General features: G+C 45.4%; 48 protein-coding genes and 5 tRNA genes (1 of these 53 running past the window's edge). 25 read left to right on the top strand and 28 right to left on the bottom strand.

Translation table 11 applies throughout. The annotated features are described in order from the left end of the window. Positions 1-782: 782 nt before the first annotated feature. The 8 genes from FTU45_RS10445 to secA form a co-directional block, all read right to left on the bottom strand. A tRNA-Pro gene (locus FTU45_RS10445) sits at positions 783-859 on the bottom strand. 17 nt (positions 860-876) lie between these two features. After that, positions 877-952, bottom strand: a tRNA-His gene (locus FTU45_RS10450). Between the two features lie 33 nt (positions 953-985). Further along, positions 986-1062 (bottom strand) — tRNA-Arg (locus FTU45_RS10455). A 34-nt stretch (positions 1063-1096) separates the two neighbouring features. Next, a tRNA-Pro gene (locus FTU45_RS10460) sits at positions 1097-1173 on the bottom strand. Between the two features lie 151 nt (positions 1174-1324). Next, a complete protein-coding gene (nadA, locus tag FTU45_RS10465; RefSeq protein ID WP_180076367.1) occupies positions 1325-2392 on the bottom strand; it encodes a quinolinate synthase NadA in 1068 nt (355 codons plus the stop codon). A gap of 152 nt (positions 2393-2544) precedes the next feature. Further along, on the bottom strand, positions 2545-3765 hold the full coding sequence (argJ, locus tag FTU45_RS10470; protein WP_005098053.1) for a bifunctional glutamate N-acetyltransferase/amino-acid acetyltransferase ArgJ: 1221 nt from the start codon (positions 3763-3765) through the stop codon (positions 2545-2547). A 158-nt stretch (positions 3766-3923) separates the two neighbouring features. Beyond that, positions 3924-4277: a hypothetical protein gene (locus FTU45_RS10475; protein WP_005098054.1), complete on the bottom strand. Its 354-nt coding sequence runs from the start codon at positions 4275-4277 to the stop codon at positions 3924-3926. 137 nt (positions 4278-4414) lie between these two features. Then, positions 4415-7141, bottom strand: a complete 2727-nt coding sequence (gene secA, locus FTU45_RS10480; protein WP_100329824.1) for a preprotein translocase subunit SecA — start codon at positions 7139-7141, stop codon at positions 4415-4417. Between the two features lie 333 nt (positions 7142-7474). Here secA and FTU45_RS10485 point away from each other — a divergent pair, with 333 nt between their 5' ends. Then, complete coding sequence (locus tag FTU45_RS10485; RefSeq protein WP_180076368.1) at positions 7475-8110, top strand: peroxiredoxin; 636 nt, start codon at positions 7475-7477, stop codon at positions 8108-8110. 473 nt (positions 8111-8583) lie between these two features. Here the strand turns inward: FTU45_RS10485 and FTU45_RS10490 are convergent, their stop codons facing one another. The 4 genes from FTU45_RS10490 to trpA are packed head-to-tail and all read right to left on the bottom strand — an operon-like array spanning position 8584 to position 12602. Beyond that, the gene (locus tag FTU45_RS10490) at positions 8584-9633 is read right to left on the bottom strand and encodes an SPOR domain-containing protein (RefSeq protein WP_373685749.1); all 1050 of its coding nucleotides are present in this window, start codon (positions 9631-9633) and stop codon (positions 8584-8586) included. After that, positions 9624-10907, bottom strand: a complete 1284-nt coding sequence (gene folC / locus FTU45_RS10495; RefSeq protein ID WP_180076369.1) for a bifunctional tetrahydrofolate synthase/dihydrofolate synthase — start codon at positions 10905-10907, stop codon at positions 9624-9626. The genes FTU45_RS10490 and folC overlap by 10 nt, the downstream gene beginning before the upstream one ends. Further along, positions 10904-11800: an acetyl-CoA carboxylase, carboxyltransferase subunit beta gene (gene accD, locus FTU45_RS10500; RefSeq protein WP_034608357.1), complete on the bottom strand. Its 897-nt coding sequence runs from the start codon at positions 11798-11800 to the stop codon at positions 10904-10906. The genes folC and accD overlap by 4 nt, the downstream gene beginning before the upstream one ends. 1 nt (position 11801) lies before the next feature. Next, positions 11802-12602 carry a tryptophan synthase subunit alpha gene (trpA, locus tag FTU45_RS10505; protein ID WP_100355753.1) on the bottom strand — a complete coding sequence of 267 codons (801 nt, stop codon included), beginning with the start codon at positions 12600-12602 and terminating at the stop codon, positions 11802-11804. 365 nt (positions 12603-12967) lie between these two features. Here trpA and FTU45_RS10510 point away from each other — a divergent pair, with 365 nt between their 5' ends. Beyond that, on the top strand, positions 12968-14302 hold the full coding sequence (locus FTU45_RS10510) for a Na+/H+ antiporter NhaC family protein (RefSeq protein WP_180076370.1): 1335 nt from the start codon (positions 12968-12970) through the stop codon (positions 14300-14302). 48 nt (positions 14303-14350) lie between these two features. On the opposite strand, the gene FTU45_RS10515 is transcribed toward FTU45_RS10510, so the two are convergent. Next, entirely contained in the window at positions 14351-15388 is a 1038-nt protein-coding gene (locus FTU45_RS10515; RefSeq protein WP_180041032.1) for an AraC family transcriptional regulator, read from the bottom strand. A 142-nt stretch (positions 15389-15530) separates the two neighbouring features. Here FTU45_RS10515 and FTU45_RS10520 point away from each other — a divergent pair, with 142 nt between their 5' ends. Continuing rightward, complete coding sequence (locus tag FTU45_RS10520) at positions 15531-16409, top strand: metal-dependent hydrolase (RefSeq protein ID WP_180076371.1); 879 nt, start codon at positions 15531-15533, stop codon at positions 16407-16409. Positions 16410-16470: 61 nt separating this feature from the next. On the opposite strand, the gene FTU45_RS10525 is transcribed toward FTU45_RS10520, so the two are convergent. Both FTU45_RS10525 and FTU45_RS10530 read right to left on the bottom strand, forming a co-directional pair. After that, entirely contained in the window at positions 16471-17463 is a 993-nt protein-coding gene (locus FTU45_RS10525) for a DUF2804 domain-containing protein (protein ID WP_005168593.1), read from the bottom strand. Between the two features lie 136 nt (positions 17464-17599). Beyond that, positions 17600-18109 carry a DUF1543 domain-containing protein gene (locus tag FTU45_RS10530; RefSeq protein WP_005098068.1) on the bottom strand — a complete coding sequence of 170 codons (510 nt, stop codon included), beginning with the start codon at positions 18107-18109 and terminating at the stop codon, positions 17600-17602. 486 nt (positions 18110-18595) lie between these two features. On the opposite strand from FTU45_RS10530, the gene FTU45_RS10535 reads away from it, so the two are divergent. Further along, a complete protein-coding gene (locus tag FTU45_RS10535; RefSeq protein ID WP_074383515.1) occupies positions 18596-20827 on the top strand; it encodes an NADP-dependent isocitrate dehydrogenase in 2232 nt (743 codons plus the stop codon). A 257-nt stretch (positions 20828-21084) separates the two neighbouring features. On the opposite strand, the gene FTU45_RS10540 is transcribed toward FTU45_RS10535, so the two are convergent. Further along, positions 21085-21171, bottom strand: a tRNA-Leu gene (locus tag FTU45_RS10540). A gap of 167 nt (positions 21172-21338) precedes the next feature. Between FTU45_RS10540 and queA the strand changes: the two genes are divergently transcribed. The 8 genes from queA to secF all read left to right on the top strand — a co-directional run bounded on the left by queA (position 21339) and on the right by secF (position 29621). Next, positions 21339-22373: a tRNA preQ1(34) S-adenosylmethionine ribosyltransferase-isomerase QueA gene (gene queA, locus FTU45_RS10545; RefSeq protein ID WP_100355755.1), complete on the top strand. Its 1035-nt coding sequence runs from the start codon at positions 21339-21341 to the stop codon at positions 22371-22373. Positions 22374-22388: 15 nt separating this feature from the next. Further along, entirely contained in the window at positions 22389-23417 is a 1029-nt protein-coding gene (locus tag FTU45_RS10550; protein WP_180076372.1) for a hypothetical protein, read from the top strand. 57 nt (positions 23418-23474) lie between these two features. Then, complete coding sequence (locus FTU45_RS10555) at positions 23475-24044, top strand: LemA family protein (protein ID WP_005098074.1); 570 nt, start codon at positions 23475-23477, stop codon at positions 24042-24044. Positions 24045-24155: 111 nt separating this feature from the next. Continuing rightward, complete coding sequence (locus FTU45_RS10560; RefSeq protein ID WP_180076373.1) at positions 24156-25007, top strand: DUF4303 domain-containing protein; 852 nt, start codon at positions 24156-24158, stop codon at positions 25005-25007. 119 nt (positions 25008-25126) lie between these two features. Further along, on the top strand, positions 25127-26257 hold the full coding sequence (tgt, locus tag FTU45_RS10565; protein ID WP_005098076.1) for a tRNA guanosine(34) transglycosylase Tgt: 1131 nt from the start codon (positions 25127-25129) through the stop codon (positions 26255-26257). 101 nt (positions 26258-26358) lie between these two features. Further along, positions 26359-26688, top strand: coding sequence for a preprotein translocase subunit YajC (yajC, locus tag FTU45_RS10570; RefSeq protein ID WP_005098077.1), 330 nt, complete (start codon positions 26359-26361; stop codon positions 26686-26688). 51 nt (positions 26689-26739) lie between these two features. Next, positions 26740-28638 carry a protein translocase subunit SecD gene (gene secD, locus FTU45_RS10575; protein WP_005168609.1) on the top strand — a complete coding sequence of 633 codons (1899 nt, stop codon included), beginning with the start codon at positions 26740-26742 and terminating at the stop codon, positions 28636-28638. 8 nt (positions 28639-28646) lie between these two features. Continuing rightward, positions 28647-29621, top strand: a complete 975-nt coding sequence (gene secF, locus FTU45_RS10580; protein ID WP_171255744.1) for a protein translocase subunit SecF — start codon at positions 28647-28649, stop codon at positions 29619-29621. Positions 29622-29668: 47 nt separating this feature from the next. On the opposite strand, the gene FTU45_RS10585 is transcribed toward secF, so the two are convergent. The 5 genes from FTU45_RS10585 to cysM form a co-directional block, all read right to left on the bottom strand. Next, complete coding sequence (locus tag FTU45_RS10585; RefSeq protein WP_180076374.1) at positions 29669-30322, bottom strand: hypothetical protein; 654 nt, start codon at positions 30320-30322, stop codon at positions 29669-29671. Between the two features lie 99 nt (positions 30323-30421). After that, positions 30422-32731 (bottom strand): bifunctional (p)ppGpp synthetase/guanosine-3',5'-bis(diphosphate) 3'-pyrophosphohydrolase, encoded by a 2310-nt coding sequence (locus FTU45_RS10590; RefSeq protein ID WP_100355758.1) that lies wholly within the window; start codon positions 32729-32731, stop codon positions 30422-30424. A 32-nt stretch (positions 32732-32763) separates the two neighbouring features. Beyond that, positions 32764-34152, bottom strand: a complete 1389-nt coding sequence (rlmD, locus tag FTU45_RS10595) for a 23S rRNA (uracil(1939)-C(5))-methyltransferase RlmD (RefSeq protein ID WP_180076375.1) — start codon at positions 34150-34152, stop codon at positions 32764-32766. Between the two features lie 6 nt (positions 34153-34158). Next, complete coding sequence (locus FTU45_RS10600; RefSeq protein ID WP_180076376.1) at positions 34159-34977, bottom strand: 3'-5' exonuclease; 819 nt, start codon at positions 34975-34977, stop codon at positions 34159-34161. Between the two features lie 18 nt (positions 34978-34995). Continuing rightward, entirely contained in the window at positions 34996-35925 is a 930-nt protein-coding gene (gene cysM, locus FTU45_RS10605; RefSeq protein ID WP_005168623.1) for a cysteine synthase CysM, read from the bottom strand. Positions 35926-36291: 366 nt separating this feature from the next. Between cysM and FTU45_RS10610 the strand changes: the two genes are divergently transcribed. The 5 genes from FTU45_RS10610 (at position 36292) to rsfS (ending at position 42216) form a co-directional block, all read left to right on the top strand. Continuing rightward, a complete protein-coding gene (locus FTU45_RS10610; RefSeq protein WP_159516643.1) occupies positions 36292-39099 on the top strand; it encodes an ATP-binding protein in 2808 nt (935 codons plus the stop codon). 104 nt (positions 39100-39203) lie between these two features. Beyond that, positions 39204-39992, top strand: a complete 789-nt coding sequence (locus FTU45_RS10615) for a crotonase/enoyl-CoA hydratase family protein (protein ID WP_100329837.1) — start codon at positions 39204-39206, stop codon at positions 39990-39992. A gap of 36 nt (positions 39993-40028) precedes the next feature. After that, positions 40029-40898 carry an NAD(P)-dependent oxidoreductase gene (locus FTU45_RS10620; RefSeq protein WP_005168630.1) on the top strand — a complete coding sequence of 290 codons (870 nt, stop codon included), beginning with the start codon at positions 40029-40031 and terminating at the stop codon, positions 40896-40898. 40 nt (positions 40899-40938) lie between these two features. Then, a complete protein-coding gene (locus tag FTU45_RS10625; protein WP_159138804.1) occupies positions 40939-41727 on the top strand; it encodes a hydroxypyruvate isomerase family protein in 789 nt (262 codons plus the stop codon). An 81-nt stretch (positions 41728-41808) separates the two neighbouring features. After that, positions 41809-42216 (top strand): ribosome silencing factor, encoded by a 408-nt coding sequence (gene rsfS / locus FTU45_RS10630; protein WP_005098092.1) that lies wholly within the window; start codon positions 41809-41811, stop codon positions 42214-42216. 258 nt (positions 42217-42474) lie between these two features. Here rsfS and FTU45_RS10635 read toward each other — a convergent pair whose 3' ends face one another. From FTU45_RS10635 to FTU45_RS10645, 3 genes are read right to left on the bottom strand one after another with little or no spacing between them, the layout of a single operon-like run. Beyond that, the gene (locus FTU45_RS10635) at positions 42475-43920 is read right to left on the bottom strand and encodes an NAD(P)(+) transhydrogenase (Re/Si-specific) subunit beta (protein WP_180076377.1); all 1446 of its coding nucleotides are present in this window, start codon (positions 43918-43920) and stop codon (positions 42475-42477) included. 3 nt (positions 43921-43923) lie between these two features. Then, positions 43924-44247, bottom strand: coding sequence for a proton-translocating transhydrogenase family protein (locus tag FTU45_RS10640; protein ID WP_004281642.1), 324 nt, complete (start codon positions 44245-44247; stop codon positions 43924-43926). Positions 44248-44258: 11 nt separating this feature from the next. Continuing rightward, positions 44259-45386, bottom strand: coding sequence for a Re/Si-specific NAD(P)(+) transhydrogenase subunit alpha (locus tag FTU45_RS10645; protein ID WP_180076378.1), 1128 nt, complete (start codon positions 45384-45386; stop codon positions 44259-44261). Positions 45387-46358: 972 nt separating this feature from the next. On the opposite strand from FTU45_RS10645, the gene FTU45_RS10650 reads away from it, so the two are divergent. Continuing rightward, entirely contained in the window at positions 46359-47546 is a 1188-nt protein-coding gene (locus FTU45_RS10650; protein WP_180076379.1) for an MFS transporter, read from the top strand. Positions 47547-47560: 14 nt separating this feature from the next. Here the strand turns inward: FTU45_RS10650 and FTU45_RS10655 are convergent, their stop codons facing one another. Next, complete coding sequence (locus FTU45_RS10655) at positions 47561-48205, bottom strand: hypothetical protein (RefSeq protein ID WP_159516646.1); 645 nt, start codon at positions 48203-48205, stop codon at positions 47561-47563. Between the two features lie 274 nt (positions 48206-48479). Here FTU45_RS10655 and dusA point away from each other — a divergent pair, with 274 nt between their 5' ends. Continuing rightward, the gene (gene dusA / locus FTU45_RS10660; protein WP_373685751.1) at positions 48480-49505 is read left to right on the top strand and encodes a tRNA dihydrouridine(20/20a) synthase DusA; all 1026 of its coding nucleotides are present in this window, start codon (positions 48480-48482) and stop codon (positions 49503-49505) included. A gap of 75 nt (positions 49506-49580) precedes the next feature. Here the strand turns inward: dusA and FTU45_RS10665 are convergent, their stop codons facing one another. Both FTU45_RS10665 and coaBC read right to left on the bottom strand, forming a co-directional pair. Then, a complete protein-coding gene (locus FTU45_RS10665; RefSeq protein ID WP_100357996.1) occupies positions 49581-50093 on the bottom strand; it encodes a hypothetical protein in 513 nt (170 codons plus the stop codon). 231 nt (positions 50094-50324) lie between these two features. Then, positions 50325-51599 (bottom strand): bifunctional phosphopantothenoylcysteine decarboxylase/phosphopantothenate--cysteine ligase CoaBC, encoded by a 1275-nt coding sequence (gene coaBC / locus FTU45_RS10670; protein ID WP_180076380.1) that lies wholly within the window; start codon positions 51597-51599, stop codon positions 50325-50327. 113 nt (positions 51600-51712) lie between these two features. Between coaBC and radC the strand changes: the two genes are divergently transcribed. Together radC and FTU45_RS10680 are read left to right on the top strand one after the other, a co-directional pair. After that, the gene (gene radC, locus FTU45_RS10675; RefSeq protein WP_074383531.1) at positions 51713-52414 is read left to right on the top strand and encodes a DNA repair protein RadC; all 702 of its coding nucleotides are present in this window, start codon (positions 51713-51715) and stop codon (positions 52412-52414) included. Positions 52415-52479: 65 nt separating this feature from the next. Next, positions 52480-53391 (top strand): bestrophin family protein, encoded by a 912-nt coding sequence (locus FTU45_RS10680; RefSeq protein ID WP_004281608.1) that lies wholly within the window; start codon positions 52480-52482, stop codon positions 53389-53391. A 74-nt stretch (positions 53392-53465) separates the two neighbouring features. On the opposite strand, the gene FTU45_RS10685 is transcribed toward FTU45_RS10680, so the two are convergent. Next, positions 53466-54320 carry a PHP domain-containing protein gene (locus FTU45_RS10685; protein WP_005098107.1) on the bottom strand — a complete coding sequence of 285 codons (855 nt, stop codon included), beginning with the start codon at positions 54318-54320 and terminating at the stop codon, positions 53466-53468. Between the two features lie 44 nt (positions 54321-54364). Between FTU45_RS10685 and FTU45_RS10690 the strand changes: the two genes are divergently transcribed. The 4 genes in view from FTU45_RS10690 to mnmC are tightly spaced (at most 39 nt apart) and all read left to right on the top strand, a layout consistent with a single transcriptional unit that may run on beyond the window. Next, positions 54365-54976, top strand: coding sequence for a septation protein IspZ (locus FTU45_RS10690; protein ID WP_005168649.1), 612 nt, complete (start codon positions 54365-54367; stop codon positions 54974-54976). 28 nt (positions 54977-55004) lie between these two features. Further along, entirely contained in the window at positions 55005-55307 is a 303-nt protein-coding gene (locus tag FTU45_RS10695) for a YciI family protein (RefSeq protein WP_005098111.1), read from the top strand. Between the two features lie 5 nt (positions 55308-55312). Continuing rightward, positions 55313-55819 (top strand): hypothetical protein, encoded by a 507-nt coding sequence (locus tag FTU45_RS10700; protein WP_074383532.1) that lies wholly within the window; start codon positions 55313-55315, stop codon positions 55817-55819. Between the two features lie 39 nt (positions 55820-55858). Next, positions 55859-57671, top strand: the 5' portion of a protein-coding gene (gene mnmC / locus FTU45_RS10705; RefSeq protein ID WP_180076381.1) for an FAD-dependent 5-carboxymethylaminomethyl-2-thiouridine(34) oxidoreductase MnmC. 98 nt of this gene lie beyond the right edge of the window; only the first 1813 of its 1911 coding nucleotides appear in the window; the start codon lies at positions 55859-55861; the stop codon falls past the right edge of the window.

Here is a 57671-nt window from a genome sequence, read left to right on the forward strand (position 1 = left end):
TCCACACAAGTTGTTCTTCATAATCTCTTAATGATCTTCTTGCTGATTCGTCACCAGCAAGCTAGGTCGGCTATATTACACTGAATTTCTAAAGTGTCAATCCGTAATTCAAATTAATTTAAACTTACCCAACAAAACCCAATTTTAACACTTCGTGCTAAGTTACTGTTTTATCAGAAGTTTTAATCTTCATTACTGCCGATGGATGTGCATTCTACAGCATTTCACACCCAACACAACCCCTATTTCTAAATAATTCAGCAAAAAACCAACGACTGTTTATTTATTCTACAAAAAATGCAGGTTTTTCTATTTTTTGATCATAAAACATACACCCCAAGGAGGTTTATAGTGTTTATTTACTTATAAAAGCTATTTCTGGTGGATTTCAGATTTATATTTTAATTTATCTTTTCTTTAGCAAGAAAAATATAGATATCAAGACTGATAAATTATTTATATTTCCCTTTTATATAAATGCTGAGGAACTCATACACTTCACCAAAATAAAATAATACGAAAATGAGAATGCCTCAATATTCCTCCACCCTTAAACGCATCATAATCCTTCTTCAGCAAAAGACATAAAATAAAAAACCCATCTCACCTGCATAAGCTATATTGAGTGAAAAATAAATTGATATAGAGATACAAGTGATTACATAAACAATTATCAAAAAGGCGACTATAAATAATATTGTGTATTTTTTATACTTATTAAATTTTAGGCATAAAAAAACCGCTTAACGCGGTATCTTTTATCTCGACCATCTTGAAGGAGATGGTCGGAGCAGTAGGATTCGAACCTACGACCCCCTGGTCCCAAACCAGGTGCACTACCAGGCTGTGCTATGCTCCGATTTCAACTTTAAAAGTTGGGGTGAATGACGGGATTCGAACCCGCGACAACTGGAATCACAATCCAGGGCTCTACCAACTGAGCTACATCCACCATCATTTTGATTCTTAACATCAAGCGACCAAATGGCGCGCCTGACAGGATTCGAACCTGTGACCATCCGCTTAGAAGGCGGATGCTCTATCCAACTGAGCTACAAGCGCGTTACTGATGCAAACATCATTTGCCTTGAAGAATTGGTCGGAGCAGTAGGATTCGAACCTACGACCCCCTGGTCCCAAACCAGGTGCACTACCAGGCTGTGCTATGCTCCGATTCATCTCAGCTTTCGTATCGAACATCGTTCGGTACGGTGTGCATTCTAGGCGTGACGCCCGGAGACGTCAACACCTATCTTAAAAAAAAACCTAAAAAATGCGCCAAGCGTTTATTTATCAAGCGCTTCAGACATTTTTTATACAAATTTTAACGTTTTAGTCCGGCACTAAAATTCAACATGCGATCTAGAGGCAGTTTTGCGCGTTCAGCCAGTACAGGATCGACATGTACTTCCTGATCCTTATGCTGTAATACATGCAAAATACCATCCAGCTCATTCATTGCCATCCACGGACAATGCGCACAAGAACGACAGGTTGCCCCTTCCCCCGCAGTTGGTGCCTCAATCAGGATTTTATCGGGAACTGCTTGCTGCATTTTATAGAAGATACCACGATCCGTAGCCACAACTAAACGCTGATGTGGCAAAGTCTGTGCGGCTTTAATCAGTTGCGAGGTACTGCCTACTGCATCGGCAATCTCGACTACAGACATGGGGGATTCCGGATGTACCAACACCGCAGCATCGGGATAGAGTGCTTTCATATTGACAATACCGCGTGAACGGAATTCTTCATGCACGATACAGGCACCATCCCAGAGCAACATTTCTGCACCGGTTTTGCTTTGGATATATCGGCCCAAGTGCTGATCCGGTGCCCAGATGATTTTTTCGCCCAGACTGTCCAGATGTTCGATAATTTCCACTGCACAGCTTGAAGTGACCACCCAATCGGCTCGGGCTTTCACGGCCGCTGACGTGTTGGCATAAACCACCACGGTATGATCGGGGTGCGCATCGCAGAAAGCTGTAAATTCATCAACCGGACAACCAAGATCCAGTGAACAGGTTGCTTCCAGGGTTGGCATCAGCACGGTTTTATCTGGAGATAAAATTTTTGAGGTTTCACCCATAAATTTCACTCCTGCCACCACCAACATAGAGGCTGGATGATCGCGACCAAAACGTGCCATTTCCAGAGAATCCGAAACACAACCACCGGTCAACTCAGCCAGTTCTTGCACTTCAGGATCGCAATAATAATGCGCCACCAAAACGGCATCCTGTTTTTCCAGCTCAGCCTTGATTTGTGCAAATTTGTCTAATTTTTCCTGCTGGCTCATTTGATGTTCTTGAGGAACGCCTAAACGATCTAAATGCGCCTGCACAATCGACTTTGCTTCATTGGCTATTAATTTGGTCGCACTATTCATAACAACTCTTACTCTACCCTAATTATCCGTTATGACACGGACATTTACCCTACACCCTAATCACAATTGGCAAAATGCCATTTTTGACCAGTCATTAAAAATCATAAGATATAAAAAAAGCCCCACAACGGAGGCTTTAGAAACGATCTGAATTATGAACGATAATCTGCATTAATCTTGACGTAATCATAAGACAGGTCACAGGTATAGACCGTGTCTTTCGCTGTACCACGTCCAAGATCAACACGAATCGTCATTTCAGCTTGGGCCATCACACCTGCACCAGCTGCTTCAGTATAGTCTGCTGCCGCACCACCATCTTTACAGATTTGTACATCATCTAACCAAACCTGAATTTTTGCAACGTCTAAATTCGGCACACCAGCATAACCAATCGCTGCCAGAATACGCCCCCAGTTTGGATCAGAAGCAAAAATCGCAGTTTTAACCAATGGCGAATGTGCAATGCTATAAGCCACATCACAGCATTCCTGAATATTAGCACCACCTTCTACCGCAACTGTAATAAATTTGGTGGCACCTTCACCATCACGCACAATCAGTTGCGCCAAGCGTTTCATGGTACGCATTAACACATCAAGCACGACCGCATAACGTGGATCTTCAGTCGAAGTAATTTCAGCACCACCGCCTTGACCTGTGGCAATCAAGATGCAGGAATCATTGGTTGAAGTATCACCATCGATGGTAATGCGGTTAAACGACACATTTACTGTTTCTGTTAATAACTGCTGAACCAGTTCACGGCTGATTGGAGCATCGGTTGCGACATAACCCAGCATGGTTGCCATATTTGGGCGAATCATGCCGGCACCCTTGGAAATACCGGTCATGGTATAGGTGACACCATCCAGCTCGAACTGCTCTGAAGCGCCTTTCGGTGTAGTATCTGTGGTCATGATTCCCGTTGCAGCATCGACCCAGGCATCATCACGCAATGAGTCTAGCGCAGGTTGTAAACCGCTGAGCAAACGCTCCATTGGCAATTGCTCGCCAATGACACCCGTAGAGAATGGTAAAACTTCAGCAGCCTGTATCCCTGCCAGTTCAGCCAGCTTGGCACAGGTGGCTTCTGCATTTGCCATGCCTGTAGGACCAGTTCCTGCATTGGCATTGCCGGTATTGATCACCAGGTAACGCGGATTCCCTACCTGTAAATGCGCTTTAGATACATGCACAGGGGCTGCACAGAAGGCATTTTGAGTAAATACCCCTGCAACATTGGAGCCTGCAGCCAGTTCAAATATCACCAGGTCACGTCGGTTCTGATAGCGCACATAGGCTTCAGCCGAACCAATTTTAACCCCTTTCACCACATGCATCTGTGGCATAGATACGTCACCAACTGCCATTTTAAAGTCCAATATTGAAGTTTCGGAAAAATACAGCTTAGTTGATCTGCAACAAAAAATCGAGCCAAAGCCTGAGTAAGCTTGAGATTTATGATGGATTTTCACAATAAAAAACCAGTCATCAAGACTGGTTTCTGCATTTTCAAAAATCGGGGATTTTAATTTTTCGCAAGTTGCCCTGCTTCATTTAATAAAGCCTGCTTCGCTTGCTGCTGACTCGCGGCAGAAAGTGCCGGATTAGATGCCACAATACGATCTGCATTGGCCGCATTGGCCGGTGCGATCGCAGCGGTCTGCAACACAATCGGGCGATTCTGATTGGCAAAGGTATAACGAATCCCGGTACGCGGGCTGGCCACGGTCACTTGTTCATCTGTACGTTGTACTTGAGCTGTAGTAGAACCCACTGCTTGCTGAACTTTATCAAGTGTCGTGGTGGCTGCAGTTTCTGCAAAACTTAAAGCAGGCATGGCCAAAGCGGCAATCATGAGCGTTTTTAATACTTTTTTCATTCAGGTTATTCCACTTTTCGGTGTTGAATGAGCCATTAAATACCATTTAATCCGCAGGACTGCAAATAGTATTCAGTTTCTGAAAAATCTTTATACATAAAAAATCAGAGCCATGTGGCTCTGATTTTCAATATCGCTTAGATTCTGCCATGACACTGTTTATATTTCAGGCCTGAACCACATGGACAAGGTGCATTACGGCTTGCCGGCGCTTCAAAGACTGGCGCTACCGGACTTGCCTCAGCATTTTGTTCAGTCGTATTTTCATGTTCATCTGCCAGTAAACCCTCGAACTCATCATGAGATAACTGCAATCGCATTGCCTCAGCCTGTGCCTGCTGCTGTGCTTCCATTTCAGCCAGCTCTTCAGGGGTCGGCACATGAATACGCGATAAATCTGTAACGACATCCGATTTGATGACACCCAGCATATTCACAAACAGGTTATAGGCTTCTTTTTTATATTCCTGCTCTGGATTTTTCTGTGCATAGCCACGTAAATGGATGCCCTGACGTAAGTAATCCATCGCTGCCAGATGTTCTTTCCAGTGGCGATCCAGAGAATTCAGCATAAAGTGACGTTCAAGCGATGCTGCAGATTCCGCACCCATTTGTTCACGACGCGAACGGTAACGATTCAGTACTTCATCGCTAATACGCACCACCAAGGCCTCTTCATCGAGACGACGGTCCTGTTCCAGCCATTGTGCGATAGGAAGATCGAGTGACATGTCTTCACGCAAGGCCAATTCCAGACCTTCAATATCCCACTGGTCATGAATCGACTCAGGCGGAATATAATTGGCAATTACACCCTGCATCACTTCACGAATCATTTCTTCAATATAATCTTGCAGCGAATTTTCTGCCAGAATGTCATCACGCTGACTATAAATAATCTTACGCTGTTCGTTATTCACGTCATCGTATTTCAGCAAGTTCTTACGAATATCGAAGTTACGTGCTTCGACTTTACGCTGTGCATTCTCAATCGAGCGAGACACCATTTTGTGTTCAATCGCTTCATCTTCCTGCAAGCCCATGGCACGCATCATACCCACCACACGGTCACCGGCGAAAATACGCATCAGGTCATCTTCAAGCGACAGGTAGAAACGCGATACACCCGGATCACCCTGACGGCCTGCACGACCACGCAACTGGTTATCGATACGGCGTGATTCATGACGTTCAGAACCGATAATATGCAAGCCACCCGAATCCAGAACGGATTGATGATTAACATCCCATTCCGCTTTCAGACGCGCTTCGTCATCGCTTGTCGGATTTTCAATTTTGGCCAGCAATGCTTTCCAGTTACCACCCAGCAGAATATCGGTACCACGCCCCGCCATGTTGGTGGCAATGGTCACGGCACGCGGTGCACCGGCTTGCGCAATAATATCCGCTTCACGTTCGTGCTGTTTGGCATTCAGTACTTCGTGGGTAATACCGGCAGCTTTCAGCTTATCGGATAGAATCTCAGATGCTTCGATGGTTGCCGTACCAATCAAGATTGGCGCAACACCGGCTTCATGCACACGCTGAATTTCTTGAATAATCGCGTTATATTTGCCTTCACGATTTAAATAGATTAAATCGTTCTGGTCATCACGGATCATTGGACGATGGGTCGGAATCAGCACCACATCCAGACCATAAATTTCTTTCATTTCCGCGGCTTCAGTATCAGCGGTACCGGTCATACCCGATAATTTTTTATACAGACGGAAATAGTTCTGGAAGGTTGTGGTTGCCAGGGTCTGGTTCTCTGGTTGAATTTCCAGACCTTCTTTGGCTTCTACCGCCTGATGCAAACCTTCAGACCAGCGACGGCCCGGCATGGTACGACCGGTATTTTCATCGACGATAATCACTTCACCATCATTGATGATGTATTGCACGTTACGTTGATATAAATAATGGGCACGAATTGCCGCAGTCACATGATGCAACAGATTCAGGTTCGACGCTGAATACAAGCTCTCGCCTTCTGCCAACAAGCCCATTTCAATCAGTTCACTTTCAATGGTTTCAAAACCCACTTCAGTAATTTCAACTGAACGCTGTTTTTCATCAATCCAGAAGTGACCGCCATCCGGCACTTTCTCTTCTTTCTGTGCCTGTAATTTTGGTGGAATATTATTGATGGCTGCATAAAGCTGTGAAGAATCTTCACTTTGACCGGAAATAATCAGCGGAGTACGTGCTTCATCAATCAGGATCGAATCGACCTCATCAATAATCGCATAGGTTAAACCACGCTGCTTTTTCTCAGCCAGCGAGAACACCATGTTGTCACGCAGGTAATCAAAGCCAAATTCGTTATTGGTACCGTAGGTAATATCGGCACGATAAGCTTCCGCTTTTTCCATCGGATTTTGCATGGAATAAATAATCCCGATGCTTAAACCCAAAAATTCAAATAATGGACGGTTGAGCTCGGCATCACGTTGTGCCAGGTAATCGTTCACGGTAATGACATGCACACCCTGACCGCTGATGGCATTCAGGTAACAGGCCAAGGTACCCATCAGGGTTTTACCCTCACCGGTACGCATCTCTGCAATTTTACCTTCGTGCAAGGTAATACCACCGATCAGCTGCACGTCATAATGACGCATGCCCATGACCCGCTTGGCGGCTTCACGACAGACTGCAAATGCTTCAGGCAATAATTTATCGAGGTTTTCACCCTTATTATATCGTTGTTTGAATTCTTCAGTTTTTGCAGATAAGTCTGCATCGCTAAGGGTAGATATCGTCGGCTCGAGCACATTAATCTTGTCTACGATTTTACGCATGCGTTTGAGTTCGCGCTCATTTTTGGTACCGAAGATTCCTCCGATCAGACTTGCCAACATGAATAGACTCTCTAAATCTTGCTTGTCAAATGAATATGTTCTTAGTCGTTATTATGGTGCTAGAAATTTGAACTACAAGGGTTTTGCTATAAAACCGCTGAAAAAAATCTGATCCTGAGTTCTAGCCCCGAGATCTAAGGCAAAGTAATGTAGCAAACTTTAGCTGTGCAATATAGTCAATTAGACGACTGATTTGTTTGATTCTAGATAGATAAAACAAATCACTTATGCTATTTATTCATAAAGAAAGCTAAAAACACTATTTTTAATCATAAAAAAATTAGTTCATATTAAATCTCATCTCTACATTAAAAGACCAATTGAGGCAAAAAAATGAGTTTACGTCTAGGCGACACCGCACCGAATTTTGAACAGCAATCCAGTGAAGGCCTGATTAATTTTTATGATTTTCTGGGCGATAGCTGGGGCATTTTATTTTCACATCCGGCGGACTATACGCCGGTATGTACTACTGAACTTGGTTATACCGCAAAGTTGAAAGATGAATTTGAAAAACGTGGTGTCAAAGCCATTGCCTTATCGGTTGATGATGTTGAATCACATCATGGCTGGATTAAAGACATCAATGAAACCCAGAATACCACAGTCAATTTTCCGATCATTGCCGATCAGGATCGTAAAGTGTCTGAACTATATGACTTTATTCACCCGAGTGCCAGTGAAACGCTCACAGTTCGCTCTTTGGTGGTCATCGATCCAAACAAAAAAGTCCGTTTGATTATTACCTATCCGGCATCGACGGGTCGTAATTTCCATGAAATCTTGCGTGTGGTGGATTCATTGCAACTCACCGACAGCCATAAAGTCGCAACACCTGCCAATTGGCAGCATGGCGATGATGTGGTGATTGTGCCATCGCTAAAAGATGAGACTGAAATTGCACAACGTTTTCCTAAAGGGTATACCACGGTCACGCCTTACCTGCGCTTAACGCCACATCCTGAGTGAGGATCAGCAAGACACTGCTTCGCCCTGAGGAATATATTCCGCAAGAAGACGAGAAGCTACGCTTCGAGTGACACAAATTAAAAGGACTCCTTTTTAATTTTGCGCAACACAAGTGAAGTGCGTAGCACGGGATAAAACGGAGCACTGCTCTGTCCTGAGGACATATATTCCGCAAGAAGACAAGAAGCTAGGCTGTGACTGTAAGAATAAACGAAGCACTGCTCTGTTCATAAAGAATATGTATAAGTACATCCACTCTTAACGTTGATGTATCTATATAAAAAGCAGCAAGATTAAAACTGAATTTCTAACCCGAATGACGTGCCGAGTTCGAAGTTCATCACCAGCCTATCTTTAGATAGGCTTTTTTAATCCTGAGAGCTTTGTCACCTTTTTAATTTTTGCTCCCCAATAAAAATGGATTCAGGCATAACCTGAATCCATTTTAAACCAAAGTACAGTAATACGCTGTCTTAGTTACGCTTATCTAAAGGCACCCAGTCAATCACCCAGGCAGATTTCATATTCAGACTGTCATCTGCAGCGATTTTTTTACGCGAAGTATCAGCAGTTTCCCGATCCTTTGATGGACCGACCATGATACGAATCCCTTTAGAGGTTGGACTCTTGGTCACTTTATAACCCTTGGCACGCAGCTTTGCCGCAACCGCATCTGCATTGGCTTCATTGGCTGCCAGTGCAACCTGCACCATCCACTGCTTGTCACTTTCACCTTCCAGCAATTTACGTGCCTGCTCAGCTTCTGCTTTCTTTTTGGCGTCTTCTGCTGCCTTTTTCTTGGCTTCTTCAGCCTTACGTTTGTCTTCGGCTTTACGTTTTTCTTCGGCGGCTTTACGTTCAGCTTCTTTCTTCTCGGCTGCCTTACGCTCTTCCTCAGCCTTACGTTTTGCCTCAGCCGTCTTACGTTCTGCTTCGGCTTTTTGCTGTTGCTCCAATTTACGTTTTTCTTCAGCCGCTTTGCTTTCAGCGGCTTTACGCTCCGCTTCTTTCTTGGCCGCTTCAGTTGAACTGTTGGCTTTTTGCTGCTCAAGCTTCTGCAGGGCTAGCTTTTTGTCTTGTGCAGCCTTTTCTTCAGCCAAGCGTTTCTGTTTGGCCTGTTCGTCTTCGACCAGTTCTGGTGGAATATTATCCGAGCTTTGCTGTCCCATACGATGCGCATTAAGTGCAGCATATTCTTCAGCCGCTTTACGCGCCGCATCTGCTTCTGCCTGCTGCTGCATCGCTAAAAATTCAGCCGCACGAGCCTCCTGCTCTGCCACAGATTTTTCCCGATCACGGCGTTGCTGTTCAAGTAAACGCTTTTCTGTTTCCACATCGACCGTCAAGGAACCCAGCGAATGATTCACTGCATCCTTCGTTTCCACTTCCGCAACCTGTGCCGGTTTCTGCTGACGGTCCTGCTTGATTTCATCTTGACCTTTCAGGAGTAATGCTGCCAATAAAACACCACCACCGAGTAAAACAACACCGCCCATCCAGCGCTGTTTGTTATTCATTGACATTCTTCCAAATACTCCCATACCGCTTCTAAGGTATGAAATGATCCACATACCAAAATCAGCTGATTATTATCTGTTTGATCCAGTGCTGATTTAAAAGCTAATTTCACATTGTCAAATTGTTCTACCGCCTCACCGCCTAGAGCTTCAGCCAAAACTGTGAGCTCTGCCGCACGTGGGACGGATAATGGTGCAATTTTCCACAATTGAACCGTGTCTTTCAATAACTTGGTGACAGAATTTATATCTTTATCTGCCAACATTGAAAACACACAAACGATATTTTTATAGTTTTGATTGTAATTTAAATAGTTTCGCAACTGTTTCAGCAGAAACTCGACCCCATGCGGATTATGTCCGGCATCAAAAATCACGGTTTTATTCTGGATTTGACAGACTTCAAAACGTCCCGGCAACTTTGCCGTTTGAATCCCTTGTGCCATCACATCCTGACTGACCGTTAAACCGCTCAGCAAAATTGCAGCCACAGCGGTAGAAATATTATCTAGCGCCAGTGAACCTGTTGGAAGTTTTAAGGTCGTACCCGAAGAGGCAAAGGCCCAAGACTGGCCATCTGCACATGCTTCATAGAAATAATCACGATTCACCGCATATAGGGGCGCGTTGCATTGCTGAGTTTTAGCTAAAATGGCTTGTGGAATCTGTTGCTGTCCACCAAATACCACCGGAATATTCGGCCGGATAATTCCGGCTTTTTCAAAGGCAATTTTCTCGATGCTATCACCGAGCCAATCGGTATGATCCAGACCAATATTGGTAATCACTGCTACATCCGGATTAACCACATTAACCACATCCAGACGACCGCCCAGACCGACTTCCAGCACCCAGACATCACATAACTGATCTTTAAAAATCACAAAAGCGGCCAAAGTGGTCGCTTCAAAGAAAGACAGGCTCAAATCACATTCGCGACGAGCCTGATCCACCTGAACAAAAGCATCCACCAACAACTGATCTTCAACTTCAATGCCGCGCAGTTTTACCCGCTCATTGAAACGGTACACGTGTGGAGATTGATACAGTCCGACCTTGAAGCCTTGTGCATTCAAAATCGCAGCCAGTGTGGTGGTGGTTGAACCCTTACCATTGGTTCCAGCCACCGTCAGCACTTTGGCCGCCGGACGTGTCACACCGAGCTTTTCAGCCACCGGAATAACCCGTTCCAGACCTAAATCAATACCCGTAACGTGAACATGGCTCCAATAATCGAGCCATGTACTTAAAGAATCTGTTGCTAGCGGTGCTGTGTTCAATGCAGGTTCATCAATTTCGTAACAATACGGTAAACTGTATCACGTAATGCGTGACGGTGAACAATCTGATCGATTACCCCATGATCAAGCAAATATTCCGCGCGCTGGAACGGTTCTTCCAGTTTTTCACGGACAGTTTGTTCGATCACTCGTTTACCGGCAAAGCCAATCATCGCCTTCGGTTCAGCCAGATGTACATCACCCAGCATCGCCAATGATGCAGTGACACCACCGTATACCGGATGCGTCAATACCACCACATAAGGCAGGCCTGCTTCTTTTAAACGCTGGATAGCAGCCGAAGTACGTGCCATTTGCATCAAGGACAACATGCCTTCCTGCATACGTGCACCGCCTGAAGCAGCAAAGCAGATCAAGGGCTGACGGGCTTCAATCGCACGCTCTGCCGCCTGAACAAAACGGTCACCGACCACTGTACCCATCGAACCGCCCATGAAGTCGAATTCAAACGCACAGGCAATCATTGGGACATCTTTTAGCAGGCCTTGAATCACGACCAACGCTTCGGTTTCGCCGGTTTTCTTTTGCGCTTCTGCCATACGCTCTGGATAAGCTTTGCTATCGACAAACTTTAACGGATCTTTAGCCTTAAACTCCTGACCCAGTTCAGTCTGTACCTGGTCAAAGAACCAGTTCAGGCGATCACGGGCTTTCATGCGTAAATGCTCATCACACTGCGGACAAACATAGGCATTGAATGACATCGCGGTACGGGTCACCAAAGCATGACATTCAGGACACTCGACCGTAGGCTCGGTAAATGTCGCTTTGTAGATCGTTTGCTCATCAGGTACATGAATGCCTGGAACAATGCGTTCCGTCCATGGGGTCGATGGGCTCAGAATTTTGCCTGATTTCACGGGTTGACTCATACTATAACTCATCGAGCGCTGCTCGAAGCTCCTTGACTTTATTCACCGTCGCAATAACGGCTTGTTCTGGTGCAAGCGTTGCAAACTGCTTTACAAACGCACTTCCCACAATAACTGCATCGGCAGCAACACCCATCGCTTTCGCAGATGCAGCATCGCTGATACCGAAACCTACGCCTACAGGAACATCAGTCACAGCTTTAATCTTTTGAATGCGGGCAGCGGCTTCAGAGACATCTAAAGTTGCTGCACCGGTCACGCCTTTCAAGGATACATAGTAGATAAAGCCAGTGGCCTGTTTCGCTACGTGTTGAATACGTGCATCGGTTGAAGTGGGTGCCAGCAGGAAAATCTGATCCATGTCATATTTTTCCAGTACTTCACCCAGACTTTGTGCTTCCTCTGGCGGTAAGTCCACCAGCAGCACGCCATCTACTCCACATTCGTAAGCATAAGCCACAAACTTTTCATAGCCAATCACTTCGACCGGATTCAGATAACCCATCAGCACCACAGGTGTTTCGCGATCTTTCAAGCGAAATTCTTTCACCATGTGCAGTGCGTCCAAAGTATTGGTTCCGCCTGCCAGCGCACGTTCAGCCGCTAAAGCAATTACGGGACCATCTGCCATCGGGTCGGAGAAAGGAAGACCCAGCTCAATCACATCGACACCCGCCTCTACCATTGCATGGAGCAAAGATACAGTGACCTCTGGATGCGGATCACCAGCCATCACATAAGAAACTAAAGCTTTACGCTGTTGAGATTTAAGTTGTTCAAATCGTGTGGCTAAACGTGACATAGGGCTGAGCTTTCCTTAACGTGTTTCAAACTTGAGGCATTGACTATGTAAAAATACAAGACGTCGCATTGTAACGCTATTTTTTGTCCAATGAACAGTCTGCGATACCGACCTCGAGTATTTCATTTCCTGTACGAAGATTTCAAAACAATTCGGAAGGGTCTATTTACGATTATTTTGATTTTTTTCACAATGATCAAAGATGCCTAATTTTGCTATTAGCCAAAATCCTGAATATTTAGATAAACTTATTTTTATCATGCAAAAATTAATAAAAATGCAGATGTTAGCGCATTCATTTAAAGTTTTCTGAAATTGCAAAACCTGCTTTATACTAGTCCTATTCTCTTACTTTTTTATCTCCTATGCAGACTGATTCTGAGGCGACAGTGCAGGCACGCGCCATTGCACTGCTGCCGCTTATTGTATTTTTAACCCTGTTTTTGGGTAGCGGAATCTATCATTCCCTGATCGGAACCGAGTTCGCGTTCTATCAGGTGAAAGCGCCTGTGGCTGCCCTGCCTGCGATTATCTTGGCTGCATTAGTGTATCGCGGTAAACTTAACCAAGGCATTGAGGAATTCATCAGAGGTGCCAGTCATCCGAACTTAATCCTGATGTTTATGGTGTTTATGCTGGCCGGTGCCTTTGCCAGCGTCAGTAGTGCCATTGGCAGTGTGGATGCCACTGTGCAGATGGGCTTGTCGGTGATTCCACCCACATTTATTCTGCCGATGCTGTTTGTGATCTCGGCCTTTATTGCCACGGCTATGGGTACCTCCATGGGCACCATTGCAGCCTGTGCGCCGATCGCTTTTGGATTTGCCGAGGTCACCGAGATCAATGTAGTTTATGCGGTTGGTGCGGTCGTTGGTGGTGCCATGTTCGGTGACAATCTTTCAATGATCTCGGATACCACCATTGCTGCAACGACCAGTCAGGGCGTACAACTACGTGACAAATTCAGAGTCAATGTCTGGATTGCGGTTCCTGCCTCAATCGTGACTATTTTGATTTACGTGTTGAGTAGCGGTAGTAGCAATGCAGTGGAATACAAGGACTTCAACTGGCTTCTGGTCTTACCTTATATCGCCGTATTTATTTTAGCCTTTAGCCGTTTACACGTTCTGGCTGTGCTGACCATTGGGGTACTACTTTCCGGCTTGTTTGGCCTATTTGCCACAGCTGAATTTGATCTGCTCAAACTGAATACTTCAATTTATGATGGCTTTGTCGGCATGTTTGAAGTGGCATTATTGTCCATGTTCCTGGGTGGCCTGTCGGCGATCATGCAACGTGAAGGCGGTTTACGCTGGCTGATCGAGCGTATTTATAGCCTGACCCGTCTGTTTAAAGTCGGTCAGCAACGTGCTGGCGAAATCGGGATCAGCTTCTTGGTAGTATTTTCGAATATTTTTGTGGCCAATAATACCGTGGCGATTATTCTGTCGGGTGATATGGCACGTGAAGTCGCCAAAGAATACGGCGTGGATCCCAAGCGTTCTGCAGCACTGATGGATATTTTCTCCTGCGTGGTACAAGGTCTGATTCCTTATGGTGCACAGTTGCTCCTCGCCTGCTCGATTGCAAAAATCTCACCGGTTGAACTGATTGGCGGCTTGTACTATTGCTGGATTCTGGCCATCTTCGCAATTGCTGCGATTGCGTTGAGATTCCCCAACCTTAAAGCAACCGCTTAATCTCTGTATCATCCTCACATCAAAAAGCGATCTGATTGGGTCGCTTTTTTATTGCTGTGCATGCTTTAACTGTTTCTTGCGCTGGAACAAAGTCTGTCCGGTGGCTGCTTTATAGGCGCGGGCCAAGGCCGACTGGTCGGAATAATCCAGCGCTTCAGCAATCTCGCTCAGACTAAGCCCCTGCTGTAACAAAATCTCACAGCGTTTGATGCGCTGCTGTTGCAGCAGTTTTTTAAATGAAGTTTGATATATGCTGAATAAGCGTTGCAAGCTTCGGGTCGACATCCACAACTGCTGGGCAAGCTGCTCAATTTTGATCGCCTGTTGCCTGGTTCGCAACTGTTCGGCAATGATTTGCTGTGCTTGCTGCAAGGTATTTTCAACAGGTGCTTTTGCTGCAATCGCCTGTTCCGCCTGAAGAGTCAGCAACTGCAATAATATGGGGTCAGCATGCTCAGACCCATGAGCTAACCCCTGTACATCCAGTTCCAGAGCATAATAATCTTGAGAAAACTGAACCTCACAGGCAAAGAATTTTTGATAATGCATTTGTGCCATTTCAGCTGCATGAGCCAGTCGTACACAACGCAATAAAAGTGGCTGCTCTTGCAAAATAACCCGTCCCAGTTGCACCATTGCTGCCATGGTGAGCTCATTTAACAAATTATATTTTTCATCTAAATAGCCCCAATAGAGTTCCATACTGTGTTCATGCTGCTTCAACTGTAAAGGCACGAATTCACTGCCATCAATCACCAGCCGCTGAAAGCGCATGCTATAGCCGATCATTTCCGCGACACTACTGCTACGTGAAACCATATAACCCAGTACACCAAAATGCTCAGGACGAATGACCTGCACGATTTCAAAAATCAGCTGCGGACAGTTCAGATGTTGCCGAGTAGTTAAAATAATATGATTCAACAATTCCAAAGGTACTTGTGTATCAAAAGGCTGATCGATGAGGGTCACAAGCGAGTCATGCACATCTTGCAGAAAGTCGGCAGTTAAGGGTTCAATCCCCACATCACGCAAATAAGTCGCCCAGAGCTGAAGATAACCATTGGATATTTTTATGTCTTGCATGTGCGATTCTCGCTGGCAGCTCTAATCTGACCAGTTTTATTTTCATTTGGCATAAAATGTATAAAAATTGGCAAGCTCTGTCAAAACAATGGCGAGATTCGCCGACATACTGTCAGCATCGTCACAAAAAAGAATCTACAAGATGAACGCCATATTAAAATCCGCCCTACAGCCTGTGGTTCGCACCCAACTTGATTTTAAACTGGATGAAATTCCATGTTACTGGTTCGGCGGCGATCCCTTTATGACACGCATGTTCGATGCCCTGAGCCTGACCTTTCCAGACGGCGAGCGCTATTTTATTCAGAGTGTCCGCCTGTTCCGCGATCAGATCCAGGACCCAGAGCTGCAACAACGTGTCGCGGATTTTATCCGCCAGGAAGCCCAGCACGGCATCGCGCATGACAAAATGAATCAGTTGATGCGCGAGCAAGGCATGCCTGTAGACCAATTTATTGAACGTTTAAATAAAATTTTCAATTATGATCTGAAGCACCGCTCACCCCAGTTTAATATTGCCATTACCGCTGCGGCAGAGCACTTAACGGCGCTTATGGCAGAAACTTTTTATGGACAAAAACAGACCCTGAAAGATGCCCATCCTTTTGTACGGGCATTATTGGCCTGGCATGCCATTGAGGAAATGGAACACCGCGATGTAGCTTTTGATGTGATGAAAAATGTGGCTAAAACCCCAGAATTTACCCGTCGAGCCACCTTAGTCAGCACGACCATTTTAATGTTTAGTTTTACCGTCTATCGTGCCAATGTCATGCTGAAACATGATGGCTTTAGTCCCTTGCAACGCTTGCAGATGAATATCAAGAGCTTACCCTGGTTTTTTGGTCCAAAAGGCACATTGACCCGAATGGGCAAACAGTATCGAGACTGGTTTAAAAAAGACTTTCATCCGAGTCAGCACCCAGTGATTGCCCAATACGAGGTCTGGATCAACACCCTAAATGAAACCGGCGATCCGATTCAAGCCGGTGAAGCCTTCTGGCAGGCCGCGAAAGACTAAACGTGAGCATCGCTTAAATCAAAAAGCCTTCAAAATTGAAGGCTTTTTGATTTAAGCTGATTTACCATTTGGCATAATGCTGCTCAAGCAAGGCATATTCATTCAGTAAAATAATTTCCTGATCATCCTGCTGAATGGTGCCACAGACTTTGGCCTGCCACTGGCTAAACTGGCTGCCGACCAGACGCAAATTCAGATTTTCATAACGTCGCCAGCCTGTGCTTACAGTCAGATTTAGCTTTTCATCTAGCGATTGAATCGTCCATTGAGTTTCGGATTCCTGCTGAAAGAGCACATCAGCCAATGGATAAATTTTTCCGTTGATCCATAAACAGTTTTCATTACCAAAGCTTTCGTTAACACCGGATGCTAAATTAATTCCAATCCGCTGATTGGTCGCATCCCAAAAGTTACACGACAACCAAAACCAGGCAGTTTCTGGACGTAAAAAGCCACAGGTGTCATCCAGCAAGGCAAAAGTTCGTTCGTTAAATTGAATCTTTTGTTTTTGTTTATTTAAAAAATAGCCTTCGCAACCTAAGGTCGTGAGCTTTTGCGTATAAGTCCAACCGTTGATACCAGTTGGGCTACACATACTTAAAGGATCGGTTCCTGCACAAAAGATTCGTGCACTGAGCTGAATTTCGCCGTATTTACTGACATTGATATAGCGCACACCGTTGGCATGCTGAATATCGACCTGAAAAGGCGATTTATGAAAATAACTGTGATTGAATAATGGTTGTTCATCCAGCACAGTATGGCGAGACAGGAAATTAATCGCATTCCATTCCAGAACGTCATTGGTCATATGGTTGTAGACATAGACAAAACTGTGCCCTGCCCATGCAATATCGGCAATCGCCAGCCCAATGGTATAATGTTCGTGCTGAATACTACAAAATTTGAATTTCTTATATTTTAGATGCTTACGCCAGCCTGACAGCACCTGACCATAAGGGTTCTTGTATTGATATGCCTGATAGTCAATACTTTTTGGAAGTTCCTTGAAACGTCCATAGTGCGGTTGTCCATTTGCCTGAATTAAATCCATTTAAGATGTTCCATCTCAGTCAAAAGCTGTTTTTCCTTTCCGGTATTATGCAGATTATTGAACTTTGATAAAGATTTTTTTTAAGTCACTCGTCGAATCCTGACCCTCAGCCACACTATAGCCCTATGCTTCGGTTTTAAATCGTGAGATAGGTATTTTCCCAGCGATTCGCACTAAAATGTCCCTCCACCAGCTGTACATATCGGCCATACACCTGATCAATCGCAATGCAATCATCGACATCCAGCACCCGGTCAGTATGCTGTTTTTGCCAGTGCTTGGCGAAATAAGCTTTACCGCGCTGTTTTGCCACCATGGCATTCTGTGCCACCACCAGCACATAACGGTGCAGCTCACCAAATTCACGTGCATCATAACCCCCTAAATTAATCAGCCAAAGCTTTTCGGCAGCCTGATTCGGGGCAGCATCGCTAAATTGAACGTGATAATTTTTGCCCTCGAACTCCAGTCCATTAATTTGCGCCCAAGCATCAATATGCAGCCCTTTTTGCTCGGCAAACCAGGCATTTTTCAGTTGAGGATAGGTTTCTTCCAGAGTTTCGCCTACTGCCAGTACCACATCATGAACTTCTGTATTGGCACGGGCATGACGGCCACCAAGCATCACAATAAATAAACTGGGCATCCGATTTCCTTATTTCGCTGCAATTTTAAGAATGATTTGATCAATGCTTAGAAGTATATCGCAAAGTAATTCCATGATATTGAGATGATGATTCGTCAAGGCAAATTGCCTCAATTGACCCGAAGAAACTGCCCCGAAATAGCATCTGATCACTCAACATTCATTTGTATTTCGGGATCATCACGATCCCACCCAATGCTCAAAAACTCATCTTTAGTGAATACAATCTGGTAGCATAAAATTTCTTTCCAGCACCATAATGATTTCTAAGCGCAGAAAATTATTTTTTTGTACAAAATACAAACACAGCTAAACCATACAAATCTGTACAAATTTTCGCCCAAATTTCAATCTAAAAGCATATTTCGTTGACTGAAATGCGCTGAAAGACGATACTCTCAATGTTTTTATTTAAGCAAATCGGTTCAATGAGGCTGGACCAAAAGTTCGGCCCTCAGAAACTCAATCCAACGCAAGGGGCTATATATGGCTGGTGGAAAGTCAACTATCATTTACACACTGACCGACGAGGCGCCATTACTGGCGACTTATTCTCTGCTGCCGATCATTGAGACCTTTACTAAGCCAGCTGGCGTTGAGATCGTCAAAAGTGACATCTCTGTAGCTGTGCGCGTGCTCTCTGAATTTACAGATTACCTAAGCGAAGAGCAAAAGGTGCCTGACACTCTAGCTGAGCTAGGTCGTCTTACACAAGATCCAGACACGAACATTATCAAACTCCCAAATATCAGTGCTTCTGTTGGCCAGCTAACAGCGTGTATCAAGGAACTCCAGTCTAAAGGCTATGCCCTTCCTGACTATCCTGAAAACCCGGCCACTGAAGAAGAAAAAGCAATCAAGGCACGTTATAGCAAATGTCTTGGTTCAGCAGTAAACCCGGTACTACGTGAAGGTAACTCAGACCGTCGTGCACCTGCTGCCGTTAAAAACTATGTGAAAAAACACCCACACTCTATGAGCGAGTGGAAACAGTGGTCTCAAACTCACGTTTCACACATGGACGAAGGCGACTTCTACCATGGCGAAAAGTCGATGACTTTAGACCGTGCACGTAATGTGAAAATGGAATTGATCACCAAGTCTGGTAAAACCATCGTTCTTAAGCCAAAAGTTGCGCTTCAAGATGGCGAAATCATCGATTCAATGTTCATGAGCAAAAAAGCGCTTTGCGATTTCTATGAAAAAGAATTAGATGATTGTAAAGAAGCCGGCATCTTGTTCTCACTTCACGTGAAAGCAACCATGATGAAAGTTTCACACCCGATCGTATTCGGTCACTGTGTGAGAATTTACTACAAAGACGCATTTGAAAAACACGGCAAGTTATTTGATGAGCTTGGCGTGAACGTAAACAACGGTATGGCTGGTCTTTATGAAAAGATCGAAACTCTACCAACCTCTGTACGTGAAGAAATCATTGCAGATCTACATGCTTGCCAAGAACATCGTCCAGCACTTGCGATGGTTGATTCTGCCAAAGGCATCACGAACTTCCATTCACCAAACGACGTGATTGTAGATGCTTCTATGCCTGCAATGATCCGTGGTGGCGGTAAAATGTGGGGCGCTGATGGCAAACCTTATGACTGTAAAGCCGTTATGCCTGAATCAACATTCGCACGTATTTACCAGGAAATGATCAACTTCTGTAAGTGGAATGGCAATTTTGATCCACGTACAATGGGTACCGTACCGAACGTTGGTTTGATGGCGCAAAAAGCGGAAGAATACGGTTCACACGACAAAACTTTCGAGATCTCTGAAGCGGGTATTGCCAACATCGTTGATCTTGAAACTGGCGAAGTGTTGATGTCACAAAACGTGGAAGAAGGCGATATCTGGCGTATGTGTCAGGTGAAAGACGCACCGATCCGCGACTGGGTGAAACTTGCAGTAACGCGTGCACGTAACTCTGGCATGCCGGCAATCTTCTGGCTTGACCCGTACCGTCCACACGAAAATGAACTGATCAAGAAAGTTGAAAAATACCTGAAAGATCACGACACTACCGGTCTTGATATCCAGATCATGTCACAAGTACGTGCAATGCGTTATACGCTTGAACGTGTTGCGCGCGGTCTAGATACCATTTCTGTAACAGGTAACATCTTACGTGACTACCTGACTGACTTGTTCCCGATCATGGAATTGGGTACATCTGCGAAAATGTTGTCAATCGTGCCGTTAATGGCGGGTGGCGGCATGTATGAAACAGGTGCAGGCGGTTCTGCGCCTAAACACGTACAGCAGTTAGTTGAAGAAAACCACTTACGCTGGGATTCACTCGGTGAATTCATGGCGCTTGCAGTTTCTCTAGAAGAAATGGGTATTAAAGAAGGCAATGACAACATCAAGTTACTTGCTAAAACTTTAGACCGTGCAACTGGCAAATTGCTAGATAACGACAAGTCACCTTCTCGTCGTACTGGCGAACTCGACAACCGTGGTAGCCATTTCTACCTGGCGAAGTTCTGGGCTGAAGAACTTGCTGCTCAAGACGAAAATGCTGAATTGAAAGCGAAATTTGCACCACTTGCAAAAACTTTAGCTGAAAATGAAGAGAAAATCGTTACTGAGCTTGCTGAAGTTCAAGGTAAATCAGTAGACATCGGTGGTTACTACGCTGTTGATCAAGAGAAAGTAAATGCAGTGATGCGTCCAAGTGCTACTTTGAATGCAGCACTTGCTACGATCTAAGCTTTTGCAAAACTGACTTGATCAGTAATGTAAAATAAAAAAACCGGCGTCTAGGCGCCGGTTTTTTATGTCTGATTGATGTATCAAAGTTATTCAATTAATCTATTTTTCGCTATAGATATAAATCATCATCTTACTGACAAAACCACTCAAATTCAGTCAAAAACTATTTTAAGAAATGATGTAAATAAATACTTTTAAATATACAGACAATAAAAAACCCCAAGACTGAATGTGCTTGGGGTTTTCTAGAATTTTGGTCCCGAGGGTCGGACTCGAACCGACACGTCATCTCTGACAGCGGATTTTGAGTCCGCCGCGTCTACCAATTTCACCACCTCGGGAGTGGATGAAAGGTATAATACGCGATTTCTCGGCACTGTCAACGCAGAATATTTACATTTGTTTATTTTTAAAACAAATGGCATTTTTTCGTTTTAAAATCGAGCAATTCCCGCCATAAAAAAGAAAAAAGTTTATACTAGCCGCAGTTTTTTTAGCGTAAATCATCATGCAACTTTCTGATTTTAATTTTGATCTCCCCGATGAGCTGATTGCTCGCTATCCTCTGGAAACACGCAGTGCCTCTCGCCTGCTGCACCTCGATGCACACGGTCAATATCACGACCACCAATTTACCGACATTCTGGACTTGCTTGAAGACGGCGACTTACTGGTATTAAACGACACCAAAGTCATGAAAGCGCGCTTAAAAGGCAAACGTGCCTCAGGCGGTGCAGTAGAAGTGCTGGTTGAGCGCATGATGGATCAGTTCATTGCACATTGTCATATCAAGGCCAGCAACTCACCGAAAGCCGGTGCAGAACTGTTTATTGGCCCAGATGCAGTAAAAGTGACCGTGCAAGGTCGTCATGAAAACCTGTTTATTGTGGAATTTTCACAGCCGATTTTAGACGTCTTAGACAAATATGGCGCCCTACCTATTCCGCCCTATTTCAACCGTGAAGCAGAAGAAATTGATACCGAACGTTATCAAACTGTGTTTAATGATCCAACCAAGCTGGCCAGTGTCGCAGCACCTACGGCTTCTCTGCATTTCGATGAAGACTTATTGAAAAAGTTAGCAGCCAAAGGAATTCAGACCACCTTTGTCACACTACATGTGGGCGCAGGTACATTCTTACCAGTCCGCACTACCGATATTGAAAATCACATCATGCACAGCGAATGGTGCCAGGTGTCCGATGAGTCGATGGAACTCATCAAAACAACTAAAGCGCGTGGCAATAAAGTGATTGCTGTCGGTACAACGGCTACCCGTGCCACAGAAAGTGCGGCGCAGGCCAATGGCGGTGAGCTGAAAGGCTGGACCGGTGATACCCAGATTTTCATTTATCCGGGTTATCAGTTCAAAGTGGTCGATCGTCTGATTACCAATTTCCATTTACCGGAATCGACCCTGCTGATGCTGGTTTCTGCCCTATCCAATCGTGACAACATTCTGAATGCTTACAAGCATGCAGTAGACAGCCACTATCGCTTCTTCAGTTATGGCGATGCCATGCTGATTGATCAGGCACAATAGCGAGAATAGCTGCCCATGCCGATCGAGTCTGTACAACAGTCCATTCATATTCGCCGCAAGAAAAATGCAGTGGTGTTTCAGAATATTGCCCGGCTGTGGGATTTGGGCCGTCAAGCCAAGAGTCATCAAGACCTGCTGGACGGATTGCATCCCTGGAATGGCCCGATAACGCTAAAATTTGAAAATAATCTGCCATTGGCGCTGGCTGGTATTGGTTTGTTGCTCATCGTCAGCATTTTTATTGCACCGGAAAATATCTGGATTCAAAGTGGCGTTTTTCTGGGCGGCCTGCTGCTGTTCTGGGCCTATCTTTGCTATGAGCAGCAGCAACCACTAGATGAAGTTATTGGTTTTCTGGAAGATGTAGCACTGACCAAAAAATATCAGCTTGCCTTTCAGCAACAGCCACAGCATATTTCAATTCCTTTAAATCCCCTGCATTTTATTGGACATTTAAAACGTTTATTCCCCTTATTCAATCAAGGTTCTTTGAGTAATGAGATTACACGTTATGCCAGCACGGTATGGGAAGATGAAAACGGCCAGCAACATCAGGTGCTGCTGTTTCAATATCACTATATTGATGAAGTACAGGTTCGCAACAAGCAAGGGCAGCCGGTTAAATTAATGCAGGTTCACAAAGACCTGTGGGGCGTGTTTGTCTTTGATATCCAGATTCAGGGACTGGCGGTCACGACTTCTCGACGTAAATTTTATTATCCTTATAGCCATCCCTGGCATAGTAGCGATATTCGTACCAATCAACGCTTAAGCTTTTATGGCAGTGATCCGATGCAAACCGCCAAATTACTCAGTCCGGGTTTTGTACTGCGTCTGGCCGATTTTTTTGCACAGCGTCAGGGGGATTTACTGTTTCATCCGGAAAATCGGATGCTCTGCTATCTGGGGCCTCATGATTTATTTCAGGTGTCGAGCAAGCATCGTCATATCAATGATATTTCGACATTGCGCGGCCATCTCAGAACGTTTAAATTAAGACAACTCGAACAGTTACAACATGATCTTGTGCAGTTTTTAAAATAACTGCTTTTTTTTAAATCAATATTTTCAGAATATAAATATGAATTGGGGATATCTCGCATGGGATTTTTGGTTTTATGTTTGATTATTATTGCGCTGATTGTGCTGATCATTATGATCCGCAACAGTATTGTCCGTCATCACAACGCGACGATTCGCGCCTGGTCGGATGTTGCCAGTTATGAACGGCAGAAACTGAAAATTCTGGATGGACTGCAGCCGCTGGTCGAGCAATATTCTTCTTTTGAAAAAGGCACACTGGAAAAAGTCACCGAACTGCGTCAGAACATCATGAATTTAAATATCAACGATGCCGACATTTCTCAGTTACAGCGCATTGAAAGCCTGAACAAACAACTCATGCATAGCCTCAATGTAGTGGTTGAAAACTATCCCGAGCTAAAAGCCAATGACATTTATCTGAAAATGATGGCTGAAATTGAAGAACAGAATGAAAATGTCGGTGCGGCAATTACCATTTATAATCGCAATGTGGAACTGTTTAATAACCAGATCCAGATTTTCCCACACAATGTGATTAATAATATGCTGTTAGGAAAAAAAGCAGTTCGCCCTTTTCGCGATCAGAGCGCAACCCAGAGTTTTGACTATCGTCCAAATTTTCACTGAGCAACTATCTCATCTGATCGACTTTCTCATCCTGGCGTACTCAACTTATAATAAAATGACCCAGGATGAAGCTACACCTTTATAAAACCAATAAAATAAAGAATAAAAATTATGCTGAATTATGTAGAGTGCTTAGAGCAGACGCTGGTCGAGGAATTTTATCAGCTTTATGACCATTATCAGGACGATGGAATCTATGCCTGTAGTCTGGTCTTTGACGAATTTTTACTGCTGGATGATCTGGCCATTTCGACTGAATGCAGTATTTTTAAAGATCCGGAAGATCAGCGGCAATATCTGGCTGAACAAGATCGCTGGAATGTCCCAAAATGGCGTTATCGGGCACAAGCTGCGCCCGACTCCGGACTGATCCCGTTCAAAACTTTGCTGGCTGATTATTTTAAAACCCAGCATAGTTTTGGTCATCCGCTATTAGAACAGCAACAGCTCCACACAACACATCTGGATTTATTACTGCAAACATTCAAACAGGCCAAATATCGCCTCTCCGAAGCCTATGGTCTGGATCTGGGCAATATACTTTTTTTCCTGAGCCTGCCAAACCAGGCCGAATTTGAACGCCGATCTGCACTGGAACTCAACCCAGAAAGCGCCTTATTGCAAAACTTTCTAGCCTCCCGACATGCCCAGCCTTTTTCTGAAATCAGTAAGCGATTAAAACTCTCGCAAAATGACAAAGACATTCTGATTGATCTGGAGCAAATGCTGGTGATGGAGCCTTATGATTATCTGCAAGTGGCGCAAGATGCCTATTTGCTGACCTTGGAATCTTACTTTATCGACAGCAATATCTATATCCAGAAACTGATCCAGCATATTGCCGCCATGGCCTCTGAACCGGATGGCAGCTGTGCTCTTAGCCGGGAAGATATCCAGCAGCGCTTGCAGCAGTTTTCTGCAAATTCGACTATTTCACCTGATCTTGCATTTATTCAACGATAAATAAAATTACAGAGCGAATGCTCTACAATGCTGGCGTTTAGCGTAAGAATCAAGGAAAATAGCGCCCTTTAGCTATGAACTAGCAGCGAACTGTTTTTTCGCCTGGATGTGGAACTCCTATGAAGTTTGAAAAATTAGGTCAGTCGGGTCGCGCCCGTCGTGGTCGTTTAACGCTTGAACATGGTGTGGTTGAAACCCCGATGTTTATGCCTGTCGGCACTTACGGTACGGTGAAAGGGCTGTTGCCGCGTGATATTAAAGAGATCAAGTCTCAAGTCATTTTGGGCAATACCTTCCATTTGTATTTACGTCCAGGACTCGATGTGATTCGTGAACATGGTGGCCTGCACGAATTTATGAAGTGGAATAATCCCATTTTGACCGATTCCGGTGGCTTCCAGGTGTTCAGTCTGGGCGCAATGCGTAAAATTAAAGAAGAAGGGGTCACCTTCCGCTCACCCATCGATGGTTCAAAAGTATTTTTATCGCCTGAAATTTCAATGGACATTCAGCACACGCTGAACTCTGACATTGTGATGATTTTTGATGAATGTACGCCCTACCCTGCGACGCATGAAGAAGCGCAAAAATCCTTGCAACTGTCTTTGCGCTGGGCGAAGCGCTGTAAAACCCAACATCATGAGGTTCTGAAAAACCGTAATGCACTGTTTGGGATTATTCAGGGTGGCATGTATGAAGACTTACGTGAAGAATCGTTAAAAGGCCTGCTGGATATTGACTTTGATGGTTACGCGATTGGCGGTCTGTCCGTTGGCGAGCCTAAAGAGGAAATGATCAAGGTACTGGATTATCTTCCAGAACAAATGCCGGCAGATAAACCGCGCTATTTGATGGGTGTCGGCAAACCTGAAGATATTGTGGAAGCGGTGCGCCGTGGTGTCGATATGTTTGACTGCGTGATGCCAACCCGAAATGCACGTAATGGTCATTATTTTGTCACAGATGGTCTGGTACGGATCCGTAATGCGAAATATCGTCACGATCAAAGCCCGCTTGACCCACATTGCGATTGCTATACCTGTACCAACTTCACTCGTGCTTATTTATTCCACCTCGAAAAATGTGGGGAAATGCTCGGTTCGATGCTCGGTACCATTCATAACTTGCGTTATTACCTGCGCTTGACTGAATCCATGCGTGATGCCTTGGACAACGGTACATTTGATGCGTTTGTGCAGGACTTTTATGCCCGTCGTGGCCTGGAAGTACCCCCTTGCCCGCAAGATTAATCCATCAGCATTTGCGCTGAGGAAAAAGACAATGTAAATTGCAAGAATATGTCAATTTATTATCAAGTTGATCACCAGTTTTTTTATTTTAGGAAAATGTAATGAGCCTTTTTATTTCGACTGCTCACGCTGCAGGTGAAGCTGCACAACAACCCAGCATGATGGCGAACCTTTTGATGATTGCGGTTTTTATTGCAATCTTCTATTTTTTGATCTGGCGCCCTCAATCTAAACGTGCCAAAGAACATCGTGCTTTGGTTGAAAGCCTTGGTGTTGGCAGTGAAGTCGTTTTTGCAGGCGGATTAATGGGCAAAATCACCAAGATTGAAGGTGACTTCGCAGTGGTTGAATTGAACCGTGGCGTAGAAGTTAAAGTTCAGCGTGCGAGTGTGATTTCAGTCCTTCCTGAAGGCACTTTAAATAACCTTTAATCAAAAATAGTCGTGCCCTTGCACGACTTTTTCATTTTAAGAAGAAAATAAATGCGTTACCCAGCATGGAAATATGTACTGATTCTAGTTGTACTAGTCATCAGTACCTTATATGCCCTGCCAAGTTTGTATCCAGATGAACCTGCTGTACAGATTTCGGGTGCCAAAGCCGGTACTCAAATTGATGCAAGCATCGTACAAAAAGCAGAGCAAATTTTAACAACTGAAAATATTGCCACCCATGACAATAGCTTTAGCAACAATGCTGCCTTATTACGTGTAGATTCAAGTGAACTGCAACTTAAAGCCAAAGAAGCTTTACGTCGCGGATTAGGTGATGATTACGTGGTTGCATTGAACCTTGCCCCGACCACGCCGGAATGGCTGCAAAAAATTGGTGCCAAGCCAATGAAGCTGGGTCTGGATTTACGTGGCGGTGTTCACTTCTTACTCGAAGTGGACATGGACAAAGCGATTGCGCAGCGCATGGAAACCTCTGCGACAGACCTACGTCGTCAGTTGCGTGATAACAACCTGAAATTTAATAGCCTGAACTTAAGCAGCAACACCATTGTGGTGCAGTTTGCCAGCAATGATGATCGTGCTGCAGCGATGGACTTCTTGCGCCGTAATGGCAATGAGTTTACCCAGCAGGCTGTTGCGACTGATACCGGTTCGACTTTACGTTTGACTTATACTGATGTACGTAAGCAAGAAATCGAGTCTTATGCAGTCAACCAGAACTTGACCACGTTACGTAACCGTATTAACGAGTTAGGTGTGGCAGAAGCACTGGTGCAAACCCAGGGCAGCAACCGTATTGTGGTTGAATTGCCGGGTGTACAGGATACTGCAGAAGCAAAACGTGTCTTGGGTCGTACTGCGAACCTCGAGTTTCGTCTGGTTTCTGACCTGAATGATCAATACATTGATCCATATACCGGTCAGGCGACTGGCACATTGCCACCAGGTACAGAAGTATTCGCTTATGAATCCCTGGACAGTGGTCGTCAGCTGCTTTTGAACCGCAACCGGATCTTGACTGGTGAACGTGTTCAGAATGCATCTTCTGGCTTTAGTCAGGACACCGGCGGTGCTGAAGTCAACATTACGCTAGACAGCGCAGGCGGCAAACTGATGTCGGATGCGACCCGTAATGCGGTTGGCAAACGTATGGCGGTACTGTTCATCGAAAACAAACAGCGCATTAGCTATGTGGAAGACCCTGCGACCGGCACTCAAACTGAAGTTCGCACCCCATATACTGAATCTGTCGTGATTAATGCTGCAACTATTCAGGCAGTACTCGGCTCTCAGTTCCGTATTACTGGTCTGGATTCTCCGCAGGAAGCTGCTGAACTTGCCTTGATGCTACGTGCAGGTGCTTTGGCTGCACCAATGTACTTTGTCGAAGAACGTGTGATTGGTCCAAGTCTGGGTCAGGAAAACATCGACAAAGGGGTACTTTCAACGCAAATCGGCTTCATTCTGGTGGCGATCTGGATGGTGGTATTCTTCCGTCTGTTTGGTGTGATTGCCAACTTTGCTCTGGTCTTTAACCTGGCCATGCTTCTTACCGTCATGTCATGGATTGGGGCTTCTCTGACCCTTCCTGGGATTGCCGGTATCGTGATTACCATCGGTATGGCGGTCGATGCCAACGTACTGATCTGTGAACGAATACGGGAAGAGATGAAATGGGGCGCCTCGCCGAAACAGGCGATCGTGGCGGGTTATGATCGAGCCTATAACACCATTTTTGACTCGAACCTCACCACCTTCCTGGTTGCATTCATTCTGTTCGCGATTGGTACAGGTCCGATCAAAGGCTTTGCCGTGACCCTGATGATTGGTATCGTCTGCTCGATGTTTACTGCCATTACAGTAACCCGTGCCGTGGTACAGATCATTTATGGCAAAAAACGTAACTTGAAAAAGTTGAGCATTTAAGGAGATCGATGATGACTGAAAATACTCAACTGAATCAGAAACAGTATGGTCGCCCTGAAGACGAACGCGTCATTCCGTTTATGAAGATTGCTTTGCCTGCGGCATTGTTGTCTATCTTCTTAACGGTTGCGAGTCTGTTCTTTATTGCCACTAAAGGTCTGAACCTGGGTCTGGACTTTACCGGTGGTGTGGCAGCCGAGCTGAACTATACCAATCCGGTCAAACCGGAGGATGTTTCCAAGGCACTGAGCCAGGCTGGCTTCAACGATGCCGTGGTGCAGACTTTAGGTTCAGAACGCGACCTGATGGTACGTATGCCCGTTCAGGAAGACATTGAAGCTGAAGACCTGACCAAAGCGGTCACAGCAGCGGTTCAGCTGCCAAATAATGCGGCAGAGGTACCGAAGCTTGATGTGGTCGGCGGACAGGTGGGTAATGAGCTGTATGTCCGCTCTGGTGGCGCGGTGGCACTGGCACTCTTGCTGATGCTGGTCTATGTCACCATCCGCTTTGAGCTCAAACTGGCGATCGGTGCAGTACTGTCGCTATTCCATGACATCGTGGTGACCCTCGGGATTTTTGCCATGACGCAGTGGCCATTTGACCTGACGGTACTTGCGGCACTCCTTGCGATCATTGGTTTCTCACTGAACGATAATATCGTGGTCTCTGACCGTATCCGTGAGAACTTCCGTAAGATTCGGGGTGCAGAACCGCTTGAAGTGATTAACATTGCCCTGACCGAAACCTTACGCCGTACCATTCATACCTCTATGACGCTATTGCTGGTTGTTGTTGCAATGATGCTCATGGGTGGTGATGGCCTGAAATGGTTCTCGATTGCGATGTTTGTCGGCGTTTTTGTCGGTACCTACTCTTCAATCTATATCGGGACTGGATTTGCACTTTGGCGTGGTTTGAACCGTCAGGACTTTATCGTACAAGTCAAGCCAGAATTTGAAGACGAAAACCAGATTCCCTAATCTGATATTTCATTTTCATCGTTCAGCCCGTCCTAGGATGGGCTGAATTATTTCTGCTGTTTGAATGTTGAAGTAGCCGGCAGAATCGCAATCACTGGATGGATTTTTTCAATATCTGTTTTTTGGAAAATGACTTTCCGATTTTCATCCAGACTTTGAAATTCATAAGTATCTTGAGCTTCCCCCACCCCCTCCAAAATGAGCTGCAAGCCGTTGGCCAGATACACACAGCACATCCCAAAAACTGGCAACTCTTTATCACAAACCAGCCACCAGTCCGGTTTCAGACTGGGAAAATAATAGTGCTCTGCCACCTGAATCGCATAATGCTGTGCTTGCAGATGAAAAATATCCGGATTGAACGAAACCGTAGAATCTATGGGATTGAGTTTAAAGGCCTGCTGCTGTACCACCTGCATCTGAAATAAAGCGACCTGTTCTATAGCTGTAGCAAGTTCAATCTTCGGTTCGACCGTCTGATCCAGAATTAAATGAGCTAAGCCAAGTTGCTGTTCCAGTTCCCTTGCCACCTTCTCCCCGATCTGGCGTTTGCTATTCAGTAACTGCGCGATATAAGCAGCAGACAAGCCAAAATGCTCGCAGATCTCTTTGCCGGTTTTAAATTGCTGGGTGTCAATCAGCTGATCAATCACTTTTGTCAGATGATGTCGTCTTCGTTCAAATATTTCTGGCGCACTCATATCGGTCTGTTGATCTTTTTTTATCCATTTTATTCAAGTACCTTACAATAAAAAAGCCCACAATTGAATTGCAGGCTTTTTAAACTTACATAAAGGAAATTAAGTACCCTGTACCAGACGGCGGGCGCTGATAATACCCGGCTGCTGTTCAAGACGCGCCAGCAGTTTGGAAAGTTGCGCCAGGCCTTTAACTTCAATCAATAGCTTCATATTGGCAATACCGTCCGCTTCCGAAATAGTATTGACCTGACGGATATTGATCTGGTCCGAGAAAATCACCTGAGTCAAATCTTTCAGCAAACCACGTCGATCATAGGCTTCCACCACAATCTGTACGCTCTGGCCACGTGTTGGCTGCATTTCCCAGTCGGCTTCTACCGCACGTTCAGGCTCTTGGGTGATCATGCGCACATAGTCCGGACAAGCCACCTTATGAATGCTTACCCCACGATTCAGGGTGATATAGCCAGCGATCGACTCACCATGCACCGGTTGGCAACATTGCGCGACATGCAGCTCTACGTTATCCAGCCCGTCAATCAGAATACCGTGCGCTGACAGCGTATGACTGGCACGCGGATTCAGCGCTGGCTTCAGCACCAGCTCAGGTTCATCCTGATCCAGATGCATATGACGATTCACCTGATTAATCAAGGCATGCAGGCTGATATCACCATTGACCAGATTCACCAGAATGTCATCACCGGTTTTGACATTAAAATGATTGCAATAATCACTCAAATCGATTGATTTTGGATGAATCGCCAGACGTGACAATTCTTTATTCAGCACTTCACGGCCGACTTCCAGGTTTTTACTGCGGTCCTGTTGACGGAACCAGTGGCGCAACTTGTCGCGCGCACGTGCAGTCTTGATATAACCCAGAGAGTTAACCAGCCAGTCCCGATTCGGCTCACGGTCTTTTTTAGTCAGAATCTCGACCTGTTCCCCGGTTTTCAGGGTATAGGTCAGTGGCACATAGCGCTGATTGACACGCGCGGCATAGCATTTGTTACCAACTTCGGTATGCACATGATAAGCAAAGTCGAGCACAGTTGAATCACGCGGCAACTCTTTGATATCACCATCACGACTAAACACATAAATTTTTTCGAAGCCTTCGAAGTCTTGAATATGTTCGAAGTTTTCGATTTCATCTTCTGCTTCTTTATGTGCACTGGACTCATTGCGTTCCTGATAATGCTCGAGAACTGCGCGTAAGGAATGCAAACGATGGTTAAAAGAATGATCGGTGGTTTTCGAGCCTTCTTTATAATTAAAGTGCGAACACACCCCCAGCTCTGCTTCTTCATGCATGCTGTAAGTACGAATCTGCACTTCAAGTGATTTGTTCTCGGCAATTACAGCCGTATGCAGGGAACGATAGCCATTGGCTTTTGGATTGGTAATATAGTCATCAAACTGATGCGGAATATGTCGCCAGATCTGATGTACAATCCCTAAACTGTGGTAACACTCCGGTACGCTCTTGACCAATACCCTTAAGGCACGAATATCATAGAGCTGGTCAAAACTCAGGCTCTTGCTTTTCATTTTTCGATAAATCGAATAAATGTGCTTCACCCGGCCATTAATTTCAGCTTCGATGCCATGCTCAGCCAATTCATTGCGTAATTTATCAATCACAAACTGAATATACTGTTCACGCTCCAGACGCTTTTCATTCAGTAAGGACGCAATTTCTTTATAACGTTCCGGGGCAAGATAACGGAAAGCCAGATCTTCTAGCTCCCACTTTAACTGGGCAATACCTAAACGGTGTGCCAATGGCGAGTAAATGGTCAGAATTTCTCGGGCCACCCGTTCCTGACGCTCACGCGAGGAATTGGCCAGCTCACGCAAGGCATAGGTACGTTCGGCTAGCTTGACCAAAACAACACGTACATCTTCAGTGACCGAGATCAGCATTTTGTAAATGCCAGACAGATGTTCACGCTGGTTATTATTGAAATGATCTTCCAGGCGTTTATTTTTTTCGATCAGCTCAGACAGCTTACCCATAGCAAGCGTACCTTTGACCAGACTATGCACCTGTTCGCCGAACTGTTCCAGTACTTCACTGAGTGGCATGACGCCTTCACGAACAGCACGATACAGCATGGCTGCGGACAAAGTATCTTCATCGACATGCAGATGCGCCAGAATATCCGCCATCTCAATACCGGTATAAAAGGTATTGGAGCGGTGCTGAACCGTACTTTGCAGCTCTCTTTCTAATGTTAAGTGGGCGACTTCTTCGAGCTGCGTTAAAGGTGCGCCATCTAATATGCCACGAACCCGATCCAACCATTCAGTCAGATCCTGGTGTGCTTGTTCGGCATGTTCTACAGTCGTCTCCTGTGACAACTCATTGAGTCGTCCAGGGAGTTGCTCACGTACTGTGACCATACCCGTCTCCTACTTTTAAAAACATCATTTCTTTAATCGTTTATTTGATTTTCTTTTTCGAACAATGCGATTGATTCAACATGTCCAGTATGTGTAAACATATCCATCACGCCCGCTTGGGTGAGACGATAGCCCTGTTGTACCAAGAGTCCTGCATCTCTGGCGAGTGTCGCAGGATTACATGACACATAAACGATTCTTTTAGCTCCAAACTGAGGGATATAATGCATGACTTCTTCTGCCCCGGCACGTGGCGGGTCGATTAATAATGCATCAAAACCTTGATTTGCCCAAGTGTGGTGCGAGAAATCTTTGGTTAAATCTTGTGAATAGAACGCTATTTGTGCAATACCATTGTTTTTGGCATTTTCCGCACCACGTCGAACCATTTCATCACTTCCCTCGACCGCAATCACCTGACCCGACGCACCAACACAGCGCGCCAACGGCAAAGAAAAGTTTCCTAATCCACAAAACAGATCCAGAACCCGTTCACCCTGTTGTAGCTGAAGCAAATCACATGCCAATCGTACCATTTGCGGATTGATGCTTGAATTTACCTGGGTAAAGTCCAGAGGATTAAAGCCGAATTTCACATCAAAGTCATCAAGACCATAGTGTAAGCGTGCAGATGCTTCTGGATCATCTATCCGCGAAAGTGTTTCTTTGCCGGCAGGCTGCACATACAGTTGCCAGCCTTTCTGTAACGTAAATTCGCGCAATTGGTTGACATCAGCCACTGATAATTTTGCAGTTTCACGCACCAGTAAGGCAATATCCTGATCCCCCATGGCCAATTCTATATGACCAATGTCAGCCTTGCCATTGAGACTTTGCAGCAATTGTTTAAGGCTTGTAAGCGATCCAAATTCACGATCCAGAATCATGCAGCGATCAATCGAGGTTAATTTATTGCTTTGATTCTCACGAAAACCCACCACCAATGTGTCTTTAGCCGGCAGATAACGCACTCCGATCCGGGCTTTACGGCGATAATCTTCACGCTCGGAACGTAGCGGTGCAAGCCACTGCACAGGCTGGATGCCAGCAAAATGCTGTAAATGCGATTTCAGCACATTCTGTTTTAGTTCAATCTGTGCATCGGCTGCGATATGCTGCATATTACAGCCGCCACAGACCCCAAAATGTGCACAGATCGGCTTGACGCGAATTTCGGAAGCTTCGCTGAGTAATTCAAGACTGTCAGCTTCTTCCAGTTTTTTAACTTCACGGGTAATGCGAGCACGCACGGTTTCACCGGGCAAGGCATAACGGATAAAGACTTTCTTGCCGTGTTTATGCGGTGGATGATCCGGGTGTGAACCATAATGAGCGATGCCACGTCCCTCATGCGAAAGTGACTCAACCTGAAAAATGTACTCGGGTTGCTGGGTAGGACGTGTGTGTGCTCGATGCTTCATGAAAACCTAGGATGTGGGAGTTGGAAAATCAAAACGGGTAAAGTCAGTTCTTTGTGACGTTTCACGCCAAACCGATAAAAAGTCCGCATGCTGCGGTTGGGTATGCAAATATTGAATCGTACTGTGCAGCAAATGCTGATAATCCGGCAATAACAGCTGTCCTTTTAACAACAGCCAGCGGATATAGACCAGCCAAGTATTCAGCACATCGCCTTCACAATAAGAGGTCAGTTCGGTCCATTGCTGATTGCGGACATATTCAGAAACCCGATAGGCCCCGTCACCGCGTTTACCCGGATAACCCAGCAAATGTGCAACATCGTCCAGCTTCTGGAAATGACGCGCATGGAACATGGCCATCACATCCATTAAGTCGACATGACGATGATGGTAACGATTCTGGTAGTTATTATAACGCTTTTGCGTGTCAATTTCGCCCTGATCGAATAGACTCGGTGCAGAGAGTCCATGATACATGGCACGGTATAAAATCACCGGTAAATCAAACTGTGAACCATTCCAGCTGACCAGCGTCGGATGACGCTTATCAAAAATCGATAAGAATTTTCTTAAAATTTCCGCTTCAGAATGCTGTTCCCGGCTAAAAGAAAACAGCTTCATGCCCTGCTCATCGATCCATAAACCGGAAATACAGACAATTTCATGCAAGGGCGGACGCTGAAAATCAGAGCCTGAATCCTGACGGCGCAGTTTGGTCAGGGCCTGATCCAGATCTGCTTCAGGCAAGTCCAGACCAAATAAATGCGCGCCTGATTTGAGATCGGTTTGGGTTTCAATATCGAAAGTTAAAACAGGCAGGCGCATAACACAGTGCTCAAATAATTATTCAGAATCTTGCACAGAGAATAACCCTGTAGACAAGTAACGGTCACCACGGTCACAAATAATACACACAATGACGGCATCCGGATGTTCTTCCGCCAGCTTTATGGAAGCCCACACCGCACCACCAGACGAAGTACCAGCACTGATGCCTTCTTTCTGCGCCAGCTTGCGCATGGTTTTTTCAGCTTCAATTTGTGGAATATCAATAATACGATCCACGCGACTGCGGTCAAAAATGGTCGGCAGATATTCTTCCGGCCAGCGACGGATTCCGGCAATGCTTGAACCATCAGATGGCTGTAAACCCACGATCTGAATCTCCGGATTCATTTCCTTCAGATATTTCGAGACACCCATAATAGTGCCGGTTGTACCCATAGAACTGACAAAGTGGGTAATCTTGCCACCGGTTTGCTGCCAGATTTCAGGACCTGTAGTCAGATAATGTGCTTCGACATTATCCGGATTGCCAAACTGATTCAGTACCAGACCCACGCCATCATTTTGCATTTGAGCGGCCAGATCACGTGCACCTTCCATGCCTTGTTCTTTGGTGACTTCAATCAGCTCGGCACCATAAGCACGCATCGCATCCTTACGTTCCTGACTCATATTGTTCGGCATGATCAGCTTCATTTTATAGCCACGCATCGCTGCGACCATCGCCAATGCAATCCCCGTATTTCCGCTCGTTGCTTCAATCAGGGTATCACCCGGCTTGATCTGTCCACGCTTCTCGGCCTGCATGATCATATTATAGGCCGGACGGTCTTTGACCGATCCTGCCGGATTATTGCCTTCGAGTTTCGCGAGTACTGTAGCTTGAGTGTGACTTGCCAGACGCTGTAAACGCACCAGTGGCGTTTTGCCGACATAGTGGTCTAACAAAAATTCATCTGCTTGAAAATCGGGGGTGGTATTACTCATTGTGTGCACCTATATCGAGGTGCGGCTATTGTATGAAAAAATGCTTTTCCCTGCATCCATTTAGCACTGCTTTTTCAGGAAACTCTCTAAAACGGACTCAGTATCCCGCTATAAACTTCATTTTCCTGTGATTTAGCAAGATCAAGCAGCTCAGCTGTGAATATAAAAGCGTTATTTTCAGCCCCAGATTTTCAGACGACTGAAGTCTTCATCGCCCGCTTTTCACTGTATTTCAACAATCATTTAACTGAAATCTCTTGTATTTTTAAAGGTTGATCTGAACCCTTATAAAAATAATGCTTAAATTTTAACTGTCGATTTAAAGCATGCTAATATGCCAGACATAAAGAAAATACTGCTTAAATCATGTCAACGATCAATAAAAAGCTGTTTAAACGCCTACACTTAAATCACGCCTATGGACAGTTGATTGCGCTGATTTTTGTGCCGATTACTATTTTGGCCTGTGTTGGCGCGATGCTGGTGTTGACTGAAACCTCGAATGCCGCACGTGCCCAGCAAAAGCAGATGGCGATTGCCATTATGACGCGTTTTCAAGGCACGTCTGAGTATGCACTGGATATTTTAAGCCTGTATCCCTGGCAATATGATCAGGCCCACAATGCCATGCAGAATATGCTCAATGAAAAGCATCTGGTTCGGGCAGCCATTCTGGATGACAGTGGCAAGAATCGTTTAGGTATCGGCTTTCAGGAACAGGCCGCTTGGCCCGATTTTGATAAAAGCGGTAACTTTATTGGCCCGATTCTGCATAAAGACAATCATATTTATGCCATTAAAGTGAATGAAAACAGTTTTTCTAAAGGCTGGCTGGCAATTGAACTGGATAATCAGCCGCTGGAAATTGCCCGCTACCGGGTCTTGATCGTGTTGATTGCGACCGGTCTGTTGACCTTATTGCTGTTATTACTCTGTCTGAATTTCTACTCACGGCGCTGGATTGCACCGATGTATGAAATTCGCATGCAGCTGCAACGCCTGAATGCCGACACCCTGGGTCAGCATATGGTGATTAACAGCACTGGAGAACTGCGTTTATTGCAGCGTGATATCGCCAATGTGGTGAAACGTCTGCATTTCAGCTTTCTGGAACTGCGCGAACATACCGAACAGACCGAAGATGATTTACGCCGTACTCTGGACACGTTGGAAGTCCAGAATATTACCTACCGTCAGGCACGTGACCAGGCAATCTCGGCCAATCAGGCCAAGTCGGTATTTCTGGCCAACATTTCCCATGAGCTACGTACCCCGCTAAACAGTATTGATGGCTTTATTCATCTGCTCTTGCGTCAGGGCAATCTCAGCAATGAGCAAAGCTTATATTTGCAGACCATTCGTAAATCTTCGGCGCATTTGCTGGCACTGATTAATGATGTACTGGACTTTTCCAAAATTGATGCCGGCAAACTGGAACTGGAAACAGCAGCTTTTGATCTGGAAGAAGCCATTTTTGATGTGATGGACATGCTCTCGCCACTGGCCGCGCAAAAACATATTGATATGGCCTTCTACTACGCAGATAGCGTACCGAAACATGTGATTGGCGATGCGCTACGCTTTAAGCAGATTCTGACCAACCTGATTTCCAATGCGATCAAATTCACGCCGGATGGCGAAATCATCGTGCGGGCACGTATGGAACATGAGGGGATCGATCGATGTGTCTTGCATTTTAGTGTACAGGACAGCGGCATTGGCCTGAGTGGTACCGATCGTAAAAAATTATTCGAGTCTTTCTCACAGGGCGATACCTCGGTCACCCGTCAGTTTGGCGGTACAGGACTGGGGCTGGCCATTTCCAAACAGCTGGTCAGCCTGATGCATGGCCAGATTGGTTTTGAAGATAATCAGGAACGTGCCCCAACCGAAAAAGGCTCGACCTTCTGGTTTACTGCGCAGTTCCTGGTCGATGAAGATACTGTAATTGAACATCCAGATTTCAATGAATTGACGGTGGTGTCTTATCTGGCCCATCCGGCAACCGCGAACGTCTTGCGTCATTATCTGGAAAATTATCAGGTCAAGCATATTGAATGCGCATCGATTCTGGATCTGTTTAGCCGCCTGAATCATCTACAGAATTCTGAAAACACCTGGCTCATCGTCGATCATAGTGGCGACAGCGAAGTCCTGTTACGCGAGATCCGCTCGCGTTATCAGGGTCATTTGGCCGTATATGGTTATCAGATGCAACTCGATCCAAGCATGCTGAACGACCATCGTGCCCGTGCTCTGCATCAGCCACTCAGCCGCAGTGCCTTGATTCAGCTGCTGGGCAATCAACCGGTCTTCGATCAGGAACAGCATGAAGACTTTAATGGTCAGGGTCTGCATATTCTGGCCGTCGATGATCATTTGCCCAACCTGATTGTTCTGGAAGCATTACTCGCTGAACTGAATGTCACCACCAGCAAAGCCCTGAGCGGACAGGAAGCGATTGATATCATCCAGCGCCGTTATGAGCAGAAACAGCCAGCTTTTGATCTGGTCTTTATGGATATTCAGATGCCGGTGATGTCGGGAATTGATACCACACGTGCGATTCGCTCACTGGAATCGACCTTTGAAAACCATAACCGACTGCCGATTATTGCCCTGACTGCACATGCGCTGTCAGATGAAAAACATAAGCTGCTGCAAAATGGCATGGATGATTATGTCACCAAGCCGATCCAGATCGAGCAGATTGTGCAGATTCTGACCCACTGGACCACCGAACATTTTAAACGGCTTCCAGTGCTGGAACGCGCCCATGTGATTGATGCACTGGATCCGAATATTCTGGACTGGCAGCAAAGCCTGCAACTGGCAGCCAATAAGGAAGATCTGGCAGTAGACCTGTTGCGCATGCTGGTCGACAGTTTTGCCGATGAACTCACTGAAATGCAGCAGTTAATTGAACTGGAAGATTTCCCGCAACTGGAACATGTCTTGCATCGTTTATATGGTGCAACCCGCTATGTCGGCGCACCGACTTTACAGAAAGTCACGGGCGGATTCGAACAGTTCGTTTCAACCCTGCGCAAAGAACGTCGCAAGGCCGACGAAAACTTTGTTCAAGACGTGCTGAAACATTTTGATGAACTTAAAGCCGTGGTCGAACAAGTTGAACAGGCCGCCCAGCAAATTCTGAAACAACATTTGAATTAAAACTTGAAGCTGCTCAGTCCGTGACTTAGAAAGTATGACTGAGCTGTCATGTAAGCTCACGGGCCGCATGTTATGCTCGGCTCAGGAAAATAAGGAAGAATGCCATGTCACTCGTGCGCTTGGAAAAAAATAACGGCATTGCCACAGTTACACTGAATCGCCCGGATAAACGCAATGCCATGAGCTTTGCCCTGCTGCGTGAACTGGTTGCGACTGCGCAGAAAATCAAAAAAGATAAAAGTATCCGTTGCGTCATTTTAACCGGTGAAGCGCAGGTGTTTAGTGCCGGCATTGATCTGGCCGATTTAAATAATCCTAAAAATCGTGCCTATGCGGCCTGGGAGTTAATCCGTCCGGGTCAGAGCCTGTTCCAGAAAGCCTTTCTGGTCTGGCAGGAATTACCGGTGCCGGTGATCGCTGCGATGCAGGGCTTCTGTTTTGGCGCTGGTATGCAGCTTGCTCTGGCCGCAGATATCCGTATTGCACATCCTGATACCAAAATGTCGATTATGGAAACCCGTTGGGGACTGGTACCAGATATGGGACTCAGCCGTTCGCTGAAAGGCCTGATTGGGATTGATCTGGCCAAAGAGCTGACCTTGACTGCCCGGATTTTTGACGGTGCCTATGCCAAAGAGATTGGTCTGGTTACCCATGTGGATCAAGAACCACTGGCACGCGCACAAGCATTGGCTGAGGAAATGCTGCAACGCTCTCCGGATGCCCTGATGGCCTCTAAGTTTGTACTGGATGCCATGCAGCATCGCCCAAATAAATCTTTACGTATGGAAAAAATCTGGCAGCTCAAATTATTGCTAGGTAAAAACAGTCAGCTGGCTCGCAAAAAGGACAAGAATCCGGAAGTCCAGTTCGTGCCACGCCAATATAACTAAATCGAGTTAGAGTCCAAGCAAGGAATAAGAAAAAGCATGCAGTTAAATCGCGATACTAAGATTGCCTTTTTGGGTATGGGCCTGATGGGACGCCGGATGGCGACCCGTCTACTACAGGCAGGTTTTCAGGTCGCGGTATGGAACCGTACCTCGGCGGCTTGCCATCCCTTAATCGACTTGGGTGCAACTGCGCTGTCTTTGAATCAGATTGCGGATTATCCAGTGATTTTGACTTGCTTGGCAGATGATCAGGCGGTGCAATCGGTCTTTGAGCAGATCGTGCCGTATTTGGTTGCCGATCAAATCATTGTGGATTTTTCCAGCCTTTCGGTGCAGCAAACCCACGCGCTTGCAGCACAAGCACAGACCAGACAGGTGAACTGGATTGACTCCCCAGTTTCAGGCGGTACCGCAGGTGCTGAACAAGGCAGTCTGGTGATTTTTGCCGGTGGTGATGCCACAATGATTGAACATCTTGACCCAATTTATGCAGCACTTTCACAGCGCGTTACCCGTATGGGCGACACCGGTACTGGTCAGGCGACCAAAATTTGTAATCAGCTCATTGTCGCAGCCAATAGTACCCTGATCGCGGAAGCAGTGGCATTGGCGGGCCTTGCAGGTGTAGATACACGCCTACTGGCACCTGCCTTGGCGGGTGGTTTTGCCGATTCCAAACCTTTCCAGATTCTGGCGCCACGTATGGCCACACAAACTTTCGAACCGGTGCAATGGAAAGTGCAGACCTTATCTAAAGATCTGAACAATGCCGTGCAACTGGCCCAAAGCTTTGACCTGGATGTTCCGGTCGCGACTCAGGCCTTATCACAGCTGCAAATCCATCAGGCCCAGGGCTTTGCCGAGGCCGATCTGGCCACTGTGATTCAACAGCTCAAGCACGCATAATTTTTACTTTTGTAATACCCTGAATGTATAAGGAAAATACATGATTAAACTTGCCGTTAACCTGTCGATGATTTTTACCGAAGTGCCACTCATCGAACGCTTCGCGCTGGCTCGAGCACAGGGCTTTAATCATGTCGAAATCCAGTTTCCTTATGAATTGACGATTGGCCAGATTCAAAATCAGCTCAGCATCCATCAACTGAACTTATGCCTGATTAATGTGCCTGCCGGTGATTTAATGCAGGGCGGCCATGGCCTGGCCGGTATCCCGGGGCGGGAAATCGAGTTCCGTCATGCTGTTGAACAAGCTATCCAGTATGCCACGGCCTTAAATGTACCTCGGGTCAATATTCTGGCCGGCAAACAGCCTCTGGATTGTGACCTGTTGCCCTGCCTGAATACGCTGGCAAGTAATCTGAAAATAGCCTGTTCAATGCTGCTCGAGCATCAAATTGAACCGGTCTTTGAAATGGTCAATGGCACCGATATGCCACGTTTTTTGATTCAAAATGTTGCACAAGCTCAGGAAATGCTGGAAGCGGTCAATCATCCGGCCTTAAAAATGCAGTATGACTGCTATCACATGGCGATGATGGGCGAAGATGTACTGGAAAATTTAAAAGAAAATATTCACCTGATTGGTCATATCCAGTTTGCGGATTGTCCGGGACGACATCAACCCAATACGGCGTCTATTCAATATCATGATATATTTCAGTGGTTAAAACATAGTCAATATCAAGCTTATGTCGCTGCCGAATATAAGCCGATGCAGCATTCCAATGACTCCTTTGTCTGGAAAGCTGAGTTCTTTCCGGAGCATGACTGAGTGGACTGCGGCTTCATTTGAAATTCAGCACTAAAACCGCTATATTAGACCATGCATAATTGTTAGGAAATTACACACCCCATGAATTTAGAACCATCGCCCAGCGCTTCTAATTCTCACGATCTTACTATGAATTCAAATTCTCAAGCTGTACAGGACTGCTTAAAAGTCGTACATGCTGCACTTGAAGATGTAAAAGCAAAAGAAATTGTTGAGCTTGATGTCAGCGGTATCAGTAATGTGGCTGATGCTATGGTCATTGCAAGCGGCACATCGACACGTCATATCAAATCACTGGCCAATAACGTTGCTGAAGAAGCACGTAAAGCTGGCTTCCGTCCGCTTGGTATTGAAGGCGAACGTGATGCTGAATGGATCCTCATCGACCTCGGTTATGTAGTGGTTCATTGTATGCTTCCAACAGCGCGTAAATTCTATGATCTAGAAAGCTTATGGCGCAATCCTGCAGATACAAACTCTGTAGCGTAAAATCGAATATTCAAAAAAGCGACCTGTGTAGGTCGCTTTTTTATTGCCTGTTCATCGGACTTTATAAGCGTTAATACAACTCAAGCTACAGCTATTTTTCTTTAATTTTCATCTTGTCTTATGCACCGATTTGATGGGTATTTTAGGATAAATTCATCATAAACATAGACGTTCGATGACCGCTCAATCATCTTTTTTCCAAAATATAAAATAAAAAATCCCCCTTTATTAAAGGGGGACTTAGGGGGATTTAAATGATTAGTGACCCGTCCCATTAATCGCTTTGGTCATATCTTCCACCACTTTCTTGGCATCACCGAAGATCATCATGGTCTTGTCGTTATAGAACAAGTCATTGTCCAGACCTGCATAACCGGTCGCCATTGAACGTTTGATTACCATAATAGTACGTGCTTTATGCGCTTCCAGAATCGGCATGCCATAAATCGGCGATGTTGGATCATCTTTGGCTGCTGGGTTGACAACGTCGTTTGCACCAATCACCAGCACCACATCCGTTGCCGGGAAGTCAGAGTTGATCTCATCCATCTCTAAAATATCTTCATACGGCACATCAGCTTCAGCCAGCAATACGTTCATATGACCTGGCATACGACCTGCCACCGGATGAATTGCAAAACGTACGGTTACGCCCTGCTCTTTTAAGATGTTCGCAAGTTCTTTGACCGCATTCTGTGCACGACCTTGCGCCATTCCATAACCCGGTACAATCACCACGCTGTCCGCATTTGACATGAGGAAGCCCGCATCATCTGCTGAACCAGAACGGTGGTTACGTTGTACCTGCTCACCCGCACCTGCTGTCGGCGCAGCTGTACCGCCCATTGCGCCACCAAACAGAACGTTGATGATTGAACGGTTCATGGCTTTACACATGATATAAGACAGAATCGCACCTGAAGAACCGACCAGTGAACCTGCCACAATCAGCATGTTGTTTTCAAGCGTGAAACCAATCCCGGCTGCAGCCCAACCAGAGAATGAGTTGAGTAGCGAGACCACCACCGGCATATCACCACCGCCGACAGGTGCAATCCATACCCAGCCAAAGACCAGTGCAAGTGCTGTCATTGCCCAGAATGCGGTCATATTCCCTGTTGAGAAGAACATGAAACCAAACACCAACATGGCAATAAAGATGATGGCCTGAACAGGTTTTACCCATGCGCCAGAAATGGTTTTTGCCCATTTCTTCGCAGCCAGTTTTCCATAAGCAAAGACTGATGCTGTAAAGGTAATTGCACCGACAAAACAACCCACGAACAGTTCAAATAAATGAACACGGCTCATTTCATGGAAATTGACACCATTGGCCGCCAAAAGGTCTGGATCGAGTTCAATCAGTTTGTTGTTATGAATAATTGCAGCAATCGCAATCAAGACCGCAGCCAGACCCACCAATGAGTGCATCAGCGCCACAGTTTCTGGCATTTGGGTCATAGGGACAGTACGCGCACGGGCAATACCCACCACCGCACCTGCTACCATTGCGCCCACAATCATCCACACCACAGGATTATCTGCAACAAAGAAGGTGGTCAATACTGCAATCGCCATGGCGATCATACCGTAACGGTTACCTTGAATTGCAGTTTTAGGACCTGATAAACCACGTAGCGTCAGGATAAAAAGAACGGCACCAATCAGGTAGAACCAATCCGCATATTCTCGAATCATTTCCATGGATTAACCCTCTTTTTTCTTTTGCTTAGGTTTAAACATTTCCAGCATACGTGCAGTCACGGCAAAGCCACCGAAAATATTGATACTGGCCAGGAACACCGCGATTGCACCCAGCACGCTCACCACGTTAATGGTCTGGAAATCCACGCTGCCTTCAACGCCGATCACCGGCAGACCAACGGTCTGGATCATCGCACCGACAATAATGATCGATGACAAGGCATTGGTGACCGCCATCAACGGCGTATGCAATGCTGGCGTTACCCCCCACACCACGTAGTAACCTACGAAAATGGCAAGGACAAAAATCGTAATTGTTTCAACCATGAGTCTTCTCCTTAACCACGTTTCAGCAGCACTTGGCCGGCATGAGTGACAAGTAGGGCTTTTTGAATTTCTTCTTCTTGATTCAGTACAAAATTTTTATCTGCATCAAATAGTGTTTCAACGAAGTTAAATACGTTGCGAGCGTATAAAGCAGAGGCTTCAGTCGATACAGTCGAAGGAATATTGGGAATACCCAAAATTTTGACGCCGTTGTCGGTATGCACAGTTTCACCGCATTTCGAACCTTCAACGTTACCGCCCGATTCCACTGCCATATCTAAAATGACTGAACCCGGTTTCATTTTCGCAACTGTTTCAGCACGGATTAAACGCGGTGCATCACGGCCGGGTAAAAGCGCTGTGGTAATCACAATGTCAGCATTTGATACGGCTTTATCCACAATGGCAGCCTGATCGCGGATGTATTCCTCACCTGGCATCCAGCCATAACCATTCTTGGCCGCATCCGCCGCTTTTTGCTGCTCTTCGGCAGACATCGGCACGTCCAGCCATTTACCGCCCAATGATTCCACTTGGTCTTTTGCTGTTGGACGCAAGTCTGTGGCTTCCACAATAGCGCCTAAGCGTTTTGCAGTGGCAATGGCTTGCAGACCCGCGACCCCGACGCCCATGATCACCACACGGGCCGGTTTGACCGTCCCCGCAGCCGTCATTAGCATCGGGAACATGCGCTGGTATTCAGCCGCAGCCAAAAGCACCGATTTGTATCCTGCAAGGTTGGCTTGAGAAGACAAGACATCCATGTTCTGCGCACGAGACAAGGTCCGTGGCAAAAGTTCCAATGCAAATGCAGACACGTTCTGTGCCGCAAATTGGTCAAGCTCAGTATTACGGTAAGGATCAAACATCGCCACGATGGCGGTGTTCGGATTGAGTTTTTGAATTTCCTCACCTTTCGGTGCACGAACTTTTAAAATCAATTGACTGCCGGTGTAGGCATCATCCGTAATTTTGGCACCAACTTGTTCATAGGCGCTATCGATATAGGCAGCTTTAAGCCCTGCACTACGTTCGATAATCACGCTATGTCCTGCGCTGATCAATTTCTTTACTGTCTCTGGCGTCGCAGCGACGCGATTTTCACCGACAACAGTTTCGGCTGGAATTCCGATCTGCATGAGCGTTCCTCAAGCTAATTTTTCTTAAGTAAACATCGCTTAAACGATGCTTCCCCTCAGGATGTGTTCTTGTTGAATTTTTGGATTCTAATCAAACTGTTTGAAATTACTACCTACTATTTATTTAATAAATGCCTATATATTGAACTGATGATTCATAAAAATGTTGCTGTACTGGTGCATGGCTTACATACGCCAAATATTTATATTTGATTATTTTATAAACGATATTCATTTACCTGAATGAAAACCTGAAAATGCGCTCGGCTGATAAGCCGCCTACTTGAGATTTTTTTTGTTACATTGATCTTTCTGACCAAAATTCCTGTTTTGGTTCTTTATGCTACCCGTTTCTGAATAGGTCTCTCTGCTAAGGACAGCGGCACTTTAGCTCTCCAAGTTTTCTAAATTTGACTTTATTGACAAATAAAGAACTTATTCCAGATAAGCTATCTGATCTGTAAAGTAATACCTTTTATTCAATTTAGTTATGATTTAACACCCATCAGGCTGAGGTTGAATTGATGGATGTGACACAACGAGATCTGTGGGTCTAAAGGTCACTTATCTCTAAAATGATCAGACCAAGAGGAACAAAAATCTTGCTGACCATTTATTATATTAATGTCATAAACCGAATAAGTGACTAAAATAAAGTTTATGCACCATATCTGCGCATAAAATGAGAGCCATTATTTAATTTTTTTCATTTTCAGGGGATTTTCCGTTCTTTCTTTGTCCTATGCGTTGTAATAAAGCCAGCTATTGATCAAAAATCTGGCAACCTGATCATTCCTGACTGGTTTTCTAATTCAAGTCTTGTGTAGTCCTTGCGATCTAAGATCTTTTCATTGAGTCATTGTAATATTTTTCTACTTTTAAAGCCTAAAGTTCTCACTTATAGTGCCTTTCATTCCTGCATCAATGCGCTGCTTGTTTTAAATTCTCCTCGGCTTAGATAAGGTTGCTGCTATGAACACGCCCCTCGATATCAGTCAAAACAAGCCCTTATTATGGCTGATGGCGATTGCCTGTGGTTTATGTGCCGGCGCCAACTATTATTGCCAGCCACTGATTTCATCGATTCAGCAATATTATCAGGTGCCGGAATCACAAGTGGCACTCACCGTTACCTTTGCTCAAATCTCTTATGCATTAGGCCTGCTGTTTATTGTACCTTTGGGCGATATGCTGAATAAAACCAAGCTGATTCCCTTTCTCATGCTGGGTGCAGCTGCAGGTTTATTTATTTGTGCCAGTGCGATAAACCTGCCGATGCTGTGGGTTGGCACCATCATTGCCGGACTGTTTTCCGTGGCTGCACAGATTCTGATTCCCTTGGCCACCATGGCAGTCAAACCGGAAAAAACTGGAGAAGTAGTGGGTTTCCTGATGAGCGGCTTGCTGGTCGGTATTCTGCTCTCGACCAGTATTGCGGGATTATTGTCCGACCTGTTTCACTGGAAAATGATCTATATCGTCAGTGGCATCAGCATGCTGGCTTTAAGTTTTTATCTGCGAGGAAAATTACCGAGTCTGCCACGCCTAAGAATCAGCTATGCAGCGATTTTCAAATCTATGGCGAGCTTATTAACACATGAACCACGACTGGTCTTGCGCTCTCTTACCGGTGCCTGTGCTTTTGCCGCCATGAGCATGCTGTTCTCGACCATTGCCCTGCTGCTGACCCAAGAACCTTTCCAGCTTTCTGATGTCATGGTCGGTCTGGTGACACTGGTTGGTGTCTTTGGCGCATTGTCGACTCAATTCATTGGCAAATGGGCCGATCGGGGCCATATCAAAACCTTGAGCTGGATTGGCTGTTCGATCCTGATTGGGAGCTGGCTGTTCCTATATTTTGGTGCGGTATCGCTGCTGAGCTATATTCTGGGCTATGGACTGATTAATCTGGGGTTGGCGATTACGCATAGCTGTAATCAGAATGTGATTTTCCGCCTGCGCCCGGATGCCAAATCACGGGTCAATTCACTGTATATGACCCTGTATTTTATTGGCGGTGCCTGTGGTTCAGCCTTAGGGGTTTATGCCTGGCATCATGGGGGCTGGAGCATGACCTGTATGGCAGGACTCGGGCTGGCCCTAGGCGCTACCCTATTCGCCTTACTGGATCAATGGCATCACGCCCGGACAGCAGCCTAGATGCTTAACTATACTTAGCTGACTTGAGCCGCTGGATAGAAAGGTTTATTTAAATCTAGAGCAACTGAATTTTCCAATAAAATACAGATAAAGACCGGCAGCAAAGCGGCCAGAATCCGGCAGCTTTCCTCGAGTGACTTGTGATTCAGGGAACTATGATAGGTAACTCCGCCCTGCATGAGCTGATGATGTAATGTATATAAACGACGAAACACCCCGACTAAAATTTCTACAGAATTTCGCTCATTTAAAGCATGCTGTATGATTTTTTTCTGTGTTTCCAGTTCAGCATTACAGCGTTCCAGACTAATTTTCTGGTGACGATAATCCCAAAAACTTTGTTCCATATAGGGGTTCGCTAAGAGTGAGTGGATTGGCTGACTGTACTTTTCCCAGACAATATGATTAATCTTCTGGTCCAGATCATTTTGGCAAAGTATTTCTAGAAATTGATGCAGCTTATCCTTTCCCTGAACCCGATCATCCTCTTCTGCATAAATAGCCTGAAAACCAATCCATAGACTGATGAATTTAAAATCCAGATCTTGATCCAAGTCTAGCGCTTTTTTAAACCAGCCTAAGCCACGATGAATTTTTAAGTTAAAATGTGCTGAATTTTGTGCTTTATGGCTTTTATAAATCTCCTCCAATAACAGCATAATTATTCTCCTTATTTCTATCATTTTTTATATTGGTGTTTCTACTATCAAAATATACCATTCTGGAATGACTTGGAATTCTAATTTTATTTCTTGTTTTATGTCCTGGACTTACTGGCTTGACTCAAGTTCGCCGGGTCGTTCTGCTGATTTTATGCTAGTATTACGCCCTCTTTTTTTGCGATGTTGGCCTAGCGAGCTTGGGCAAAAAAAAATAATCTTTGGGTGATTTATTCATCCCTTCTTCTTCCATTTCGTTAAGGCATAATTTTGAATGACTGATCTGACCACCATTGAAAATAAACTTCAACCACGAATCAGTGTTGCGCCGATGATGGATTGGACCACCAAAGACTATCGCTTCTTTGCCCGTCTGTTTAACCCAAATGTGATTATGTACACTGAAATGGTCACCACAGGTGCCATCATTTATGGGGATGCCAAACGGCATTTGGACTTTAACACCGAAGAACAGCCGATCGTGCTACAACTTGGTGGCTCGAATCCTAAAGATCTCGCGACCTGTACCAAGATGGCACAGGATTGGGGTTATAACGAAGTCAATTTAAATGTGGGTTGCCCGAGTGACCGGGTACAGAATAATAAAATTGGGGCCTGCCTCATGGCTGAACCCGATTTAGTCGCAGAATGTATTGCTGAAATGCAGCATGCGGTGGATATTCCAGTGACTGTAAAACACCGGATCGGGATTGATGATATGCAGTCTTATGAAGAAATGCTGCATTTTGTCGATACCGTGGCCAAAACCGGCTGCAATAATTTTATCGTACACGCGCGCATTGCCTTATTAAAAGGTCTATCGCCTAAAGAAAACCGCGATGTGCCGCCCCTGCGTTATGAAGATGTTTATCGCCTGAAGCAGGATCGTCCTGATCTGCTGATTGAAATCAATGGCGGGATCAAGACCTATGCCGAAACGCTGGAACATCTCAAACATGTCGATGGCGTGATGATTGGTCGTGAAGCCTATCATAATCCGTACTTATTGGCTGAACTGGGCCAATTGTGGAATCTGGATGCACCGGATCGTTTCGAGATCATGCAACAAATGCTGCCTTATATTGCCCAGCGCATGGCAGAAGGTGCACCATTGTCAATTATTAGCCGTCATATTTTAGGACTGTTCCAGAACTTGCCGGGTGCACGTAAATGGCGTCAGGCACTAAGCGGTGGCAATGCCAAAACCTTGAAAGATGTGGAAACTGCGCTGTTTAATATTCAAGAAGCAATGCAACGTACTGAAGACTATGTGCGTGAACATCAGCAAGTTGAATTCTAAATACGAATTTAAAAGTCTAATCGATATAAAAAAGCACCGATCATCGGTGCTTTTTTATAGAGATGAGCGAAGACGTTATTGAGTATATGCGGTGATATTACCGACCGGAACCGGTTCTTCCTGATAAGAAACACCTTGAAATTCTGGCTCGGCAATGGGTGTGACCAGAGAACCGTGCTCATGTTCTTTTGACTCATCTACAGGTTCCAGGTCATCTAAGGCTGAAGCCAGCTGCTGTAACTCCCGATCCAGTTGCTGCCGGTATTGCTCTATTTCAATTTCATCAATAAAAGCAAAGGCATCCTCTTCGATCGACCACCTATAGCCTCCATCGACCTTAAAAATTTTGACATTGACCGGATATGCCTCCCCCTGATAATTCAGATGAGAAATCGCTTTAAATTGATTGCCCTGCCGCTGGACAATTTTGACCTTCTGCACAGTAAAACGATAGCGCTGATAATCCTGATTGGAATTAAATTCCTGTTGCATCTGCGCTTGAATATTTCTGGCCAATTCATCCATCGAGACAAAGTAACTGCATCCAGCCAGACAGGCGATCATCCATAACACAATGATTGTTCTCATAGCGCCTCCTTCTTTTTCTTTCCTGTTCCTGCTTATAGCTGATATATGCAGTATTGTTATGCTTGCTTATTCTGTGACCTATTTTATGCTTTTTTGAAAAAACAAGAAATAAGCAGTGCATGAATCATGACTAAATTATTTAAGATTTCTACAGCTTTTTGAATAAATGATAAAAATTTACTCATAAAAAAGCCCTGAGTCTAACAGGGCTTTTTTTTTGTGAAGATTCTTTTAAAAATCGTCATCACTGGATGGATCACGATGCAAGGCATCATGAATCGCTTCAATCAGCTGCTGGGCAATTTCCTGCTTGGAGGCTTTTTCCAGATCACGCTTATCCATCTGATACTGTTCGGCAAAAAATACGGTCATGGCATTTTCATCCGACGCAAAACCGATATCGGCACGTGAGACATCATTGCAGGCAATCATATCCAGTTTTTTCGCGACCAGTTTGCCCGCGGCATATTCTTCAATATTGCAGGTTTCCGCCGCAAAACCGACCATAAACGGACGTTTCTCTTGCTGGGCGATGGTCGCAACAATATCCGGATTTTTCACAAGCGCCACATTCAGCTCATCGCCAGATTTTTTAATTTTGTGTTCTGCAACTTCCGCCACGCGGTAATCCGCCACCGCAGCAGTTGCAATAAAAATATCACAGCCATCTTCCAGCATCTGCATGCTTTCATTGAGCATTTTTACGGCAGAACTGACATTTTTGCGTTTGACGCCATTTGGTGTATCCAGAGTCACTGGCCCTGCAATCAGGGTCACATCTGCCCCAGCGGCATAACAGGCAGCTGCCAGAGCAAAGCCCATTTTACCGGTACTGTGATTGGAAATATAACGTACCGGATCAATCGCTTCACGGGTTGGACCGGCGGTGATGGTGACACGTTTACCCGCAAGCTGACCAAATTTTTCTGCGATCGCACGCTGTGCTTGATGGAAATATTCTGTGACTTGTCGTGCCAGATCTTCCGGCTCAGGCATACGGCCTAAACCCACATCGCCACAGGCTTGAGATCCGGCATCCGGCATGATCACATGCACACCATCTTCAATTAAAGTGGCCAAGTTGCGTTGTGTTGGCTTAGCTGACCACATTTGCTGGTTCATGGCAGGCGCTACCCAGACTGGTGCTTTCGTCGCCAGATATAAAGTGCTGAGTAGATCATCGGCCAGACCTGCGGCAAACTTTGCCAGGGTGTCACAACTGGCCGGTGCTACCAATAACAGATCTGCCCAACGTGCCAGCTCGATATGGCCCATGCCGGCTTCTGCTTCAGTATCCAGCAATTCAGTATGTACGGGATTGCCCGATAAGGCTTGAAAGGTTAAAGGTGTAATAAAAGCCTGCGCACCGTGAGTCATGACGACCCGCACATCAAATCCGGCATCTTTCAGACGGCGGACCAGAATTGCACTTTTATAGGCAGCAATACCGCCAGTGACGGCCAAAATGATATTTTTATGAGGAATTACACTTAGATCAAAGCTCACGAACAGATTACCTTGCTGTTGCAGTGGGGCTCACAATAGCATTAAATAATCGCATTCCCAAGCGATCGGCTTGCGGGAAAACTGATAATTCATAATAAATAAGTCTAATAACTATGCAATTTTCTATTAAAAACTGGCCGGAACAAGAACGGCCGCGAGAACGCTTAATTCAATATGGCGCAGAAAGTCTGTCCGATGCCGAGCTACTGGCCATTTTTCTACGTTCCGGTTCCCAGCAACATTCGGCAGTTGATCTGGCGCGTTTGCTGATTCAGCATTTTGGTCATTTGACTGCCTTACTGGATGCACCTTTACAGGAAGTCAGCCAGTTTCATGGCATGGGCATCAGTAAATATACCCAACTGATGGCCGTCAAGGAACTCGGACGGCGTTACATTGCCGAGCACCTGAAACAGGATACACTGGAACTTACCAATTCCAAGCGGCTGAGAGATTACTTACGTTTTGAACTGCTCGGTGAAACTCAGGAAGTGTTTGCCGTGCTGTGTCTGGATGCCAGTCTAAGAAAAATTGCCTTTAAAAAACTGTTTTATGGCTCCATCAATGCATGTGATATTTCTATTAATCAATTGCTACGTTATGCCATTAGCCAACAGGCAACCTCAATTGTCATTGCACATAATCATCCGCTGGGCCGGCCCTCTCCCTCCAAGGCTGACCTGGCATTGACCCGCCAGATTCAACAGGCTTGCCAACTGGTGGATATCCATTTAATCGACCATTGCATCATTGCTTTGGAAGGCAGTTTTTCCTTTGCTGAGCAGCAACTCATCAAACCGGAAATGCAGTATTGAATAGCACTTGACAAAGCAGGCACAACTCCACAAGATCATGAAAAAAATTGTGATGATTCCAATAAATGATCGTACGTGACCAGCCGACTGTTTTTAAACTGCTGTTTTCCTGGCGGGGGACGATTTTACCTAAAGTTTTACCACCTTTAGGCGTGGTGATGCTGATGTCAGCTATCATTGGTGGCTTATCACATATTGGCTATTTTCATTTTCCAGAATTACCCCTGGTCGGATTTACCCTGATTGGAGTCGTGCTGTCGATCTTTCTCGGATTTAAGAACTCGGCCTGTTATGACCGCTGGTGGGAAGCGCGCAAACTTTGGGGTATTTTGATTGCCAATTCACGTCATTTTGACCGGGATTGCAGGATGCTGTCCCAAGGTCGCCGTGAGCGTGTGATTCAGCATGTGATTGTCTTTGCCAATGTTCTCCGTGACCGGCTACGCCATCAAACAGCCAATCCGACCGAACTGGTTGAAACCAGCGGCATGAGCCAGCAAGCGGTGACCCAGCTCTATCAACAGGCCAACGCGCCGCAATATACCTTAAGCCTGATTCAATGGGAGTTAATGCAGGCACTCAAAGAAGGTGAAATCTCAGACATCATCTATATGCAGATGAATAATCATGTGGCAGAACTAAGTATTGTCCAGACTGGTTGTGACCGGATTGCGACAACGCCTTTGCCTTTTGCCTATTCGGTCTTGCTGAATCGTACCGTCTATTTTTTCTGTTTTATTTTGCCTTTTAGCCTGGGTTCAACATTGGGTTTATTTACGCCTTTGCTGGTCGGAATTTTGGCTTATACCTTTTTAGGACTAGATGCCTTAAGCTCAGAAATTGAAGAACCTTTTGGCACGCAAAGTAATGATTTGCCACTGGACTCAATGGTGCGTACAATTGAAATTGAACTCTTAGGCACGCTGGGCAAACCAACCCCACCACCGATTCAGGCCAAAGATCATAACCTACTGTAATTTATTCTTCTCTTGCCCTTTTCTATCAGCAAAAGGCACTTCTGCTTTGCAAGAACAAAGTTCGAGTAAAGCACTCAATCAACAAAACTCTCCCAAATCCCGACTTGTCCCGGTTTTAGGCTCGGCACATTCCCGAGTCTGATCCATGGCATATGGTCGCCATGAAAGTCACTGCCAATCGAAACTTTCAGACGATGCTCCGCAATCATCCGATCGACCATCTGGCGAGTGGAACTTGGATCTACCGCTGGCGGCAGTTCAACGGCGTCGCCACCAAACTTGGCAAAGATCTCGATCAGGTAACGAATGTTGGTCGCAGATAGGTCATATTTGGTCGGATGTGCCAGCACTGCAAAACCGCCACTTTCATGAATCACCTGAACCGTGTCTTCAAGACTCAAGCCATCAAATTTGACATAGGCTTTCTTGCCTTCCTTGATGTACTTATCAAAAGCCTGTTGCGGGCGAGTCACAATACCTTTTTCTACTAAGGTTTTGGCAATATGCGTCCGTGTTACCCGATCAGGGATATTATCGACTTTGACCAGTACATCGGCATAAATATCCTGACCAATTAAAGGAATCAGTAAGTCACAGATCTGTTTCGAGCGTTCCGCCCGGATTTTCTTCTGCTGATTGAGGGCTTTTTGTAAAGGCTCAGGATTTTGCATATTCAGTGCAACAATATGCACGCCATAATTTTTCTTGGTGGCTGGACGTGACCACTGGCTGGAGATTTCCACCCCAGAAATGATCTTAATCTCATGATTTTTAGCGGCTTCTTGTGCCAGTTCCAGGCCATCCATAGTGTCGTGATCTGTCAATGCCAAAGTATGCACCGATTTCTCTACGGCAGCCTCGACCAATTGCTGTGGAGTTAAAGTTCCATCAGAAATATTGCTATGTGTATGTAAATCTACGCCGTGCATCTCTATACTATGACATTTATTTAATCAGATTTAGATACTCTAACATGAAAGCACTTTTAGACTTTGTGCCACTCATTATTTTCTTTTATTTATATAAAACTGTAGATCCAAAAGACACTGACCATCAACTTTTGCAATTGATCGGTTCTGCGGGGGGTGTCGACAATAATAATATTCTTGTGGCAACCACTGGTCTGATTATTGCTATGCTGGTGGTCTATGGTGCGTTATTTGTCATGCAAAAATTCCGCTTGGATAAGCAGCAATGGATTGTGCTGTTTATGACCGTGATTTTTGGTGGGATCACTCTGATGCTGAGCGACGATTTCTATATCCGTTTAAAGGCGGTATTGCTGAATCTGGTCTTTGCGGGCGTATTCCTGCTGTCGCCTTGGTTTAGTAAAGATAAAAAGCCACTGATTCAGCGTCTGTTTGGCCCGGTTTTCAACTTAAGTGAAAAAGGCTGGATCAAACTGAACTATGCCTGGGTCGCCATGTTTGCACTGATGTCATTTTTACATACCTTCTTTGCCTACTTGTGGCTGGATGGAAAATATTGGGGCGAATTTACGGCATTCGGTGACATGATCGTGATGTTTTCCTTTATCATTATCCAGTTTATTGTATTGCGTAAATACTTTAAGACTGCTGAATAAATCCAACTACAAACGATTGAGAATCATCATGCCATTATTCGTCGTTAGCTGTACCGATCAGGAAGGTACAGTGGAGAAACGTCTTGCCATTCGTCCACAACATCTTGCCCGCTTGCAAAAGCTGAATGATGAAGGCCGTCTGATTGTTGCAGGCGCGATGCCGAAAGATCCGAGTAATCCACAAGCCGGCTTTTATGGCAGTACCATCATTGTCGATTTTGACAGCCGTGAAGACCTGGATACCTGGCTAGAAGATGAACCCTTCCTGAAAGAAGGTGTATATGCACAGATTGATGTGAAACCGTTTAACAAAGCATTCCCTCAAGGATAAGGTTTATGCGTGTTGTTCTTGCCAGTGTTATTGGCCTCTGTTGTACCTTTCATTCTGTATGGGCAGTAGAAGTTGCCACAGTTCAGACAACACCAAACAGTGTCGCCGCTGCTGCTGTACAAGCTGCGGTCGCAACCCCCACTGCTACGCCAAAACCTGCAATTATCCCTGTGGCTGCAACAGCATCTCAAGCCCTTCCGGCAACTGGAAATAAGCCACTGACTGCTGAAGAACTCGCCAGAAATAAAGCTCAGCAAGATGCCAAAGTAAAAGCCTTGGTGAAAGATCAGGCGACGCGTCTGCAACAGCTGGAAAAAGCCAATCTGGAAGCGTTAGCACAAAATCAGGAACTACAGCTCAGAAATGACAATCTTGGCGTGCAAGTACAGGTTTTACAAAGCGAACGCAGTGCACAGATGTTCCTCTACGGCGCTGCCACATTGGCCGTGGGCGTTTTGCTGGGCTTTCTGATTGCCAGTTACGTTTATACCAAGCGTCGCCGTCAATGGTAATCTATTCCCCTTTCGGACTTATTTAAGGTTGTAGTCGTTTTGTCGCATGCAATTCAAACCGCCGATCTCGATTGGCACTTGGTGGATGGCATTGAAGTGCCTGTCTCTAAACAGTTTGGCGATGTTTATTTTTCTAAAGACAATGGTTTGCTGGAAACCCGCCATGTTTTTTTAAATGGCAATGAACTGCCGACCCGCCTGACTGACTTAAAACCGTTTGAATATTTTTGTGTGGGCGAAACCGGCTTTGGCACAGGATTGAATATTCTGGCGTTATGGCAGCTCTGGCAGCAGACCCGTCCGGACAATCACAGTCATTTGCATGCGATTTCAGTGGAGAAATTTCCGCTCTCTAAACCCGATCTGATTCGCGCTTTAAATGTCTGGCCTGAACTCAAGCCATTAGCAGATCAACTGATTTCCCAATATCCGATGCCAATTGCAGGCTGCCACCGTTTAAGCTTTCCTGAACAACGTTTCAGTCTGGATCTTTGGCTTGGAGATGCCCATGATGTATTTCCCATCATGGAAAAAACCGCACCTGTGAATGCATGGTTTCTGGATGGTTTTGCGCCGTCTTGTAATCCAGACATGTGGGAAGAAAATGTTTTAAATAATATTGTGCGTTTATCCGAGATCGGCACCACTTTCGCTTCTTTTAGTATCGCAGGTGTCCTGAAACGTGGCCTAAAGAATCATGGGATTTCCATTTCACGTCCAAGAGGTTTTGGGCATAAACGTGAAATGCTCAAAGCCATCTGGAAGCTATCTGAACCAGCCAATTCGGGTGCAGATCAGGATATTACTCAAAAAAAAACAGCATTAAATCCTGAACTTGAATTTAACATACGCCAGATTGCGGTTATTGGTGCCGGAATCGCAGGTTTAAGTGCTGCTTGGGCCTTTGCGCAGCGTGGCCGCCAAGTCACGATTTACGATCAATCAGCGCCACTTGCTGGTGGTTCTGGTAACCCGCTTGCACTCCTGAACCCAAAACTCTGCCCGATTGAGCAGAGTGCAGAACATTTAATGACCTTGGCTTGGCAACATGCGCTGACTCATTATGCAAAATTCAAAGCCTTTCGACCGATTCAGGTCAGTCAATTGGCACTCAAACATCCCGAGACTCTTTTAAGTCTGGCAAATGAATATCCAGCACATATTCTTTCAGTGCAAACGGCGGATGAGCAGAAACTGCATACTGAATATTCAAGTTTAAAACTTTTAGCAGCAGGAACTATTTCTCCACATCAATTGCGTGATGAAATTTTACAGCATCCGAATATTAAATATATCCAAGCAAAAATCACCAAAATTGAGCAGCTATCTCAACCCAAACTTTTTGAAAATGAAAATTGTTTGGGTCAGTTTGATCATGTGCTGGTTTGTAGCGCGCGCGAGACAGCACAATTCTTTGAGCATTATCCGGCACTCAAGCCAATTCGTGGACAAGTGAGCTGGCTAAACAATAGCGCTCAGCCTTTAAGCAAAGAGACTGCTTATAACTACGGTGGGTATTGTATGCAACTGGATGATACACATTTAATTCTCGGTGCATCTTTCCATCCTGGTCGGGAGGATACAGAGGTGCTCCTAGAAGATCATGCACATAATCATGAGCTGCTCCAGAGCGTCTTTCCAGATTATGCCGCGTCATTAGCACCGATTAACACCTGGCAAGGCCGTGCAGCGCTACGTGCCCAAAGTCAGGATTACTTTCCTTTACTCGGGAAAATGCAGCCTGAACAGGAAATTTATAGTTTTGCCGGTCTAGGCTCCAAAGGTTTTTTATTTGCACCCCTTTGTAGTGAAATTCTGGTCGCCCAGATTCTGGGTGAAGCCTGTCCTGTTC

The sequence above is a fragment of the Acinetobacter sp. YH12106 genome, from assembly GCF_013418995.1.
Lineage (GTDB): Bacteria > Pseudomonadota > Gammaproteobacteria > Pseudomonadales > Moraxellaceae > Acinetobacter > Acinetobacter pseudolwoffii.

Coding starts and splice junctions, on each gene's coding strand:
- nadA (WP_180076367.1), bottom strand. CDS start 2,392: ATGAATAGTGCGACCAAATTAATAGCCAATGAAGCAAAGTCGATTGTG.
- argJ (WP_005098053.1), bottom strand. CDS start 3,765: ATGGCAGTTGGTGACGTATCTATGCCACAGATGCATGTGGTGAAAGGG.
- FTU45_RS10475 (WP_005098054.1), bottom strand. CDS start 4,277: ATGAAAAAAGTATTAAAAACGCTCATGATTGCCGCTTTGGCCATGCCT.
- secA (WP_100329824.1), bottom strand. CDS start 7,141: ATGTTGGCAAGTCTGATCGGAGGAATCTTCGGTACCAAAAATGAGCGC.
- FTU45_RS10485 (WP_180076368.1), top strand. CDS start 7,475: ATGAGTTTACGTCTAGGCGACACCGCACCGAATTTTGAACAGCAATCC.
- FTU45_RS10490 (WP_373685749.1), bottom strand. CDS start 9,633: ATGTCAATGAATAACAAACAGCGCTGGATGGGCGGTGTTGTTTTACTC.
- accD (WP_034608357.1), bottom strand. CDS start 11,800: ATGAGTCAACCCGTGAAATCAGGCAAAATTCTGAGCCCATCGACCCCA.
- trpA (WP_100355753.1), bottom strand. CDS start 12,602: ATGTCACGTTTAGCCACACGATTTGAACAACTTAAATCTCAACAGCGT.
- FTU45_RS10510 (WP_180076370.1), top strand. CDS start 12,968: ATGCAGACTGATTCTGAGGCGACAGTGCAGGCACGCGCCATTGCACTG.
- FTU45_RS10515 (WP_180041032.1), bottom strand. CDS start 15,388: ATGCAAGACATAAAAATATCCAATGGTTATCTTCAGCTCTGGGCGACT.
- FTU45_RS10520 (WP_180076371.1), top strand. CDS start 15,531: ATGAACGCCATATTAAAATCCGCCCTACAGCCTGTGGTTCGCACCCAA.
- FTU45_RS10525 (WP_005168593.1), bottom strand. CDS start 17,463: ATGGATTTAATTCAGGCAAATGGACAACCGCACTATGGACGTTTCAAG.
- FTU45_RS10530 (WP_005098068.1), bottom strand. CDS start 18,109: ATGCCCAGTTTATTTATTGTGATGCTTGGTGGCCGTCATGCCCGTGCC.
- FTU45_RS10535 (WP_074383515.1), top strand. CDS start 18,596: ATGGCTGGTGGAAAGTCAACTATCATTTACACACTGACCGACGAGGCG.
- queA (WP_100355755.1), top strand. CDS start 21,339: ATGCAACTTTCTGATTTTAATTTTGATCTCCCCGATGAGCTGATTGCT.
- FTU45_RS10550 (WP_180076372.1), top strand. CDS start 22,389: ATGCCGATCGAGTCTGTACAACAGTCCATTCATATTCGCCGCAAGAAA.
- FTU45_RS10555 (WP_005098074.1), top strand. CDS start 23,475: ATGGGATTTTTGGTTTTATGTTTGATTATTATTGCGCTGATTGTGCTG.
- FTU45_RS10560 (WP_180076373.1), top strand. CDS start 24,156: ATGCTGAATTATGTAGAGTGCTTAGAGCAGACGCTGGTCGAGGAATTT.
- tgt (WP_005098076.1), top strand. CDS start 25,127: ATGAAGTTTGAAAAATTAGGTCAGTCGGGTCGCGCCCGTCGTGGTCGT.
- yajC (WP_005098077.1), top strand. CDS start 26,359: ATGAGCCTTTTTATTTCGACTGCTCACGCTGCAGGTGAAGCTGCACAA.
- secD (WP_005168609.1), top strand. CDS start 26,740: ATGCGTTACCCAGCATGGAAATATGTACTGATTCTAGTTGTACTAGTC.
- secF (WP_171255744.1), top strand. CDS start 28,647: ATGATGACTGAAAATACTCAACTGAATCAGAAACAGTATGGTCGCCCT.
- FTU45_RS10585 (WP_180076374.1), bottom strand. CDS start 30,322: ATGAGTGCGCCAGAAATATTTGAACGAAGACGACATCATCTGACAAAA.
- FTU45_RS10590 (WP_100355758.1), bottom strand. CDS start 32,731: ATGGTCACAGTACGTGAGCAACTCCCTGGACGACTCAATGAGTTGTCA.
- rlmD (WP_180076375.1), bottom strand. CDS start 34,152: ATGAAGCATCGAGCACACACACGTCCTACCCAGCAACCCGAGTACATT.
- FTU45_RS10600 (WP_180076376.1), bottom strand. CDS start 34,977: ATGCGCCTGCCTGTTTTAACTTTCGATATTGAAACCCAAACCGATCTC.
- cysM (WP_005168623.1), bottom strand. CDS start 35,925: ATGAGTAATACCACCCCCGATTTTCAAGCAGATGAATTTTTGTTAGAC.
- FTU45_RS10610 (WP_159516643.1), top strand. CDS start 36,292: ATGTCAACGATCAATAAAAAGCTGTTTAAACGCCTACACTTAAATCAC.
- FTU45_RS10615 (WP_100329837.1), top strand. CDS start 39,204: ATGTCACTCGTGCGCTTGGAAAAAAATAACGGCATTGCCACAGTTACA.
- FTU45_RS10620 (WP_005168630.1), top strand. CDS start 40,029: ATGCAGTTAAATCGCGATACTAAGATTGCCTTTTTGGGTATGGGCCTG.
- FTU45_RS10625 (WP_159138804.1), top strand. CDS start 40,939: ATGATTAAACTTGCCGTTAACCTGTCGATGATTTTTACCGAAGTGCCA.
- rsfS (WP_005098092.1), top strand. CDS start 41,809: ATGAATTTAGAACCATCGCCCAGCGCTTCTAATTCTCACGATCTTACT.
- FTU45_RS10635 (WP_180076377.1), bottom strand. CDS start 43,920: ATGGAAATGATTCGAGAATATGCGGATTGGTTCTACCTGATTGGTGCC.
- FTU45_RS10640 (WP_004281642.1), bottom strand. CDS start 44,247: ATGGTTGAAACAATTACGATTTTTGTCCTTGCCATTTTCGTAGGTTAC.
- FTU45_RS10645 (WP_180076378.1), bottom strand. CDS start 45,386: ATGCAGATCGGAATTCCAGCCGAAACTGTTGTCGGTGAAAATCGCGTC.
- FTU45_RS10650 (WP_180076379.1), top strand. CDS start 46,359: ATGAACACGCCCCTCGATATCAGTCAAAACAAGCCCTTATTATGGCTG.
- FTU45_RS10655 (WP_159516646.1), bottom strand. CDS start 48,205: ATGCTGTTATTGGAGGAGATTTATAAAAGCCATAAAGCACAAAATTCA.
- dusA (WP_373685751.1), top strand. CDS start 48,480: ATGACTGATCTGACCACCATTGAAAATAAACTTCAACCACGAATCAGT.
- FTU45_RS10665 (WP_100357996.1), bottom strand. CDS start 50,093: ATGAGAACAATCATTGTGTTATGGATGATCGCCTGTCTGGCTGGATGC.
- radC (WP_074383531.1), top strand. CDS start 51,713: ATGCAATTTTCTATTAAAAACTGGCCGGAACAAGAACGGCCGCGAGAA.
- FTU45_RS10680 (WP_004281608.1), top strand. CDS start 52,480: ATGATCGTACGTGACCAGCCGACTGTTTTTAAACTGCTGTTTTCCTGG.
- FTU45_RS10685 (WP_005098107.1), bottom strand. CDS start 54,320: ATGCACGGCGTAGATTTACATACACATAGCAATATTTCTGATGGAACT.
- FTU45_RS10690 (WP_005168649.1), top strand. CDS start 54,365: ATGAAAGCACTTTTAGACTTTGTGCCACTCATTATTTTCTTTTATTTA.
- FTU45_RS10695 (WP_005098111.1), top strand. CDS start 55,005: ATGCCATTATTCGTCGTTAGCTGTACCGATCAGGAAGGTACAGTGGAG.
- FTU45_RS10700 (WP_074383532.1), top strand. CDS start 55,313: ATGCGTGTTGTTCTTGCCAGTGTTATTGGCCTCTGTTGTACCTTTCAT.